Below are 54,712 nucleotides of genomic sequence, written 5' to 3' on the forward strand. Positions count from 1 at the left end.
GAAGCTGTCGGAGCGCTGGGGCCAGCCGGTGATCATCGAGAACAAGGCCGGCGCCGGCGGCAACGTCGGCACCGACCTGGTCGCCAAGTCGCCCGCCGACGGCTACACGCTCCTCATGAGCTACGTCGGCACGCAGGCGATCAACGGCAGCCTGTACAAGACGCTGCCCTACGACCCGTACAAGGACTTCGCGACGGTGGCGACGCTGGCCACCGTGCCCTTCGCGCTGGTGGTCAACCAGAACTTCCCGGCCAGGAGCGTCGGCGAACTGGTGGCCTATGCCAAGGCGCATCCGGGCCAGGTGAACTTCGGTTCGGCCGGCAACGGCTCGCTGAACCAGTTGCTGGGCGAGATGGTGAACATGAGCCAGGGCATCAAGCTGGTGCACGTCCCGTACAAGGGCGCGGCCGGCGCGCTCACCGACACCATCGGCGGCCAGGTGCAGATGACGTTCGCCAGCCTGCCCTCCGTGGCGGGCCACATCCGCGGCGACAAGGTGCGCGCCCTGGCGGTCACCGGCACGAAGCGCTCGCCGGCCTTCCCCAACGTGCCGACGCTGGGCGAGGGCGGCCTGGCCGGCTTCGAGCTGAGCCCCTGGTTCGGCCTGCTGGCCCCCGCCGGCACGCCGGAAGCCGTGGTGCGCAAGATCAATGCGGACGTGGCCGAGGCGCTGCGCGACAAGGACCTGCTGGAGAAGTTCGCCGCCGCCGGTGCCGACCCGTACCCCACGGCACCCGAGCAGTTCGCCCGCATCCTGCAGGACGACATCCAGAAGTGGTCCCAGGTGGTGAGGACCTCCGGCGCGAAGATCGACTAGCTGGGGGAGCCGGCCGCCGGGCGGCATCGGCGTGGACGGGATAATCCGTCCATGTCCTCTTCCAAAGTGCTGTTCGGCTTCCATGCGGTGGGGGTGCGGCTGCGCACCTCGCCCAAGACCATCCTCGAGCTCTACGTCGACGCCACGCGCAAGGACGCGCGGATGCGCCAGTTCCTGCAGAAGGCCCAGGAGGCCGGGCTGCGCACCATCGAATCGGACGGCCTGCGCCTGTCCCGCCTGGCCGGCAGCGCCGGCCACCAGGGGGTGGTGGCGCGCGTGGAGCCGCTGCCGCTCACCAGCTCGCTGGACGACCTGCTCGATGGCATCGCCGTGCCGCCGCTGCTGCTGGTGCTCGATGGCGTGACCGATCCGCACAACCTGGGCGCCTGCCTGCGGGTGGCCGACGGGGCCGGCGCCCACGCGGTCATCGCGCCCAAGGACCACGCCGTGGGCATCAATGCGACGGTCGCCAAGGTGGCCAGCGGCGCCGCCGAGACGGTGCCCTACTTCATGGTGACCAATCTGGCCGCACGCTGGGCGAGCTCAAGGAGCGCAGCATCTGGTGCCTGGGCCTGTCCGACGAGGCCACGCAGACGCTGTACCAGTCCGACCTGAAGGCGCCGACGGCGCTGGTGCTGGGCGCGGAAGGCACGGGCCTGCGCCAGCTCACGCGCAAGACCTGCGACGCGCTGGTGTCCATCCCGATGCGGGGCGCCGTGGAGAGCCTGAACGTGTCGGTGGCCAGCGGCATCTGCCTGTACGAGGCGGTGCGGCAGCGGGGCTCTGCTTGATCCACGACGTGGCGGTCGTCGGCGCGGGCTTCGCGGGGCTCGCATGCGCCCGGCAGGCGGCGCTGGCCGGCCTGCGGGTGGTGCTGCTGGAGAAGAAGCACGCGGCCGGCGCGCGCCTGCACACCACCGGCATGATCGTGAAGGATGCGGTGGACACCATCCCCTGGCTGCGCGACGTGCCGCCGGACCTGGTGCGCTCCATCGAAGGCGTGAAGCTCTACGCGCCCGACCTGAACCACGTGGCGCTGCGCGCCCCCGGCTACTACTTCTGGGCCACCGACGCGGTGCGCTTCCTGGACTGGATGGTGGAACTGGCGCGCACCGCGGGGGCGGAGGTGCGCTTCGGCGCGCTGTTCACCGGGGCCCGCCGCGCGGGCGAGGACCAGCCCTGGCAGATCCCGCTGGAGAACGGCGAGGTGCTGCAGGCGCGCTACATCGTCGGCGCCGACGGCCCGCACTCGCGCGTCGCCAAGTCGCTGGGCCTGTCGCAGAACCGGCACTTCCTGTTCGGCGTGGAGCACGAGTACGCGCGGGCCGACATCGAGCCCAACTACCTGCACTGCTTCCTCGATGCGCGGCTGGCCCCGGGCTACATCGGCTGGGCCTTCGCGGGGGTGGGCGCCACGCAGGTCGGGCTGGCGCGGCGCGTGACGCCCGGCCACCGCCAGGGGCGGCTGGACCTCGATGCCTTCCTGCGCAAGACCGCGAACCACGTGACGCCGCACGGCACGCCGCTGTCGATCCGCGCCGGCATGATCCCCTGCGGCGGGCTGCTGCCGCGCGTGGCGCGCCCGGGCGCCTTGCTGGTCGGCGATGCGGCCGGCCTGGTGTCGCCGGCGACCGCGGGCGGCATCCACGCGGCGCTGCGCTACGCGGAGGGCGCGGCCGACGGCATCGCGGCCTTCCTGCAGGGACGGGCGCGCGATCCGGCGGAATGGCTGCCCGCGAACTATCCCACCTTCCGCGCCAAGCGGGCACTGCGCCGCTTCTACGAGCTGACGCAAAGCGACTGGATGTACAACCGCCTGCTCGCCACGCGGCCCATGCGGCGCGTGGCCGAATGGGTGTACTTCCACGCCAAGGGCGGCGAACGGCCGCTGGAGCCGGACAAGGAACGCGCATGAACGCGCAGCCGGTGCAAGGCTGGGTGCGCGCGGCGCGCCGCATCGTGCTGCTGTCCGGCGCCGGCATGAGCGCCGAGTCGGGCGTGCCCACCTTCCGCGATGCGCAGACCGGCCTGTGGGCGAACTTCCGGCCCGAGGAACTGGCCACCGAAGACGCCTTCCGTGCCCGGCCCCAGATGGTCTGGGACTGGTACGCGCTGCGGCGGGAGATGATCGCGCGGGTAGAGCCGAACGCCGGCCACCGCGCGGTCGCCGCGTTCCAGCAGCGCCATCCGGGGCGCCTCACGGTCGTCACCCAGAACGTCGACGGGCTGCACCAGCGGGCCGGCTCGCCCGGCGTGCTGGCCCTGCACGGCAACATCGCCGAGGACCGGTGGCTGGACGCGCCGCGCGCCTGCTGCAATGCGCAGCCGCCGGTGGCTGGCCGCCCCCGTGCTGCGGCGCCTGCGGCAACCTGCGCCGGCCGGCGGTCGTCTGGTTCGGCGAGATGCTGCCGGTGGCCGAACTGGCGGCCGCCGAAGCCGCCGCCGCGCAATGCGAGCTGATGCTGGTGGTGGGCACCTCGGGCGTCGTTTACCCGGCGGCCGGCCTGGCGCGGGCCACGCGCGGACGCGTGGTCGTGGTGAATCCGGAGCCGACCGAACTGGATGACGCGGCCGACGCCGTGCTGCAAGCCACGGCGGCGACAATGCTGCCCCGAATGCTGGAGGATTGAGACGATGCGCATTTCCCTCGCGCTGCCGGCCGCGCTGGCACTGGCATTGCTGGCCGGCTGCACCCAGGAGCAGCAGAATCAGTTCGGCCGCGGCGTGCAGAACTGGACCGGCACCAACGGCGTGCTGGAGATCTATGGCGGCGACAAGCTGGTGCGGCGCTTCATCCGCGTGGACAAGCTCAGTACCGCCATCGGCACCTCGGACAACGAGGCGCGCTCCTACCGCTATGGCTACGGCGTGCTGGACGAGAACCTGAACTTCGTCGCCGACGCCGGCGAGAAGAAGGTGTACTTCGAGGTGGGCGGCTACGGCAGCTACGTCTTCTTCGAGAACCCCGTTAAGTCCCTCCTTGCGCGCGGCGTGAAAGCCCCGCAAGATGGCCGTGCGCATGAGCCATGCGCGGACCGAGAAGGAGACAAGATGAAGAAACGCACTTCGGCGGCCCTGGCCGTCCTCGCCCTCGCGGGCGCGCTTTCCGGCTGCGCCGGGATGAGCAATCCGCTGTCCTTTGGCTGGACGCCCCTGGTGGACGGCACCCGCGGCATGGAGAACTTCAACTCCGTGGGCGGAGCCAACTGGGTGGCGGCGGAGGGTGCCATCCAGGCGTCCGGCGGCGGCAGCACGCCGGGTTACCTGGTGACGCGCAACTCGTACAAGGACTTCGTGATCCGCGCCGAGTTCTGGGCCAGCGACGACGCCAACAGCGGCATCTTCATGCGCTGCCAGAACCCGAACGTGATCACCGACGAGAGCTGCTACGAGGCCAACATCTTCGACACGCGGCCCGACCCGAGCTACGGCACCGGCGCCATCGTCAAGGTGGCCAAGCTCAATGGCCCGATGATCAAGGCCGGCGGCAAGTGGAACACCTTCGAGCTCACGGCCAAGGGCGACCACCTGGTGGTGGTGCTCAACGGCGTGAAGACGGTGGACGTGCGCGACAGCAAGTTCGCGCAGGGGCCGGTCGCGCTCCAGTGGGGCCGCGGCACCATCAAGTGGCGCAAGGTGGAGATCCGGCCGATCTAGCAGCCGGGCGCCTGGTTCAGATCCAGCCGAACCAGCCGAGCACGGCGCCCGCGCCCAGCAGCCAGAGCAGGTGGACGCGGGTGCGCCACACGATCAACGCCGCCACCGCCGTGACGGCCCACGCCGGCGCGTTGGACAGCGCATAGCCGTTGCCGGTGGCCAGGATCCAGCCGGTGGCCACCAGCAGCGCCACGACCAGCGGCGCCATGCCCTGCTTGAAGGCGCGCACCGCGCGCAGGTCGCTGTTGCGATGGCTCCACTGGGCGGTGAGGTACACCAGCACCGAGCTGGGAAGCATGATCCCGCCCAGGCACACCAGCATGCCGAGCAGCGCCGTCCCCAGGCCGCCGGCATTGAGGCCGACGTTCCATCCCATGAGCGCGGTGAACAGCACGTTGGGCCCCGGTGCCGCCTGCGCGATCGCGATCGAGGCGCTGAACTGCGGGTCGGTCAGCCAGGCCTTCTCCTGCACCAGGAAGCGGTGCATGTCGGGCGCCGTGGTGATGGCGCCGCCCACGCACAGCAGCGACAGCGCCAGGTAGTGCACCAGCAGCGACAGCCAGTCCGCCGCCTGCATCACGATCGGGTTCATGGCGCCAGCTTCCGGAACGCCGCCACGCAGCCGATGCCGCCGAGGGCGACCAGCACCCAGGCGAGCGGCAGCTTCAGCCAGGCAATGGCGACGAAGGAGGCGATGCCCAGCGCCGTGCACAGCGGCAGCCCCATCACGTTCCTGCGCAGCGCCGGCAGCAGCTTCAGGCCGGTGGCCGTGATCAGGCCCGCGGCCACGGCGCCCATGCCGCGCAGCGCGCCGGCCACATGGGGGTTGCTTGCGAACTGCGCGTACACCAGCGCCAGCGCCAGCACCACCAGCAGCGGGAAGGTGAGCATGCCGGCCAGCGCAGCCAGCGCACCGCGCAGGCCGAAGTAGCGCGCGCCGATCATGATGCCCAGGTTGATCACGTTGGGGCCCGGCATGATCTGCGCCACGGCCCATTCCTCGACGAACTCCTCCTTGGTCATCCAGCGCTTCTTCTCGACCAGTTCGCGCTGCACCACGGCGAGCACGCCGCCGAAGCCCTGCAGGGCCAGCACGGTGAAGGAGACGAAGAGGTCGGTGAGGGAATGCGGGCGCGCGGTCGGCGGCGCGGCCAGGGCATCGGACGGAGGCTGCATTGGCGCGATTATCCGGGCGCAGGCTGTCGTCTGGCCGGCGCTCCCCGGGTGGCCAGCCACAGGCCAAGGGCAATGAGGGCCACGCCCGCCAACACCAGCGGCGGCAGCGGCTCGCGCAGCAGCGCCGCGCCCAGCACCGCTGCGGTCACCGGGTTCAGCGCGAGGAACACGGTGACCCGCGTGGGCGACTCGTGCTTGAGCGCATACAGCCACCAGAAGTAGCCGACGCCGCTGGACACGCCGATGAAGGCAACCAGCGCCCAGGCCGCGGGGCGCAGGCTGCTGATCCGGAAAGGCCAGTCCTCGTGCAATGCGATGAGTGCGAGGAAGGCGACCGAGGCCAGCATCGCGAAGGCGGAGACCGGCACCGTCGGATACCGCTGCAGGTAGGGCCGGTACAGCACGCTGCACAGCGCACCGACCGCCGCCGAGGCCAGCACGGCCAGTTCGCCCCACCAGCCGCCGGCGTGGGCGGCCTGCAGCTTGGGCAGCAGCGACAGCATGACGCCGGCGATCGACACCAGCACGCCGGCCGCCAGCCGCGGCGTCACGTGCTCGCGCCCCAGCGCCGCGCCCAGCAGCAGCGTGAGCAGCGGGAACAGGCTGAAGATCATGGCCGCGGGCGCGGCGGGTACGGTCTGCAGTCCCCAGTTCAGCAGGGCGATCAGGATGCCGAACTGGCCGATCCCGAGTGCTGCCATCGCGGCGAGGTCGCGCGGCCGCAGCTGCGCGCGCACCGCGGCGAGCAGGGGCAGGGCGAAGGGCAGCAGGCAGAGGAAGCCGATCGCATAGCGCAGCATCGCCAGCGTCAGCGGCGGCACCTCCGCCACCACGAAGCGCGAGGCCACGATGGCCGCACCCACCTGCACGCCGGCGGCGGCCGCGGCGGCCAGGGCGCGGTTCAGAGCCTGCGCTCCCAGACCTCGCTCACCAGCTGCTGGCCGAAGGCCTCGTTCGGCTCGCTTTCCTTCAGTTCGAAGCCGCGCGCGGCGTAGATGGCGCGCGCCGCGGTGAGGTTGCTCTGGGTCCAGAGCATGATCCTGCGGTAGCCGGCCGCGCGCGCGAAGGCGATGCACTCGTCGGTCAGGCGTCCGCCCAGGCCCAGGCCGCGGCCCTCGGGGCGCACGATCAGCAGGCGCAGCTGGGCGACGGTGGCGCTCTTGCGCACGAGGAACACGCAGCCCGCGCGCTCGCCGTCGACCTCGGCGATCCAGGCCTTCTCGCGCTGCGGATCGAAGTCGCGGATGAATTTCGCCGCGATCTCGGCGACCAGCTGCTCGAAGGTCCAGTCGAAGCCGTATTCGCGCGCATAGAGCTCACCGTGCACCTGGACGACCCAGCCCATGTCGCCGGGCCGCGGCTCGCGCAGGACCACCTTGCGCTCGCCGGCGGCAGGGGGATCCAGCAGCCGGTGCACCGTGTCCAGCGCGGCGATCAGGCGCGGCCGCGCCGCCGGGGCGACCGTGGCCAGCAAGGCCGCCGTCTCGTCGCGCGACTTCTGCTGCAGGGGGCGAAGGTGGCGTAGCCCGCTTCCGTCAGGCGCAGCAGGTGCTGGCGCGCGTCGTGCGGCGCGGTCTCGCGCGCCACCCAGCCCTGGTCCTCGAAGCGCCGCAGGATGCGGCTGAGGTAGCCCGGGTCCAGTTCGAGGTCGCGCACCAGGTCGCGGGCGGTCAGTGGCGGCCGGTGCGCCAGCTCGTACAGGACGCGGACTTCGGTGAGCGTGAAATCGGTGTCCAGGTAGCGCTTGAGCACGCCGATGCGCTGCGTGTAGAAGCGGTTGAAGGCGCGGACGGCCTTCACCTGGGCTTTGGCGACCGGGGCGGGCATGCGCCAGTGTCCCCGGATTGGTTGCCGGAGTCAACGATCTGACGATGGCCGGCCCGGCTAGACCAGCCGCCGCAGCATGCGGATGATGCGTTCCGCGCGCGGGCCGTAGGGCGGGCGCAGCATGTCGTTGCCCGACCAGCGCGACTGCTCGAACACCGGCTTCTCCTTGGAGAACAGGCGGAAGCCGTACTCGCCGTGGTAGGCGCCGATGCCGCTGTCGCCCACGCCGCCGAAGGGCAGGTTGTCCTGCGCGATGTGCAGCAGCACGTCGTTGACGGTGACGCCACCGGAGAGGGTGCGCGTCAGCACGTCCTGCTGCCGCTCGCGGTCCTTGCCGAACCAGTAGAGGGCCAGCGGGCGCGGCCGGGCGTTGACGAAGTCGATCGCGTCCTGCGGAGCGTCGTAGGGCACCAGCGGCAGCAGCGGGCCGAAGATCTCCTCGCGCATCACCGCCATGTCGGGTTGGACGTCCAGCAGCAGGGAAGGCGCGAGCTTGCGGCCCTCCGGCCGGTCGTGTTCACCTTCCGGCGCGAGCCGCAGCACGCGCGCACCCCGCACCTCGGCGTCCTGTTCGAGTTGCTGCAGCCGCCCGTAGTGGCCCGCGTTGACGATGCTGGTGTAGTCCGGATTGCCGGCCAACCGCGGGTACATCCGCTGCACCGCCTGGCGGTAGGCCGCGACGAAGGCTTCGGTGCTGCCGCGCGGCAGCAGCACGTAGTCGGGTGCGATGCAGGTCTGGCCCGCATTGAACAGCTTGCCGGCGGCGATGCGCGCCGCGGCCTGCGCCACGTCCGCGCTCGGATCGACGATGGCCGGCGACTTGCCCCCGAGCTCCAGCGTGACCGGCACCAGGTTGGCGGCCGCCGCCAGCGCCACCTGGCGGCCGACGGCGGTGGAGCCGGTGAAGAACAGGTGGTCGAAGGGCTGGCGCACGAAGGCCTTGCCCACCTCGGCGTCGCCCAGCACCACGGCGCATTCCGAGGCGTCGAAGTGCCGCGCCACCAGTTCCGCCAGCAACGCCGAGAAGCCGGGCGTGATCTCGCTGGGCTTCACCAGCACGCGGTTGCCGGCGGCCAGCGCCGCGACCACCGGCCCCAGTGCCAGCTGCAGCGGATAGTTCCACGGGCTGACCACGCCCACCACGCCCACCGGCTGCGGCAGGATGCGGCTGGTGCCGGGCAGCGAGTGGAAGGAGGTCGGCACGCGCCGCGCCTTCATCCAGCGCTTGAGGTGCTTGCGCGTGTGCGCGATGCCGGCGAGCACGAAGAAGGTTTCGGCGATCGCCGTCTCGTGCAGCGAGCGGTTGCCGAAGTCCGCCGAGATCGCGGCGGCCATGCGCTCGCCGTCCTTTTCCAGCAGCGCGCGCAGGGCTGCAGGCGGTCCAGCCGCACGGCCAGCGTGGGGTAGGGCTCGCGTGCGAAGGCGGCACGCTGGGCGGCGAGCAGGCGGGACAGCGGATCGTCCCGTTCCATGTCAGTACCTCGGTTCGAAGCGCCGGATCGCGTCCTGCACCTGCGGCGAGACCACGAAGCCGGGGCCGTACTTGTCTGCCAGAACTTTCGCGCGCTGCAGGAACGCATCGATGCCGGTGCCGTAGATGAACTGCATGGCACCGCCGGTCCAGCCCGGGAAGCCGATGCCGAAGATGGAACCGACGTTGGCGTCGTGCACGCTGGTCAGCACGCCTTCGGCCAGGCAGCGCGCGGTCTCGACCGACTGGCGATAGAGCAGGCGGTCCTTCAGGTCCTGCATGTCCCAGGTGACACCCGGCTTGCCGAACAGCTTGCCCAGTTCGGGCCAGAGAACCTTCTTCGCGCCCTTTTCCTCGGGGTACTCGTAGAAGCCGCCGCCGGCCGCGCGCCCGTTGCGGTCGTGCTCCTTGACCATGCGCTCGACCAGCAGCTCGCCGGGCGTGGCGATGTAGGTCTGGCCTTCGGCGCGGTAGTCGGCGCGGGTCTGGTCCAGCACGTGCACCGACAGCGACAGCGCGGTCTCGTCCAGCACCGCCAGCGGCCCCACCGGCATCCCGGCCTGCAGGCCGGCCTGTTCCACCACCGGCGCGGGAATGCCCTCGCCGAGCATGGCGGCGCCTTCCATCACGAAGGTGCCGAAGACGCGGCTGGTGAAGAAGCCGCGCGCGTCGTTCACCACGATCGGGATCTTGCCGATGGCCTGCACGTAGTCGTAGGCGCGCGCCACGGTCTCGTCGTCGGTGGCCTTGCCGCGGATGATCTCCACCAGCTTCATCTTGTCCACCGGGCTGAAGAAGTGGATGCCGACGAATTTCTCCGGCCGCGCGCTGGCCTTGGCCAGGCCGGTGATCGGCAGCGTGGAGGTGTTGCTGGCGAAGAAGCCGCCCGGCGCCAGCATGCCCTCGGCCTCCTTGGTCACCCTGGCCTTGAGCTCGCGGTTCTCGAACACCGCCTCGATGATCAGCTCGCAGCCCTGCAGGTCCTTCGCGGACTCGGTGGGCGTGATGCGCGCCAGCAGCGCCTGCTGGTCCTGCGGGCTCATCCTGCCCTGGGCCACGCGCGGCTGCGTGATCTTCTCGCCGTAGGCCTTGCCGGCCTCGGCCTTGTCCTGCGAGACGTCCTTGAGCACGGTCGCGATGCCGCGGCTCGCCTGCGCGTAGGCGATGCCGCCGCCCATCATGCCGGCGCCCAGGATGCCGACCTTCTTCGGCTGGTACTTGCCTTCCCACTTCGGACGCGACTGGCCGGCCTTGATCGCGTTCAGGTTGAAGAAGAAGGTGTTGATCATGTTCTTCGCCACCGGCGACACGATCAGCTTGGCGAGGTAGCGCGTCTCGATCCGCAGCGCGGTGTCGTAGTCCACCAGCGCGCCTTCGACCATGACGGCCAGCGCGTACTCGGGCGCGGGGTAGAGGCCGCGCGTCTTCTGCTTGAGGGCGGCCGGCGCGACCGCCAGCATGCCGGCGATCTTCGGGTTGGCGGGCGTGCCGCCCGGCATGCGGTAGTCCTTGGCGTCCCAGGGCTGCTGCGGCTGCGGGTTGGCCGAGATCCAGGCCAGCGCCGCCGCGCGCAGCTGCGCGGCGTCCGGCACCAGCTCGTGCACCAGCCCGAGCTCCATGCCCTCGCGTGGCGAGAACAGCTTGCTCTCCAGGACGTAGGGCTGCGCGCCCAGCAGTCCCAGCAGGCGCGTCATCTTGGTGATGCCGGTGGCGCCGGGGATCAGGCCCAGCGTGATCTCGGGCAGGCCGAACTGGATCTTCGGGTTGTCGACGGCGACGCGGTGGTGCGCCGCCAGCGCCACTTCCCAGCCGCCACCGAGCGCCGCGCCATTGAGGCAGGCCACCACCGGCTTGCCCAGCGTCTCCAGCGTGCGGAAGTTCCTCTTGACCTGCTCGATCTCTCGGAACACCTGCGGCGCGTCTTGCGGCTTCAGCCGCATCGTGCCCTTGAGGTCGGCGCCGGCGAAGAAGGTGCCCTTGGCGGACGCGAGCACGATGCCGCGCAGCGCCTCCTTGTCCTTGACCACCTGCTGCACGGCCTCGGTCAGGTCGTGCTGCCACTGCTCGCACATGGTGTTGACCGGCGAGCCCGGCTCGTCGAAGGTGAGCGTTGCGATGCCCTCGGCCAGCTCGTAGCGGATCGTCTTCATCTCAGATCCTTTCCACGATGGTGGCGATGCCCATGCCGCCGCCCACGCACAAGGTGGCCAGCCCGTAGCGCAGCTTGCGCCGGTGCAGTTCGTCGATCAGCGTGTTGAGGATCATGGCGCCGGTGGCGCCCAGCGGATGGCCCATGGCGATCGCGCCGCCGTTGACGTTGACCTTGTCGTGCGGCACGCCCATCTCGCGCATGAACCGCATGGGCACCGCGGCGAAGGCCTCGTTGACCTCGAACAGGTCGATCTGGGCTATGGTCAGGCCGGCCTTGGCCAATGCCTTGCGCGCGGCCGGCATCGGCCCGGTGAGCATGATGGTGGGATCGTCGCCCGACAGGGCGGCGGCAACGATGCGCGCACGCGGCTTGAAGCCGTGTGCCTTGCCGGCGGACTCGCTGCCGATCAGCACGGCGGCCGCGCCGTCGACGATGCCGGACGAGTTGCCGGCATGGTGCACGTGCTGGATGCGCTCGACCTGCGGATAGCGGCTGATCGCCACCTGGTCGAAGCCCATCGCGCCGAGTTGCTCGAAGGCGGGCTTGAGCGAAGCCAGGCCCTCCATGGTGGTGTGCGGCTTGATGAACTCGTCCTGCGCCAGGATGGTCTGGTCCAGGAAGTCCTTCACCGGCACGACGCTGCCGGCGAAGAAGCCGCCTTCGCGCGCCTTGGCGGCACGCTTCTGCGATTCGAGCGCGAAGGCATCGACATCGTCGCGCGAGAAGCCTTCCAGGGTGGCGATCAGGTCGGCGCCTATGCCCTGCGGAACGAAGGCGGTGGCGGAGTTGGTCTCCGGGTCCTGCGCCCAGGCGCCGCCGTCGGAACCGATGGGCACGCGGCTCATGCTCTCGACGCCGCCGGCGACCACCAGGTCCTCCCAGCCGGAGCGCACCTTCTGCGCCGCCATGTTGACGGCTTCCAGGCCGGAAGCGCAGAAGCGGTTGAGCTGCACGCCGCTGCACCGCCAGTCCCAGCCCGCCTTGAGCGCCGCTACCTTGGCGATCACCGAACCCTGCTCGCCGATCGGCGAGACCACGCCCATCACGACGTCGTCGACCTGCGCGGTGTCGAAATCGTTGCGCCGCTGCAGTTCGGCCAGCACGCCGGCCAGCAGGTTCACCGGCTTCACCTCGTGCAGGCTGCCGTCCTTCTTGCCCTTGCCGCGCGGGGTGCGGATGGCGTCGTAAACGAAAGCTTCGGTCATCGCATGTCTCCTGGATCCGTCGCAGTATAGGCAGGCCGCCCCAATGGTCGCAGCCTGTAAGAGTTGCGCGCACGTGTTCGCTGCGCGTGTCGCGGAGGTGACCGCTTGGGGGTTTCTCGCATGCGCGCCGACTGCAAAGGCTCCTAGATTGGCGGCAGCCCGCCGCCCCGAGCGGGTCCCCCAAGGAGACAACCGTGCTTGCACCGATCACAGGGCCGCGCGCCAGCGCGCTGCGGCTGGTCCCCTGCGCGCTCGCAACCCTGCTGCTGGCCGCGTGCGGCGGCGGCGGAGGTGCCGGCGGCCCCGACGCCTCCTCCGCCCAGGCCGTCGGCATCCGCAACGACAACACGCCCTTCGCCATCCGCACGGTCAACAACCGGGCCGACCTGGTCAGTGGCGGGGACGCGCTGGTCGAGGTGACCGCGCCCCCGGGCACGGTGAACGCGGGCGTGCTGAAGATCACCCGCAACGGCGCCGACGTCACGGGCGCCTTCTCGCCGACGGGCAAGGGCACCGTCGTGGGCCTGGTCACGGGCCTGGCGAATGGCCAGAACCTGATCGAGGCCACCGTGCGCGGTGGCCCGGGTGCGCAGCTGGTGGTGACCAACGCGCCGCGTGAAGGCCCGGTGCTCTCGGGCGCGCACATCAAGCCCTTCTATTGCGCGACTCCGGCGCCGGTCCCCGGCGACGGAGTGACCACGCCCACGACGCTCGCGAGCGGCCTGTCGGGCCAGCCCGACGCGAACTGCAACATCCTGACCGAGACCAGGTTCTACTACCGCACCCACGTGCCCGCGGGAAGCACCGCCGGCACGTGCAGCACTGCCCTGCCGGAAGGCGCGCCGCCCGCCGGTCGATCCTTCTGCTGGCAGCCGTACACCGCCTCGGTCCCGGTGGCCGACATCGCCACCACGACCACCGACGCCGGCGTCACGGTTCCGCTGGTCGTGCGGCTGGAGCGCGGCACCATGAACCGCGGCATCTACGACATCGCGGTGCTGGTTTCCGACGCTGCGGCGCCCTGGACGGCCCTGGCGCCGCAAGCGGCGTGGAACCGCAAGGTGTACTACACCTTCGGCGCCAGCACCGGCCAGCCGCGCCGCCAGGCGCGGCCCGCCACCAACTGGTCGATCCAGGAAGTGCAGCTGCGCCGCGGCTACCTGGTCGTGCAGAACAGCATGACGGACTCCGCGCGCAACTCCAACCGCGTGCTGATGTCCGAGACGGTGATGATGATGAAGGAGCACATCGCCGACACCTACGGAGCCATCACGTACACGCTGGGCACCGGCTGTTCGGGCGGTTCGATCAACTCGAACATGAACGCGTCGATCAACCCGGGCCTGCTGGACGGCATCATCACGTCCTGCACCTATCCGGATTCGGAGACGACCTCCATGGAGGTGGGCGACTGCACGCTGCTGGTGGATGCCTACCAGAAGATGCGCGCCACGCCGCTGTGGAGCGGCCTCGCCCAATCGGTGGTGGACGCCAAGAAGGCGGCCATCAACGGCCACGTGGATCCCTCGGCCTGCCACGCCTGGTTCAACGCCTTCGGCAACAACGGCAAGGCCGGCGTGTACCTGCCGCGCCTGGTGGGCCCGACCGGCCAGACCTTCGTTTCCGGCGGCCCCACCAACAACTGCGAGCTGCCCAACAGTGCGGTCTACGACCCGGCCAACCCGGGCGCCACGGCCAACCTGCCGCGCTGCAACGCGTGGTCCTGGGGCGAGTCCATCTGGGGCAAGTCGCCCAATGGCGTGGCCGCCAACGACACGCGCGACAACGAGGGCGTGCAGTACGGCCTGAAGGCGCTGCGGGACGGCAGGATCACGGCCGAGGAGTTCGTGGCGGTCAACGAGCTGATCGGCGGCAGCGACCGCGACTCCACCCCGCGCGCGGCCCGCAGCACCGCCGATGCGCCGGCGCTGGACATCGCCTACCGCTCCGGCATCGTCGCTTCCGGCAAGCAGCTGGCCAAGACGGCGATCATCGACCTGCGCGGCTGGGACGACTCCAACATCACGCTGCCGCCGGGCGTCGCGCCCAGCTCCATCCCGATCCACCACCAGTGGTTCAGCTTCGCGGTGCGCGACCGCATCGTGCGCGACGAGGGCGATGCCGGCAACCAGGCGCTGTGGCGCTTCGCGAACACGGGCCTGCTGCCGTCCGCGGCCCTGTTCACGGAGGCCTTCCTGGCCATGGACCAGTGGCTGCTGGCGCTGGCGGCGGACACCTCGGAGGGCACGATCGCGCAGAAGGTGCGCGCCACGCGCCCGGCCGGCACGCAGGACTTCTGCTTCCTGACCGGCGACGGCACCAACAAGACCTTCGATGCGGCCTTGTGCGACGCCGACCCGTTCCTGAAGCCCTCGCTGTCGCCCCGTCAGGTCGCCGGCGGCCCGCGCGCCGAGGACGTCCTCAAGTGCCAGCGCAAGCCGCTGGCTGCCGCGGACTACCCGCCCGGCACCTTCAGCGCCGACCAGTGGACCCGGCTGCAGGCGGTGTTCGCCACCGGTGTCTGCGACTGGAGCAAGCCCGGGCGTCGGCCAGCAGCCTGCTGTGAGCCCGCTCACGTTCAGGGCCGGTCCCGGCGGCCAGCCCTTGCCGGCCGCGCCCGTGTCCGCGAAGAAGTGAACGCCGGGATAGCCCGCCGCCGCTTCGCTCTCTGGGCCGCGGCGGCGCTCTCGTGTCCCTCCCTCGCGCTGCGCGCCAGCCCGCGCTGCCGCGTCCCTACATCGGCGACATGCACTCGCACGCCGGCATGCTGGCGCGCGGCGCGCCCACCATCGACCTGCGCCGCCAGCTGGAGGACTCCGGCACCACGCTGCTCGCCTGGACGATCGTGGACGACATGCCCTGGATCCGGGCCACGCCGCAGGGCGTCGTGCAGGTCGGCCAGCCCGCGCCCGGGGAGATCTGGGACTGGTTCGAGCGCAGCGTCGCGCGCTACGAGGAGGCGCTGCGCGGCTGGCAGCTGCCCAAGGTGCTGGTGCCGGCCGACGTCGATGCCGCGCTGGCCGGCACGCCGCACGTGGTGATGGCCAGCGAATCGGCGAACTTCCTGGAAGGCGACCCGCGGCGGCTGGCGCAGGTGCACGCCATGGGCCTGCGGCACCTGCAGATCGTGCACTACATCGAGTCGCCGCTCGGGGACCTGCAGACGACGGCGCCGCGGCACAACGGCATGCCGGCGCTGGCGCGCGAGGTCATTTCGGAATGCCGGCGCCTGGGCATCCTGGTGGACCTCGCGCATTCCACGCCCGCCTTCGTGGATGCCGCGCTGGACTCCACCGATGCGCCCGTGGTCTGGTCGCACTCCTGGATCAGCCGCCGCGGCGGCCGCTGGAACGACTGGGGCTACATCGCGCGCTCGCTGTCGCCCGAGCAGGCGAGGAAGATCGCGGCGCGCGGCGGCGTGATCGGCCTGTGGACCGTGCGCGTGCGCAACGACTCCTCCTATCCCCTGTACAGCGTGGGCTCCTATGCCGACGAGATCATGCGCATGGCGGACCTGGTGGGTCCGCAGGCCGTGGCCTTCGGCACCGACATGGACGGCGCGGGACGCGACCCGGTGATGTCGCGCTACGAGCAGGTGCGCGAGGTCGTGGAGCAGCTCGCGCGGCGCGGCCTGTCGGCGGACACGCTGCACAATCTGTGCATCGGCAACTACGCCCGCGTCCTGCGGAAGGCCCTCCAAGCATGATCGAACGCACCCTGTTCAGTCCCGACCACGACGCCTTCCGCGATGCCTTCCGCCGCTTCGCCGACAAGGAAATCGCGCCCTTCCACGAAGCGTGGGAGGAGGCCGGCTACGTGGACCGCGAGGTCTGGCGCAAGGCCGGCGCCAACGGCTACCTGTGCCCCACGATGCCGGAGGAATACGGCGGCGCGGGCGTGGACAAGCTCTACTCGGTGATCCAGATGGAGGAGCTCGCGCGCGGCGGCTTCAGCGGCATCGGATTCGGCCTGCACAGCGAGATCGTGGCACCGTACATCCTGCATTACGGGACCGAGGACCAGAAGCGGCGCTACCTGCCGAAGCTCGCCAGTGGAGAGATGGTCGGCGCGATCGCGATGAGCGAGCCGGCCGCGGGCAGCGACCTGCAGGGCATCAAGAGCACGGCGCTGCGCCAGGCCGACGGCAGCTACCTGCTCAATGGCAGCAAGACCTTCATCACCAACGGCTGGCATGCGGACCTGGTGATCGTGGTGGCCAAGACCGATCCGGCGGCCGGCGCCAAGGGCACCAGCCTGCTGCTGGTGGAGCAGGGCATGACGGGCTTCGAGAAGGGCAAGCGCCTGAAGAAGCTGGGCCTGAAGGCGCAGGACACCTCCGAGCTGTTCTTCGACAACGTGCGCGTGCCGGCGGAGAACCTGCTGGGCGGCGACGCGATGGTCAACCGCGGCTTCGTGTGCCTGATGGAGCAGCTGCCCTGGGAGCGCATCCAGATCGCCATCACCGCGGTCGCGGCGGCGCAGGCGGCGATCGACTGGACGGTGCAGTACGTCAAGGACAGGCGCGTCTTCGGCCAGCCCGTGGCGGCCTTCCAGAACACGCGCTACAAGCTCGCCGAGCTGCAGACCGAAGTGCAGGTGGCCCGCGTGTTCGTCGACAAGTGCCTGGAGCTGGTGCTGCAGGACAAGCTGGACACCGCGACCGCCAGCATGGCCAAGTACTGGACCTCCGACCTGCAGTGCAAGGTGATGGACGAATGCGTCCAGCTGCACGGCGGCTACGGCTACATGTGGGAGTACCCGATCACGCGCGCCTATGCCGACGCTCGGGTGCAGCGCATCTACGGCGGCACCAACGAGATCATGAAGGAAGTGATCACCCGGGCCATGGGGCTGGGCGCAAAATAGCCTTCATGCTCCGCGCCCTGAAAGACCTGTTCGATTCCTTTTCCTCACCTTCCCCGGCGACGCCGGCCCAGCAGGAGCACGAGCTGCAGCTGGCCTGCGCCGTGCTGCTGGTGGAGGTGATGCGCGCCGAGCCGGACGTGCCGCCGGCCGAGCGCGAGGCCGTGCTGGCCGGCCTGCGGCGCAAGTTCACGCTGCAGCCGGACGAGCTGGACCGCCTGATGGAGCTGGCCGACGAGAAGGCCCGCTCGGCCAACGATTTCTTCGCCTTCACCTCGACGCTCAACGCGCGCTTCGGCCAGGAGCAGAAGGTGCGCATCGTCGAGTTCATGTGGCAGGTGGCCTATGCCGACGGCGACATCGACGAACACGAGAACCACCTGATCTCCAAGGTGGCCGGCCTGCTGCACGTGACCCACGGCGAATACATCGCCGCCAAGCTGCACGCGAAGCAGGCCGCGGGGCAGGGCGCTCCGTAAGCCGGGCTCAGCGGCCGAGCGCGCCCACGGCGGCGCGCGCCACCTCGCCGTCCTGTTCGGCGCTGCCGCCGGACACGCCGATGCCGCCGATGATGCGGCCATCCACCACCAGCGGCAGGCCGCCTTCGACCGCGCTGGCCCCGCGCAGCGTCAGGATGCGCAGGCCCGCGCCGCCGCCGGCGACGGCGTCCTGGAACACCTTGGTCGGGCGGCGGAACATGGCCGCCGACATGGCCTTGTCCTGGGCGACGGCCACGCTGCCGGTCTGCGTGTTGTCCATGCGTTCGAAGGCCACCAGCAAGCCGGCGGTGTCCACCACGGCGACGGCCATGGGGATGTTCAGCCGGCGCGCATCGGCGATCGCGGCGGCCAGCGCGCGGCGCGCCTGCTCGTAGTTGACGTTGGCGCCGTACTGCGGGACGGCCGGGGCCGCGGGCGCCTGCGCCTGCGCGGGAAGCGCGGCGCCCAGAAGGGCAGCGGTGGCAAGCAGGCTGGACAGGGCGGGACGCAGGTTCATGGGAACTCCTGGTTGGTGGAAGCCATCAGTGGCCGGGCACGCTAGCACCCGGTGCGCCGTCCGGCAACGCGCCCTTGGGATGAGGAATAAACAGGTGGCGGCCAGCACGCAGCCTGGCAGGCCGGCGCCCTAGACTAGGAGGTCCGGCCAGTCATCAACAGGAGGGCTCATGCTCTATCGCGGCAGCTGCCACTGCGGAAGGATCCGCTTCGAGGTGGAAGGAGAAGTCGACAGCGGCCTGGCCTGCAACTGCTCGATCTGTTCGCGCAAGGGCTCGCTCCTGTGGTTCGTGGCGCGCGAGAAGCTGCGGCTGCTGACACCGGAGGATGCCGCGTCCACCTACCTGTTCAACAAGCACGTGATCCGGCACCGCTTCTGCCCCACCTGCGGCATCCATCCCTACGGGGAAGGCCCCGGTCCCGGGGGCGCCCAGATGGCGGCCATCAACCTGCGGACGCTGGAGGACTTCGACCTCGCCGGCGTCCCCGTGAAGCACTTCGACGGCAAGTCGCTCTGAAGGAGTCCGCCATGAACCCAGTCGTGCACTTCGAGATGCCTTACGACGACCGCGAGCGCATCGCCCGCTTCTACCGGCAGGCCTTCCAGTGGAAGCTGGAGATGCTCGGGCCGGAAATGGGCAACTACGTGCTCGCCACCACCGTGGCGGAGGACACGCGGCCCGACGCGCCGCGCGGCGGCATCAACGGCGGCTTCTTCCCGCGCTCTCCCGACATGCCGGGGCAGCATCCGTCCGTGGTGATCGGTGTGCAGGACATCGCTGCGGCCATGAAGGCCGTGAACGCCGCGGGCGGCGAAGTGCTGGGCACGCCGATGCAGATCCCCGGCGTCGGGCAGTACGTGGCCTTCTACGACACCGAGCGCAACCGCCTCAGCATGCTCCAGCCGGACCGGGCAGGCGGCCGCTGAGGCCTGAAAAATGAAGGGCCCTCGCAAGGGCCCTCGGGTGGAAACCGCGTCAGCTGCGGTTGCGGTTGTTCGGGAACTCGTCCCGCCAGTTGGCCACCCCGTCGCCGTCGCGGTCGTCGTCGTCCGCGTTGCGGATGCCGTCGTGGTCCATGTCGCCGTTCGGGCCGCGGTTCATGCGGCGGTCATTGGAGCCGAAGCGGTCGGTGGCGACCCAGGTGCCGCCCACGAGGGCCCAGGAGCCGTCGGCGCGCTGTTGCCAGTGCGCCGGCTGCCAGGCGTAGCCTTCCCGCATCTCCAGCCAGTTCCCGCTTTGCCAGACGTACTGGTTGCCGTTCCATACGTAGTGGCCCGGGGTCCAGATGTAGCCGGCACGCGGGGCCGGGGCCGCTTCGAAGATCGGGGCCGGCGGCGCGGGCTGCACGAACACGTGCTGCGGATGGCCGTACGGATAGGGCTGGACCACGGCGCCGGGATGGGCGCCCGCGACCACGGCCGGGACGGCCTGTGCGATGGAAGCGATGCCCATCAGCGAACCTGCGGCAAGCGCGGCAGCGATCAGGTTTTTTCGGTTCATGTGCGTTCTCCTTGTCGATCGATAGGGACAAGGTGCGGCCGCGCCGGGCGCGCGGACATAGGACCCGCGCGGGTCTGCTCGTCAGCGAAGTCTGGCTAGCGGCAAGCGCGCGCCGCGGATCAGGTGCGCGGCTGGCAGGACCGCGGGCCGGCCACGGCGGCGGTGGCCTGGCAGGGCTGGGGCCGGGGGCAGCAGCCGTGCGCGCCGGCATCACGGTGAGGTAGAGGGCCGTGGCGACGGTGCCGATGGCGACGACCGTGGTGCCGAACAGCAGGTACCACGGCCAGCTGGTGGCGGGATGCAGGTAGCCCCACACGTCCTTGGGCAGGGCGGGCGCCGGCGGCAGGGGACGGCTCAGGCGCTCGGCGCGGCGGATCCACAGGTCGTGCTCGGCGCGCCGGTGCGCATCGGACAGCACCTCGTAGGCCGCGTTGATGGCCGTCATCGCGCGCACCGCGTTCACGTTGCCGGGCATCTTGTCCGGGTGGTACTTCTGCGCCAGCTTGCGGTAGGCGGCACGCACGCGCTCGGGCGTCGCATCGCGCTCGACCTGCAGCACGTCGTAGTAGGTGGGCATGGACTCGGCCATCGCTACGATTTTCATAGCTTCGTCGGTCGCGCGTCCAGCAAAAGCGTCTCTCATTGGGGAAGATGTGGGTTCGCTGCTACAAAAAGAGCAGCGGACTCAGGCGGCACGGTGGCGGAAGAAGGAAGTGACGAACAGGCGCGGGATGGGGATCTGGTCCCGCCGGCGCTGCTCGGCGAGGCTGCGCGCTTGGCGGGGCAGGTAGGAAATCTCGTTGCGCGCGTCCAGCGCCACGGCGCTGAGCGCGCCTTCGAGCGAGCGATGGTGCTCGCCGCCGAAGATCTTGAAGGCGCAGTCCGCGTCCCAGTAGCTGTCGGGACGGGCCCAGCAGACCTTGGCATAGCTGCAGTAGCGTTCGCCCTCGCCCACGGGGGCCGCATAGGCCGCGAGGTAGAAGCCGTTCACCGGCCCCCAGATCCTTTCCATGTGCTGCTCCCTGGCTGCTTTCCTGCGCCGGGAGTTTGCTCGATCCACTGCTCGGCCATGATGCGTCGCGCGCCATGTCGCGGCGCGGTCCTACATGCCTCAGCCGTGGGAGTACCGGGCTGCGGAAACGCAACCCGGGAGCATTTCGCGCTAGCGGCGCACGAGCTCTCGGCGTCGCCTTCAGGGAGAGCTCGCCGCCCGCCGGCTGCCAGGCCATCGCCCGCTCGCGGCGCGCCGCCTCGCGCTCCCAGCCGCGCGCGGCGCGCACGGTGTCGCGGTAGGCCTCGGCGCTTTGCAGCAGCCACTGGCGGTCCTCGGCGGACAGGGCGTGGGAGGCACCGGCGTTGCCGGGGACGCTGCCGCTGCGCACCGCCTGGATCAGGCGGTCGATCTCGCCCGCCGTGTGCGCCGGCGAGGACAGGATCACCAGCCGCTGCGCGCCCGAGGGGTTGCTGGGCACGTGGCAGCCGCTGCATTGCGCCTCGCGCATGTGCAGCGACAGGTCGCGGTACTGCCGGTCGAGCGAGCGCAGGTAGGGGTTCTCCGCGCGATAGAGCGCGTCGAACTGCGCCACCGCGGGTTGCGTGCGGCCGCCGGCATCGGTCCACAGCCACTGGCCGTCGAAGCGGCGCGCCACGGCCTCCACCGGCTGCAGCAGCGGCGTGGGGCCTGCTCGGTGAACTGCGCGACGTGGATGCGACCGGTCTGGGGCTGCACCCAGAGCAGCACGCCGTTGGTGTGCTGGTAGGCGGCCCATTGCGCGGGGTCGTGCCAGAAGGGATGCGGGAACTGCCCGGGCGCGAGCCGGTTGCGGAACCCGGCCTCCAGCCGGATCACGAACTGGTTCTCGGCGCCGACCCATTCGACCTGGTGGTTGCCGTTGAACATGAAGAGCGGCGCATACAGCTGCGTCCACACTTCCGGCGCCAGTTGCGTCATGCCGCCCTGGCGCAGCGCGGCCGACGTGCTGCCGTGGTGGCCCCAGAGGACCCGGTTCGGCAGGTGCGAGTGCAGCACGCCCTCGCCGGCGAGGCCCTGGCGGCAGCTCTCGAAGGCGGCCGCGTCATCGGCATCCGCCAGCGGGCAGTGCATCATCAGTTCGGCGGCGATGCCGCGCGCCATGGACGCGATCGTTGCAGGGACGGGCGCCTGGTCACCGGCTCCCGCGGCGCGACCGCCAGCAGGGCCGCGACGCCGATCCAGCGCGCGTGACGGGGGATGGACTTCAGCAGGGACTTCATTGCTCTCTCCTCCTTCGCCAGGGCAATGTAGGAAGAGCAGTGCAGCCCGACAAGGGGCGGCGCAACGGACGGCAGGCGCGCCTGTCACAGGTGCTCACGCGTGTTGACGCCACCTGACACGATGCACGCATCCGGGCGGCACGGCCGGTCGCGGCGCCGGGACGAGTGGTCGGCGCCGCAACTCGTTCGCGCGCGCGCCGCCGGTCCGAAAGGCCGGCGATCCGGCCCGGCGGTCAGTCGGACAGTGCGCGCATCTCCTTGATCAGGTCTCCCTTGCCCTCGAAGCCGATGCCGGGCAGGTCCGGCATGGTCACGAAGCTGTCCTGCACCTTCACGCCGTCGGGGAAGCCGCCATAGGGCTGGAACAGGTCGGGATAGGACTCGTTGCCGCCCAGGCCCAGGCCGGCCGCGATGTTCAGCGACATCTGGTGGCCGCCGTGCGGCACGCAGCGGCTGGCCGACCAGCCGTGCTGCCTGAGCATGTCCAGCGTGCGCAGGTATTCGACCAGGCCGTACGAGAGCGCGCAGTCGAACTGCAGCCAGTCGCGGTCGGGGCGCATGCCGCCGTAGCGAACGAGGTTGCGCGCGTCCTGCATGGAGAACAGGTTCTCGCCGGTGGCCATCGGGTTGGTGTAGTAGCTGCGCAGGACCGCCTGCAGCTCGTAGTCCAGCGGGTCGCCCGCCTCCTCGTACCAGAACAGGTCGTACTGTTGCAGCGCCTTGGCGTAGGCGATGGCGGTGTCCATGTCGAAGCGGCCGTTGGCGTCCACGCACAGGCGCTGGCCGTCCTGCAGGATGGAGAGCACGGACTCGATGCGGCGCTGGTCCTCGGCCAGCGAGGCGCCGCCGATCTTCATCTTCACCACCGAGTAGCCGCGATCGAGGTAGCTGCGCATCTCCTTCTTCAGCTGCTCGTCGTCCTTGCCCGGGGGTAGTAGTAGCCGCCGGCGGCATAGACGAACACCTTGCGCTTGACGGTGCCGTCGCCGTAGCGGTCGGCCAGCAGCTGGAACAGCGGCTTGTTCTCGATCTTGGCGACGGCGTCCCACACCGCCATGTCGATGGTGCCCATGGCCACCGAGCGCTCGCCGTGGCCGCCCGGCTTCTCGTTCCTGAACATGGTGTCCCACACCTTGTGCGGGTCGAGCACGCCGCGCTCGTCCAGCAGGGTGTCGGGCCTGGCCTCCAGGATGCGGGGCAGGAAGCGTTCGCGCATCAGCTGGCCCTGGCCGTAGCGGCCGTTGGAGTTGAAGCCGTAGCCGACCACCGGCCTGCCGTCGCGGACCACGTCGGTGATCACGGCCACGAGGCTCAGCGTCATCTTGCTAAAGTCGATGTACGCATTGCGGATGGGGGAACTGATGGGAACGGTCTTCTCGCGGATCTCGACGATCTTCATGTGCACTCCTGAAAGCAGGGCGTGATCATCGCCAAAGGCCGCAGCGCGCGCCAATGCCCTTTTTCTTGCCTTTGATGCCGCCACGGCACCGCCCATGAACCTGTCCTGGCTGGAGGATTTCCTCGCGCTGGCCGCCACCGGCAACTTCTCGCGTGCCGCGGAGGACCGGCACATGACGCAGCCGGCGTTCAGCCGCCGCGTGCGCGCCCTCGAGGAATGGCTCGGGGTGGAGCTGTTCGACCGCAGCACGCAGCCCGCGCGCCTGACCGCCGCCGGCGAATGGTTCCGCCCGCAGGCGGAGGACCTGCTCGCGCGCGTCGGCCGGCTGCCGCCGGAAGCGCGCTCTGTCGCGGAGGCGAATGCATCGACGCTGCACCTGGCGGCCACCCATGCCTTGTCCTTCAGCTTCGTGCCGCGCTGGCTGCAGTCGCTGGAGCCGCACATCGGCCTGGGGCCGATCCGCCTGGTGTCCGACGTGCTGCAACGCTGCGAGGCCCTGCTGGCGCAGCGGCAGGTGCAGTTCGTCATCGCGCATGGCCTGCCGGGCGCGCGCGGCGAGCTCGATGCCGCCGGCGTGCCCTCGGTGGCGATCGGCAGCGACCTGCTGCTGCCGGTGCATGCGCAGGGCGCGCCGGAGCGCGCCTTGCTCGGGTTCAGCGACGAATCGGGCCTGGGCCGCATCGTGCGGCAGGTGCTGGGAACCGAGCTTGCGGCCGCCGGCTGGCAGCCGGTGTTCACCGCGCACCTCGCCTCGGTGCTGAAAAGCATGGCGCTCGACGGCCGCGGCCTGGCCTGGCTGCCGCAGTCGCTGGTGCGCGAGGACCTGCAGGCGCAGCGCCTGCAGGTGGGCGGGCCCGCGCACTGGCGCATCCCGGTGGAGATCCGCCTGTACCGCGACGCCGCGCCGCTGGGACGGCACGCGGAGGCCTTCTGGCAGGCGGCCGCGATGCTCGCGCGCGACGAAGCGCGGCAAAGTGGTTGACCGCCCCCGGCGGCAGCGGGGACGATGGCGGCTCCAAAAAAACCGGAGGAAGATCCTTGATCGCTCGTTTCGCCCTGGCCGGCTTGCTGGCCGCCGCCCCCTGGCCACCCTCGCACAGGCGCTGCCGCAGCCCGCCGAAGGCTTCCTGTGCTGCAACCTGCGCACCGACGGCAAGTGGATCTCGGACATCAACTATTCCGAGAACGGCAAGAAGTTGATCCCCGTGGGCACGCCGGTGAAGGCCACCGGCTATGGCCGCCAGCGCGTGTACATCGACCTGCCCGATGGCAAGCAGGCCATCGGCAACGACTACAGCCGCAACCTGGACCTGACCACCTTCGCCCAGCGCTACATCGTGGCGGAGGATCCCAGGCGCAAGCTGGCGGGCTTCTCGCCCAAGGTCCGCAAGGCGGTCGAGAGCGCGCGCGTGATGCCCGGCATGACGCGCGAGCAGGTGCTGATGGCCGTGGGCTATCCGGTGAGCAGCGAGAACCCGCAGCTGGATGCGAAGATCTGGCGCTTCTGGCTCAGCAGCTTCGCCGAGTTCCAGGTGGTCTTCGGCGCCGACGACCGCGTCAAGGAGATCACGACCGATGCGCAGACGCGCAACCTGGTGGTGATGGACTGAGGACTCGCAAAGCGCGTCAGCAGTCGGCCCTGCGGTATTGCTGGTTAGCACAGCTCGCGCACTTCCGCCTTGCGAAGGGCAGTCTCGATTTCCCCCATGCTCGCATCGCCGGACTCCCAGCTAAGCAGCACGATTCGGGAAAACCACGCGCGAGCAGTCTCGAAATTGGCAAGCGTGGGGTACACGGCGGCGTTTTCGCGGCACCATAAAAAATCCCCGGGGCACTGCTGCCCCGAGGGGATAAGTAGCCGGGAAAGAAACTTGAAAAAGAACCCGGCTCAATGATTCTGATTGCACGACGCGTGCCGGGTTCCGTGACCCGGGCCGCCGCGGTGGAGTGCAGCGAAATGCCAACACCACCTTTCGTGAATTTGTCACGACCGGTACGGCAGCCCAGCATGGGGCCTGCCTTTCATCTCGCCTCTGCAAAACCCTTTCTGTAGGATGTCTCTGACAGCGAGGCCTTTCCGTGGGGCCCCCGCTGGCCAGATTTGTGAGTGGACGCGCGCGGCGCGTCACCTTTAGCGCAGGAACATCATGTCCGACCTGTCCGCCAGCAAAGACCAAGCGGAGGCGCCCTCCGACGGTGCCGACGCACCGAGCCTCTGGCTCAGCCTCAAGAAACTCGCGGCGCGCCTTTCCGACTGGTACACGATCCAGTCCACCGCGGTCAAGCTGATGGTGATCGCCGTCGCCCTGCTGATCCCGCTCACGGCGAGCTACTCCTTCGTCATCTGGCAGCGCCAGGCGGCCGTCGCCGAGCAGGTCAAGGCCATGGCCGGCCAGTCCGGCGGCGAGGCCATGTGGGCGCTGAACGAGAAGCTGCCGGTCGCCTTCGGCACCGGTTCGGTGCTCGGCTTCCTGGACAAGAACACGGTGGAGCGCATCACGGTGGTCTACAAGCCGCTGATGTGGAACGTCTCCGAACGCATCATCCTGATCGAGTCGTCCGGAACGCAGTACGCCTACTACCCGAGCGACATGGAGACCAAGATCTTCGCGGACAAGGCGGTCAGCGCGCCCTGGGGCGGCAAGCTGGTCTTCGTCCCGCGCGGTGAACTCAGCGCGGCCAGCCTGGACATGCTGGAAAAGCTGGACGAGCGCTTCGCCGGCGCCCGCCCGCAGTCGGAAAAGGACGGCTGGAAAGCCGGCGTGAGCGGCGTGCTGTCCGCCGCGCTGACCATCGGCCTGCTCGGTTTCCTGGCCTTCCACCTGAAGGGCCAGTTCAAGTCGCTGCGCTTCATCGAGCCGAACCAGGTGCACGGTTCGATCGGGGACCTGGTCGGCATGGACGACATCAAGAACGAGGTGCGCCAGATCAAGGACCAGTACGAGCGGCGCGCGGCCTACGCGGAGTACGGCATCAACAAGCCGTTCAACGTGATGTTCAGCGGCCCCGCGGGCACCGGCAAGACCAAGCTCGCCAGCTACCTGGCCAAGGAACTGAACCTGCCGATCCTGTTCCACTCGGCCGCCAACCTGGAAACCGGCTACGTGGCCGGCGGCTCCAACACGCTGGCGCGCATCTGCTCGCTGGCCAAGCGCCGCAAGCGCTGCATCGTGTTCCTGGACGAGGCGCAGGACCTGTTCATGAAGCGGGGCGGCCACCGCAAGTTCGACGACGACACGCAGAACATGCTGCTGGCGATCCTGGACGGCGTGCGCACCAAGGCCGACGCCGAGATCATCTGGATCGTCGCCTCCAACTTCAACAGCGAGTCGATGGCGATGGACGAGGCCATGCTGCGCCGCTTCCAGATGAAGGTGGACTTCCGCCTGCCGAACAAGGAAGAGCGCCGCGCCATCATCCAGCACTACCTGGACCAGCGCTCCGACAAGGTGGCGCCGGACCTCGACCTGCGCCACTTCGTGGAGATCACCGAGGGCCGCAGCCCGGCGGACCTGGAGACCATCGTCAACCAGGCCGGCATCACCGCGGTGCAGGCCGGCGAGCTGATCGACGCCGAGACGCTGATGCAGGCCGCGGAACGCGTGCTGGTGGGCAACGTCAACTCCAACACCACCAAGGAGCGCGACCGCGACCGCCGCATCATCGCGATCCACGAGTGGGGCCACTTCCTGGTGGACTTCGAGCTGGAACGCAAGCAGGCCGGCGGCGACTGGGAGAAGTTGCAGGCGGAGATGAAGACCATCAAGATCTCGCTGAAGGCCAACCCGCGCAACAACGCCCTGGGCTTCGTGTTCCACAAGCAGGGCAACAACCTGCTCAAGACCAAGTCCGACATCGAGCACGACGTGCGCGTTCTGCTGGGCGGCATGGCCAACGAGGAACTGTTCTTCGGCGAGGAAGGCACCACCAACGGCGCCCACAACGACATCACCCGCGTGACCAAAGTTGCTGCACCACGCGGTGGCGGAGATGGGGATGTACCGCAAGACGCGCCTGAACTTCGGCGCGCTGAACGATTCCGGCAACCGCACGGTGGACGAGGAGACGCGCTCCATCATGGAGATGCAGAGCGAGCGCCTCTACGTGGAGACCAAGGCCACGCTGGCCCGCCTGAAGCCGCTGACCGAGCACCTGGCCGGCAAGCTGATGGACCAGGGCGAGATGAGCCTGAAGGAAGCTCTGTACGAGATCCGGTCCTTCGAGGCCGCCTGCTTCAGCTTCAACAGCAAGGTGGGCCTCAACGGCGCCGCCACCAACAACGCGCAGCCGGCGCCGGACGCGGCTTCCTAGACGATCAAGCGAGGGTGGGACGGAGGCGGCCCTGCGGGGCCGCCTTTTTACTTCTTCGCGGGCGCGCGGCCGGACGCGGCCGGGGCCGCGGCGGCGGGTCCGCCGGCCGCGCCCGTGGGCACGCCCAGGCGGCGGGCCACGGTGTCTTCCAGTGCGCGGAACTTGCCTTCGACCTGGCCGCGCGTCTCGCCCACGACCTTCTCGATCAGCGCGCGCTGGATGTCCACGCCGGCGGCCTGGAACTTGGCGAGCACGGGGGATTCGAGCAGCGCGACGACCTGCTTGAGTTCGTCCTCGGTGAACTTCTCCTCGAGGATCGGGCCGATGGTCGTCGGCGCCAGCTTGGTCGCGCGCTCGCGCACGATGGGCACGGTCTCGTCCATGTACTTCTTGGCATCGGCCTGGATGCCCTTGGCCACGGCCTCGCGCTTGTCGGCAGGCACGCGCTGCAGCGCGGCTTCCGCGTTCTCCATCAGCGGCGCCAGCGGCTCCTGGACCAGGCCGCGCGCCATTGTGTCGATGGCGGGCTGCTGGATCTTCAGGATCTTGGCGACCAGCTCCTTCTTGGCGGGAGTCGCGGCGGTTTGTTGGGCCTGCGCGGTGGTGCAGGCGGCGGCGATCGCGAGGATCAACAGGGATTTCTGGAACATCGGGGCAGTTTAAACGCCCCGGGTAACGGGCACGTTACGAGCCGGGGCCTTCCTTGCGGCGGCGGGCTCCGAGCTTGCGCGTTCGGCGGCGCTCGGCCGGATCCGCGGTCGCGACCGGCCGGGCGACGACTTCGGTGATGTCGACGGGCAGGCGGGGCTGGTCCTTCCGGTAGTGGTCCCAGGCCTTCTTGGCGAGTCCGGAGGTGATGGCGAAGGCGATGAGCTTGCGCAGCAGCATGGTCGGGCTCCTTGGTGGAGGCCCATCGTCGCCCGTGAGGACCGGCCGCCTTGTAGTCGCGACGCCATGGCCGGGGCAGGACGGTTCCCGGGGTGGCCGTGCAGCCGCCCGCGCCGGGCCGGCACACGCTCCTACGCCTGCCGGGACCGTTCGCGCACGGCAGGGCGCTGGCATGTCCTGCCGCGGCAGCAACACGTACCGCCTACTCTGAAGGCATCGGCAAGGAGGAAATTGACCATGTCCGAAGACGCAAACAAGATGGCCGCGGAACAGCTCTGATCCACCTGGAGCCGGAATGGGAACGGCGCAACTGGTGCAAGTGGCTGGGCTGCGACGAAGCCCAGCTCGAGCATGCGGTGACGTACGTGGGCCACGATCCTGACAACGTCCGCCGCTTCCTGCGGCAGGCGCGCTGAAGCCGGATACAAAAGAAGCCCGAGGAGGGCCTAGGGGGCGGATGCCGTTTCGGCGCCGCTGCCCTCGCGGGGTGGCAGCGCATCGCGCTTTGGAAGCTGCGCATCGCGCTTCTTCTCCTGCTGGATGAGCTGCTCCATGACGCTGCGCGAGCCTTCGCCGCTCTGGCCGCGTCCGGGGTTGCCCGCCTGGCTGCCGGGTCGCTTGCCGGCCTGCGCTTCGCCCACAGTGTCCATCTCGTACTGCCTTCGGGGCCGCCATTGCCCCACCTGCATTCAACGCAGCGGCCATGTCGCCGCGGACCCTGCCGCAAGAAGAATGATGTAGAAGGGTTACGGCTTGTGTCGGTGCGCGACGGCAGCACGGCCGCCACCTAGACTCGCTGGAAAAGTGGACAACGGCACCCTGCATCTCGACGAAGCCAGCGCCCGGCAACTGGTGCTGGTGCGCGCCATCGAGGACGTGGACACGCAGGGCAAGCTGCTCAGCGAAGTCGAGCGCGAACAGCTGGAACGCGAGGCCTTCGCTGCCAGCCGGCAGGGCGGCGGCGGAGTCGATTTCGGCGACTACCTGCAGCAGCGGGCGCGCCGCGTGCTCGCCGCCGTGGAGAACCGCAATCCCCGCGTGGCCGCGCTGCAGGAAGGCGAGGCCTGGCGCCCCTGGCTGATGGCGGGCCTGCCGCTGGCGGCCTGCGTGCTGGGCGCGGCCATCGACCGCGTCGACAACCCGCAGCAGGTGAACATGCTGTCGCCGCCGCTGCTGGGCGTGCTCGCCTGGAACCTCGCCATCTACGTCCTGATCGTCGCCACGGCGCTGTTGCCGCGCGCGTGGGCCGCGCGCGCACCCTGGGCCGGCCTGCAGCGCTGGCTGTCCGGCGTGAACGATGTCAGCCGCCGCACCGGCCGGCTGCGCGCCGACGTGCTCGCGCGTTTCCAGCAGCAATGGTGGCAGGCCGCGGGCGCGCAGCAGCGCCTGTGGTGGAAGCAGCTGCTGCATCTGTCGGCGGCGGGATGGGCGCTCGGCCTGGCCTTCTCCATCGTCCTGGGTGGCATCGTGCGCGAGTACCGCGTGGGCTGGGAGAGCACCTTGCTGGGGGTGGGCCAGGTGCATGCCTTCCTCTCCGCGCTGTTCGCACCCGTGGTGGCGCTGCTGCCTTTCGACGCCTTCTCGGTGGCCGACCTGGAACGCATGGCCTTCCGCTCGGGCGCGCGCATCGGCCTGGAGGAGGCGCGGCGCTGGGTCTGGATGTACATCGCGCTGCTGTTCCTGCTGGTGATCCTGCCGCGCGTCCTGCTCGCCGCGTGGACCGCCTTGCAGCGGCGGCACACCGGCCGCAGCATCGCCATCGACCTGCGCGATCCCTACTTCGTGCAGGTGCTGGCACGCGTGAGTCCGGCGCGCGTCACGCTCGGCATCGTCGCCGCCGATGAATCCGGCCGCGAGGCGCTTCTGCGCATGCTGCGCGAGGTGGCCGACCAGGGGCCGCCGCGCGAAGGCGGACCCTGGACCGTGCTCAGCACGGCACGCGGCGACGTGTTGCGGGTCTTCGAGGTGCCGACCGGCTTCCAGCCGCCCGCCCCGGCGGTGGCAGCGCATGCCGGGGTGGCGTGGCGGCGCAGGCCTGGCTTCAGGACCTGCTGGGGCGCTTCAAGGCCGCGCCGCGCGTGCAGGAACGCGACCCGGTGCAGGCCGCGCTGGCCGACACCGACCTCATGCTGCTGGTCCCCGCGGGCGAGGGCGATGTCCGGCAGGCGACCCGCCTGCTGCACTGGGTGGCGCAGCCCGCCCTCGTACTCGCACCCGGCGACGAATCCGCGTACCGGGCCGCGGTGCAGCGCCTCGGGCTGGCCGCCGAAGTGCTGCCGCTGGCGCGCAGCACCGCGCACTGGCTGTGCGACCCGGTGCTGCTGGATGCGCTGGCGGCCCGCCTGGCCACCAGCAAGCGCGCCGGCTTCGAACGCATGGCCGCCACCTGGAGGGACCGCAACGCGGTGCGCTTCTCGGAGGCGATGCGCATGGTCGCCGGCGAGCTGGCGCGCGCGGCGCGCGACGCCGAGGAGGTCGGCAGCGCGCCGGTGGGGCTGCGACACCTGGTGAGCGCGGCGGAACGCGACGCGGCGCAGCGCGCCCGCGAAGGCGCGCGCGGCGCCTTGCTCAAGCGACTGCGGGATGGAGAAGGCGCGGTGTTCGCCGGCCTCGTGCAGCTGTATCGCGCCGGCATGCCGGTGGCGCCGCTCGCCGCGTCCCGCCTGGACAGCGGCTTCCAGGAACAGCACACCGTGGACACGCCGCATGCGGGCATGGCCGGCGCGGCCACCGGTGCCGCCATGGGCGCGGGCATCGACATGATCACCGGCGGGCTCACCCTGGGCGCGGCAACGGCGCTCGGCGCCATGATCGGCGGCGGCGCCGCCTATGCGGCCGCCCTCTGGAAGAACCGGGGCAGCGCCACCGGGCAGCCGCTGGTGCAGGTGAGCGACGAGCTGCTGCAGACCTTCACCGAAAGCCTGCTGCTTGCATACCTGGCGGTCGCGCACCGATCGCTGGCGGCCGGCGACGCGATGGCGCCCGCCGCCTGGCGCAGCGAGGTGGTGGCGGCCGTGGAAGCGCGCAGCGAGGAGCTCGCCGCGCTGTGGCAGCAGGCGCGCACCAGCCTGGACGAAGCAGGGACGGTGGCGCCGCTCGGGCGGGAACTGGAAGGGATCGCGCGCGGGCTGCTCGCCCGCCTGCAGGCCTAGGCGCAGGCTCCTAGGCAGCGGCGCGCTTGGCCTTCTCGGCGGCGCGCAGCAGTTCCTCGACCGCCGGCAGCTCCGCCGGCTTGGTGAGGTGGCGGTCGAAGCCGGCATCGCGCGTGCGCTGCCGGTCGTCCTGCGTGCCCCAGCCGGTGAGCGCGACCAGCAGCGTCTTCTGCATGCCGGGAAGCATGCGCATGCGCCTGGCCACGTCGTAGCCCGTCATGTCCGGCAGGCCGATGTCCAGGAACACCACGTCCAGCGGCCGGGTCTGCGCCACCTGCAGCGCTTCCGCGCCGGTATGGGCGATGTGCGCCGCATGGCCTTCGATGTCCAGCAGCACGCCCAGGCTCTCCGCCGCATCGGTGTTGTCGTCCACCACCAGCACCTGCAGCTGGCCCGGCTTGGCCGGCTCGTGCGATGCGGACGGCCCCGAGGCCGCGTCGCCCGCCGCCGCCAGCAGCGGCAGCCGCACGGTGAAGGTGCTGCCCTTGCCTGGGCCCGGGCTGGTCGCGGACACGCTGCCGCCATGCAGGGACACCAGGCTCTGGACCAGCGACAGGCCGATGCCCAGTCCGCCCTGCGGCTTGCCGGCCGTGGGGACCTGCGCGAACATCTCGAACACCCTGTCGATGGCGTCGGCCGCGATGCCGACGCCCGTGTCGGTGACGCTCAGCACCGCTTCCTGGCCTTCCACGCGCACCTTGAGGGCGATGCGGCCGCCGGACGGCGTGTACTTGGCCGCGTTGTTCAGCAGGTTGCTCACGACCTGTGCGATCCGCGTGGGGTCCGCATCCATCGGCAGCGGCTCGGACGGGACCTCCACGTTCAGCTTGTGGCCGCCGGCGTCGATCAGCGAAGCGCTGGTCTCCACGGCCGTGGCCACGATTTCCTTGAGGTCGGTGCGCTGGCGGCGCAGTTCCACCTTGCCGGTGCTGATGCGGGCGACGTCCAGCAGGTCGTCGACCAGGTGGACCATGTGCTGTATCTGGCGTTCCATCATCTGCCTCGTCTTCTCCAGCACCTCGGGCTTGGTGGATGCCATGCGCATCAGGTGCAGGCCGTTGGAAAGCGGCGCCAGCGGGTTGCGCAGCTCGTGGGCCAGAGTGGCCAGGAACTCGGTCTTGCGGCGGTTGGCCTGGGCGAGCTCGTCGTTCAGGCGGCGCAGGTCCTGCTCGGACACCAGCCGCTGGGTGATGTCGGAAAACAGGATGGCCACCAGGTCGCTGCCGGGTCCGGCCAGCCGCGTGGCATACACGTCGAACCAGCGCTTCATGGCCTTGGCTTCCCGCACGAAGCGCGTGGCCTCGCCGGTGTCGGCCACGCGGCCGTACAGCTCGAACCAGTGCGCGTCGTGGTCGGGCACCATCTCGCGGATGGTCTTGCCGATCGCATTCCTCAGGCCGGTGTGCATCGCGAAGGCCTCGTTGGCCTCCTCGAAGCGGTAGTCGTGCACGCGGCCGCTGGCGTCGCGCAGGAGCTTGACCACGCAGAAGCCTTCGTCGATGGACTCGAACAGGGCGCGGTAGCGCTCCTCCTTGGCTTCCAGGCGCTGCTCGAAGTCGCGCCGCTCGCGCATGCGCAACTCCTCCTTGCTGCGGTAGAGCTCCACGAACACGCCGACCTTGGCCTTGAGCACCTCGGTGCGCAGCGGCTTGGCGAGGAAATCGACGGCGCCCAGCGCATAGGCGGACAGCATCGCCTCGTCCGGATCGTCACCGGCCGTGACGAACAGGATCGGCGTGAACCGCGAACGGGGTCGCGCACGGATTGCGCGCGCCACCTCGAAGCCGTCCATGCCGGGCATGCGCACGTCCAGCAGCACGGCGGCGAAGTCCTGCTTCTCCAGCGCGGCCAGGGCCTGCGGCCCGGACACGGCGCGCACGAGGTTCACGCGCAAAGGGTCGAGCGCGGCCTCCAGCGCCAGCAGGTTCGCGGGCTGGTCGTCGACGAGCAGGACGTGGGTGGTGATGGTGGTGAGTGGCACGGCGGGCAGGCCCCTTGCTCCGGTAGCGGGGCAGGGCCGAGTCTAAGGCGCTTTCGCACCTCGGCGGGGCGGGGCCGGCCACGTGGTGGATTTGTCTGTCACGCGCGCCGGACAAACGCTTACCCGCGCAACGCGACGGTCCTACCGCAGAGCCACGGGCTGCCCGCGAAGATGATCCGGTCCATGCGCCTGAAAGCCACCAACCGGATCGAAGTGCACTGCGAGGAGGATTGCCCCCTCGCCGCCATCCTCCGTCCGCGCAGCGGCGACGCGCAATGGGTCGTGGCGGAGCGCTACGAGATCACTCCGTCGGTGCCGGCCACGGAATACGTGGACTGCTTCGGCAACCTGTGCCAGCGCTACACGCTGCCCCGGGGCGACAGCCGCATCAGCGTCGAAGTGGAGGTGGAGGTCGCCGCCCAGATCGCGGTGGACCGGCATGCGCCGCAGGTGCCGCCCGGCCTGCTGCCCGACGAGACCCTGGTCTACCTGCTGCAAAGCCGCTACTGCCCCAGCGACAAGATGGAAGAGCGGGCCCGCGCCATCGTGCAGGGCTGTGTGGCCGGCTACCCGCAGGCCGAACGGATCTGCGACTGGATCCGCGACCACCTGGAATACCGCTACGGCGTCAGCGAGGAGAGCACCTGCGCCCTCGACACGCTGGAGCATGGCGCGGGCGTCTGCCGCGACTTCGCGCACGTGGGCGTCGCCCTGTGCCGCAGCCTCGCGCTGCCGGCGCGCGTGGTGGTGGGCTACCTGCACGGGCTCGAGCCGATGGACATGCATGCCTGGTACGAGGTGTTCCTCGGCGGCCGCTGGTACGCCTTCGACGCCACGCAGTCCGAGCCCAGGGGCGGCCGCATCGTGGTGGCGCACGGGCGCGACGCGGCGGACGTCGCCTTCCTCTCCAACTACGGGCCGCTGGAGATCACCGACATGGAGGTGTCGGTCAGCGCGATCTGAATCGTGGCCGGCGCGATCACGACATGCCGCCGGCCAGGTCCAGCGGGACCTGCACGGCGGGGTCGGCCGGGCCATGCGCGAACAGCTCCACCGGCGGCAGCTTCACCAGCGCCATCGCTTCCTCGATGCTGCCGTGCAGCCAGGTGCCCCAGTCCGCGCGCTCGATCGGGATCACCGAGCGCTTGTCCTGCGCGTCCGCCGGCAGCGAAGGGTCGGGCCTGTGCATGCGGTTCAACAGCGGATGGCCGTCGCAGTTCTGCGTCAGCATGGTGTAGCTCAGGACCCCCTCGCCGGTCTGCGGATCGGTCCATTCGCTCCACAGGCCCGCCAGCGCCCAGGGTGCCTGGTCGCGCCGCGCGAAGCGCCACCACACGTTGCGGCCGGTGCCCCAGTAGGGTTCGTCGTAGTCGAGCGCGGGGATCAGGCAGCGCTGCCCGCGGGCCCAGGGGCCCTTGAAGCTCGGCGCCGTCGCCACCGTCTCGATGCGGCAGTTGTTGGTGCTGATCGGCCGTCCCCCGCGCCCGGTCGGCCGGCGCGCCGGGCTGAACCAGGGGATCAGGCCCCACTGGCCGACCGCCGCCGAGCCGGCACGGATGAAAGGGCCCGGCTGCCAGGGGCCGATCCCCTGCGTCGCGTACAGCGGCTGCGGCTCTTCCAGCAGCGTGAAACCGAACACGTCGCGCACGACGGTCACGCTCACGGGACGGTAGCGGTTGCACATGGCGCCATTGTCCCGCAGCAATGAAAAAGGGCCGCGAAGCGGCCCCGGAAACCCGTCGGGACGAGCCCGTCTTTTATTTCTTCTTGTCGTCGTCGGCCTGGCCGGCCGGCGTCACTTCGACCTTCGGAATGGTCAGCGTTTCCTTCTCGGTGTAGACGCCGACCTTCGGCACGTCCACGGTCTTCTGCTCGGTGGTCACGTCCACCTTCGGCGCGTCCACGTCGTACTTCGGCAGCGTCACGTCGCCTTCCTTGGTCTTGGACACTTCGTACTTCGGCACTTCCACATTGCCCTCCTGGGTCTTCTGCACGTCGCAGCCCACCAGGGCGATGGAGGCGGCGGCGATGCCGGCGAGGACAAAAGCGGTTTTACGCATGGCTAGACTCCCTTGATTGGTGATGCATGCATTCTGGGAGGCCGGCAGAAGCCCGGCTGTAAGACCCGGACGGCAAGCACCGTCCGACACGGGCCACCCGTTGTGCTTGCCGTGGGACTACGCGTCGATCGCCTGGCCCGACAGCACCTGCATGAGCCTCGCGTGCACTTCCGCGGGATCGGCCGGTTTCACGAGGTGCGCCGCGAAGCCGGCCTCGGCCGATCGCTTGCGGTCCTGCTCCCGGCCGTAGCCGCTCAGGGCCAGCACGGGCAGCTCCTTCGACAGCGCCCGCCCGAGTTCGATGCCGCTGCCATCCGGCAGCCCGAGGTCCGTGAGCACCGCGTCGAAGCCGCCGGCGCCCGCGGTGCGCAAGGCGTCCGCGCAGGTGCTCACGTGCTGCACCTCGTAGCCGTATTCCTCCAGGCACATCGCCAGCGCCGCCGCGGCGTCTTCGTTGTCCTCCACCAGCAGCACCCGCTTGCGGTCCGCCCCGGCGGCAGGCGCGGACATCGCCGGCGGCGGCGACGCCTCGGCGGCTTCGGTGCAGGGCAGGGCGATGGAGAAGCTGGCACCGCTGCCGCGGCCTCCGCTGCTGGCGCGGATGCGGCCGCCGTGCTGCTGCATCAGGCCCTGGGCGATGGCGAGCCCGAGGCCCAGGCCGCCGAAGCTCCGGGACACCTCGGCATCTGCCTGCTCGAAGGGATTGAAGATGCGGTCCAGTGCGTCCTGCGCGATGCCGATGCCCGAATCCGTGCAGCTGAGGGTGAACTCGCCGCCTTCCGTGGTGGTGCACACCAGGATGCGGCCGCCTTCCGGCGTGAACTTGGCGGCATTGCGGATGATGTTCCACAGCACCTGCTGCATGCGGGCCTGGTCGGCATGCACCCAGGGGGAGGCGGCGTCGAGTTCCAGCTCCAGCCGGATGCCCTTTTCCTGCAGCGTGTCCTGCACCATCGCGACCACGGCGCGCGTGAGCTGGTGCATGTCCACGCGCTCGCGGTGCAGGCTCACCTTGCCCGCGCTGATCGCCGTCAGGTCCAGCAGGTCGTCGATCAGCCGCGCCTCCAGCGCCACGTTGCGGCGGATCATGGGCAGCAGCTCGCGGTGCCGGTCGTCCACCTGCGCCACCTTCCCAGCACGTGCACGGCGGTGGTGATGGGGGCCAGCGGCGTGCGCAGCTCGTGCGACAGCACGGCGAGGAAACGGTCCTTGGCCTGGTTGGCCCGGTCCGCCTCGTCCTTCGCCACGCGCAGCGCTTCGGCTGCCAGGTGGCGTTCGGTGGCGTCGTGCACCAGCTTGCAGAAGCCCGCGGGCCGGCCCTGCTCGTCGTCCAGCACGGTGAGCACGCCCTCGGCGAACAGCCGGCGGCCGCCGCGGGCCACCAGCCAGCGGTTGTCGCTGGCCTTGCCGTGGCCACGTGCCTGCCGCATCTCGGCGTGCAGCGCTTCTTCCGGCCCGCTTTCGGGCGGGAACAGCAGGGACGCGGAACGGCCCGTGACCTCGGCGGCCTCGTAGCCGAAGATGCTGCGCGCCGCGCGGTTCCAGAACTGGATGCGGCCCTCTTGATCGAGCAGGATCACCGCGTAGTCGCGCAGGCCGTCCACCACCTTGGCGAAGGTGACGTCGGCCTGCGCAGCTGCCGTTCGGCCAGTTCGCGCGCGCGCCGCTCCTCCACTTCGCGCAGCGCGCGCTGGAGCACCGGCGCCAGGCGCGCCAGCCGCGACTTGCTCACGTAGTCGGTGGCCCCGCGCTTGAGCAGTTCGACCGCGTTGTCCTCGCCGATCACGCCCGACACGAAGATGAAGGGGACGTCCGGTGCGATGCCGTTGCGGTGGTCCAGCAGGTCGGCGCCGGTGAAGCCGGGCAGTTCGTAGTCGGACAGGACCAGGTCCCAGCCGCCGGCGCGCAGCGCGTCGACGAACTGCGCTTCCTCGCGCACCACTTCCAGCTGCACCCCGGGGTAGGCGCGTTCCAGCTGCACCTGCAGCAGCTCGACGTCCAGCCGCGAGTCCTCGACCAGCAGGGCGCGCAGGAGGCGCGCGTCGTGCGGCGGCGCCTCACTCATGCCGCCGCCTCGTGCGCAGGGAGCCCGGCGGCGGTTCGTTGAGCACCGCCCAGAAGATGCCGAGGTCGGCGATCGCCTCGACGAACTGCTTGAACTCCACCGGCTTGACCACGTAGGCGTTCACGCCCAGCTGGTAGCTGCGCAGCACGTCGGTCTCCTCGTGCGAGGAGGTCAGCATCACCACAGGGATGCTGCGCAGCGGGTCCGTGGTGCGCACGGTCTGCAGCACTTCCAGGCCGTTCACCTTGGGCAGCTTCAGGTCCAGCAGGATCACCGCGGGGTTGCCCTCGGCCCGATCGGCGTATTCGCCGCTGCGCCCGAGGTAGTCGAGCGCGGCTTCGCCATCGCGCACGATGACCACTTCGTTGGCGAGCTGGCTGCGCTCCAGCGCCACCAGCGTCAGTTCGAGATCGCGCGGGTCGTCTTCGACCAGCAGGATGGGCTTGAGCATCAGTCGGACTCCTCGCGGCCGTTGCCGCTTGCGACGTCGTTGTTCCTGGGGGCGGGCGGCAGCACGAAGCCGAAGGTGGCACCGCGGTCGGGTTCCCCGCGGGCCCAGACCTGGCCGCCGTGGCGCTCGACGATGCGCTTCACGTTGGCCAGGCCGATGCCGGTGCCGTCGAAATCCTCGGTGCGGTGCAGGCGCTGGAACACGCCGAACAGCTTGCCCACGTACTTCATCGGGAAGCCGACACCGTTGTCGCTGACTTCCAGCCCGCTGCCCTCGGGCAGGCTGGCCGTCGCGACGCGCACGCGCGCCGGGTCGCGGCCGCGCGTGTACTTCACCGCGTTGGACAGCAGGTTGCGGATGGCCACCTGCAGCAGCAGCGGGTCCGCCCACACCTGCGGCAGCGAAGCGTCCACTTCCCACTCGATGCGGCGTCCGCGCTCCTGCTGGCGCATCTCGTCCACCAGGTCCTCCACCAGCGGCTTGAGGTCCACCTGCGAGGGCCGCAGCCCCGAGCGGCCGAGGCGCGAGAAATCGAGCAGCGCATCGACCAGCTGGCCCGCGAAGGAGGCGGCGCCCTTCACGTGGCCGAGATAGCGGCGCGCGCGTTCATCCAGGGTGGCCGCGTTGTCCTCGATCACCAGGTCCACGTAGCCGGCGATGTGCCGCATGGGCGCGCGCAGGTCGTGCGAGACGGTGTAGCTGAAGGCCTCCAGCTCCTTGTTCACGCGCCCGAGTTCGACCGCATGGCCCGCCATCTCCTCGGCGCGGCGCAGCACCAGCGAGATCAGCGCCTGCCGCAGTTCGCCGGCGGCGGCCGCTTCGGCGGCGAGCCAGGGCGCGGAGCGTCCGCGCACGCGTTCCTGCCAGCTGTCGAAGCTGCGGCGCGGATGGATGCGGCCCTTGTCCGGCAGCGGGGTCTTGCGCGGGTCGCCCGCCCAGCGGATGGTCTGCACCAGCTCGGGCCGGAACCAGAGCACGACGTGGCGGTGGACCCTGGAGATCGACATCGCCAGCACGCCCGCGCACTGCGGCAGCAGTGCCTCGCCCTGCGGGTAGTGCTCCGGCAGGCGGTCCGTGCAGAACAGGTCCTCGCCGCGCGCCGAAATCCAGTGGGCCAGCTCGCGCACCCGTTCGGGAGGCGGGGTGTCGCCGATGGTCCAGCAGCTGTCGTTCAGGACCACGGCGGCGCCCGAGGCGGCCGCCAGTTCCTGGATGGCGAGGTCGGGCGAGACCAGGCGCTGCAGGGTGCCGTCGGTTTCGGCCATCAGCGCGACCAGCTTGAGCACGCGCTGGTGCAGCGCCAGCCGCTGCGCGGCCTCGGCGTTGTCTTCCTGCGCCTGGATCTGCAGCGACAGCAGCCGGCCGAGGTGTTCGCAGGCGACGCGCGTCTGGAAGGGCAGGTAGCGCGGCTGGTGGTCGTGGCAGGAGATCAGGCCCCAGAGCCGCCCGCGCGAGACGATGGACACCGACATCGAGGCCAGCGTGCCCATGTTGCGCATGTATTCGAGGTGCACCGGCGAGACGCTGCGCAGCGAGGCGAAGCTCAGGTCCAGTTGCGAAGGGTCGGCTTCGCCGGCGGCGGGCAGCAGCGGCACCGGGTCGTAGCTGGCGCTGGGGATCAGCCGGATGTGGTTGACCAGGTAGAGCGCACGGGCCTGCGCCGGCACGTCGTTGGCCGGGAAGCGGTGCCCGGCATAGGAGTGGTAGCCCTGGTCAAGGCGCTCGGCCAGCACTTCGCCGTGGCCATCGGGATCGAAGCGGTACACCAGGCAGCGGCCGAAGCCGGTCAGCCGCTTCATCTCGCGCGCGACGATCTCGCACAGCGCCACCACCGAGTCGGCCTGCTGCACCATCGGCAGCAGGTCGCGCGCCACCGCGTAGATGGGGGCGTGCATGCCGGCGCCGGGGCCGGCCGGTTCGTACTCCACGATGACGCGGTCGCCCTGCCGGTGCGCGCTGGCGTCGTGGGTGCGGCCATCGAGCGGCAGGCTGCCGACCCACGACGGGCCGGAGCCCGCCTGCAGGCGGCCGCTGTCCACCGGGACCAGGGACACGGCCTGCCGCACCGCCTGCTCGGACGGCCAGTTGGCGCTGTAGGCCAGCAGCCGGCCGCTGTCGGCGGCCAGCACCGCCAGCCGACCGTGCGGCTGGATCGCGCCGGGCACGCGGATCGGCTCGTCGGCGCACTGCGCCAGGTCAGGCAAGGGCAGCGCGCTCATGCAGGCAGTCTTCCAGCAGGCCGGAAAGGGTGTCGAAGGTCAGACGCGCGGAGGCGCACGCGTGCGCGAGCGCCGCTTCGGAATCGAGTTCACTCGCCAGGACGGCGCGCGCCTCGCGCCACATGCGCCCGGTCGCATCCCCCAGCCGTGGAAGTACGCGGCGCCGCAGCCGGGATGCAGTCCGGCCTGGGCCAGGCTGCGGGTGATGAACTGGCCGCCAAGCGCCGAACCTTCCATCACGTAGACGGAGCCCCAGGCGCTCGCCGGTCCCGCGAAGGGCGGGATGCGCGCCGCCGCGCCGGGCGCGATGCCCAGCCGGCGCAGGTCCTGCAGCAGGAAAGGCCGGCGCGTGCGAGCGGCCAGCCACGGGTGCCAGCGCGCCGGCAGCGCCGCGGCGACCTCGGGCTCCCAGCCGGCCAGGAACGCGTCGAACACGCCGAGCACGCGCGCGTAGTGCGCACGGTCCTGCATGCGCCGCAAGTCCATCAGCGCATCGATCCGGTCGTGGTGCCCGCGCGTGGCCCGGCGCAGCGTGGCGAGCGCGTCGGCGGCTTCGGTGGGGGATAGGGGAGGACGTCGGGCTGCAAATGGTCCGGGGTGCTTCGGCTTCGGGGTACCCTGCCAATCGTGTCATCAGCCCTGCGGCACGTGTGTAGGACAACGGCTCAGCTATCGCTGAGACATGCCAACAGGATGTGCTGGTTCGTTGGCATGCCAACGCAATCGATCTGGACGGATGCCCGGCCCGCAGGCTCAGGGGCCGGGCTCGTCGTGCTCGAGGTCGGGGGATCGGCGGGGCGGGAGACGACGCGGCGCTTTTCCAGCTTCTGCAGGGTTTCCAGCGCGCTCGCCGAACCCTCGCCGCTGTGGCGCTCGATCGGCCAGGCGGGCTTGGGCTCCGTTTTGCGCGGGGGCGCGGAGTCCCGCTGCGCTGCGTACGTTTCACCATGGATCCCTACATCGTCTGCGGCGAGTCTGCCCGCTGGGCCACAGGCCGGTGTCAGCCGGGGCTGGGGCGGCCGGTAGGACAAAGCCTCATCCGTTGCAACGCAGTCCCGCTAGGATCGCTCGCCAGGAGGTTCCCGATGCAAGTCTTGCCCAGCAACGAGGCCCAGGCGCTGTTCCACGACGCGGAGGTGCGCGCCCTGCGCAACGACCTGGCCCTGGCGCTGCGGGCGGCGGCCCACCACGGCCTGGGCGAAGGCGTCTGCAACCACTTCAGCACCGCGCTGCCGCAACGGCCGGACTGGTTCCTGCTCAATCCCCGGGGCCTGCACTGGGGCGAGGTGCAGGGGCACGACATTGTGCTCGTGGACGCCCAGGGCCAGGCACTGGCGGGCGCCCACCCGATCGAACCCACCGCGCTGTTCATCCACGCCGCCGTGCACCGCATCGCCGGCAAGGCCTGCGTGCTGCACACGCACATGCCCTACGCCACCGCGCTGACGCTCACCGACCTGCGCGGGCTGGACACCACGCTGTCGCAGAACGCCATGCGCTTCCACGGCCGGGTCGCGGTGGATGCGGACTACAACGGGCTGGCGCTCGATGCCGGCGAGGGCGAGCGCATCGCGCGCGCCATGCAGGGCGCGGACGTCGCCTTCCTGGGCAACCACGGCGTGATCGTGTGCGGGGAGCGGATCGGCTGGGCCTACGACGACCTGTACTACCTGGAGCGCGCCTGCATGCACCAGGTCATCGCGCTGTCCACCGGCCGGCCGCTGCAGCCGGTTCAGCCGGCGCTGGCCGCCCGCGTCGCCGCCCAGACCGCCGGCGAGCGCATGCAGTCCGACCTGTTCTTCGAGAGCCTGCGCCGCATGGTGCGCTGAAGGGGCGCGTCCAGCACGAAGGCGGAACCCTGGATCGCGTAGAGCAGGGCGCGGCGGTGCTCCGCCGTCTCGAAAGCTGTCGCCCGGCTCCAGGATCACGTCGCGCGGGTCGTCGTCCAGCGTCAGCCACAGGCAGCCGCCGGTGCACAGGATGCGCGCCGAGGCGGCATCGGGGATCACGAACATCTGCCTCGCCGGCAGCGAGACGGTCGGGCCTTGGTTCATCGCCTGCTCCTTCGCATGCATGGTGAGTATGAATATACTGGCCGCCTACCAGCGTGAGAAACGGCAAATCCGCATGCCACGCATGCATCCAGGGAATGCGAACGCGCCCGAGCCGCGGTCCCGGCAGCTGCGGCTCGACCTGCTGCACACCTTCGAGGCGGCGGCGCGCCACCTGAGCTTCACCCGCGCGGGCGAGGAACTGTTCCTGTCGCAGTCGGCGGTCAGCCGGCAGGTGCAGCAGCTCGAGGAGAGCGTGGGCGCGCCCCTGTTCGAGCGGCGCCACCGCGCGCTCGCCCTCACCGAGGCGGGGCGCATCATGCGGCGCGCGGTGGAGGACAGCCTGGAGCGCCTGCGCGACGCGGCGGCGCGCGTGCGCAGCAGCACCGGGCGCCGGCAGGTGACCCTGACCTGCACGCCCGGCTTCGCCTCCTTCTGGCTGATCCCGCGCCTGGCGCGCTTCACCGCCGGGCATCCCGAGGTGGACGTGCGGATCGCCGCCACGCTGGACCTGGTGGACCTGGAACGCGGCAACGTGGACCTCGCGGTGCGCTTCGTGCCCAGCACCGAGGGCAGCGGGCCGCTGCTGTTCGAGGAGGAAGTGCAGCCGATGTGTGCGCCGCAGCTGCTGCGCGACCGCTCCCGGCCCCTGAAGACGCCGCGCGACCTGGAGCAGCACACGCTGCTGACCGTGGAGATGCGCGACGCCTCGCTCACCGTGGACTGGGATCCCTGGCTGCAGCTGATGGGACTGGCCAGCGTGCACATGGCCCACACGCTGCGCTTCACGCAGTACGCCGAAGCGGTCGCGGCCGCCGTCGCCGGGCAGGGCATCGTCATCGGCCGCCTGCCGCTGCTGGCCGACCTGGTGCGGCAGAAGAAGCTGGTGGCGCCTTTCCGCAGTCCGGCGGCCTCGCGCCGCGGCTACTTCGTCACGCTGGCGCCGCAGGCGGTGCACAACCCGAGCGCGCGCGCCTTCGCGGACTGGCTGGTGGCGGAGGCGGAGCAGGCCGACGCGCACCGCGCACCTGCCCGGAACTGAGCGCTATTGCGAAGCAGCCGCTGCCGGTGGCGCGGAGCTGGTAGCAGGCGCCGAAGCGACCGGCTCGCTGGTCGCGCGGGTCCAGCCGCCGGCGACGCCGTAGCGCGCCACCTGCACCTCGTTGGCATGGAAGCCGCTGGGCCACTCGGCCAGCACGTTCCCCTCGGCGTCCATCTGCAGGCGCGGGCCGTTCTGCCCGGGTGGCGCGCCCACGACCTCGGGCCGCGGCATGGCCCCGGGGAGCACGTCGGGCACGCTCCAGCCGGTCGCGGCCTCGAAGCGGCTGAAGCGCAGGCTGTGGATGTTGCCGACCTGGTGGTGCCACACCGCCATGGCCTGGCCCCTGCCATTGCTGGCCAGTTGCGGCCCGGTCGATTCGCCGTGGAGGCTTTCGAGCGGTTGCGCCGCGCTCCAGCCGGTCGCACGGGTCCAGGACGACGCGACGACGTCGCCGCCTTGCAGCCAGACCGCCAATGCCGCGTCGTCTGCCGAACGCACCATCTGCGGCCGCACCCCCGCCGGCGCGGGCGGCGCCGGGATGGTCTGCCCACTGGCGTCGGTCAGCGTCGGTGCGGCCGTGCTGCGATCGACGGGCGCGCCGTAGCCTCCGAGCACCGCGGTGTTGTGGCGCTCGACGTTCGCGTCGCGACAGCCCGCCAGAACGAAGGCGAGCGCAACGACCAAGGCAGGGACCGCAGCCCGCATCGCCGCCGCTCCCGCGTTTCAGCCGCTCTTGCGGCGGGTGGCGGGCTTGGCGCTGGCGCGCGCCGTGGCGGGCGTCTTGCGCGCGGCGGCCTTGCGCACTGGCGCGGCCTCGTCGTTGGCCGCGGCTTCCTCCCGCTTCGCTGTCGCCTTCTTCGCCGCGGGCGCGGACTGTGCCGTATTGCCCTTGAGGCTGCGGCGCAGCAGCTCGGTGAGGTCGATGACTTCCGCGCTCGCCGGCACGTCCTCGCCGGGCAGCGGCGCCACCGCGTGCAGTCCGCCTTCCTTCGATTTCTGCTCCACCAGCGCCATCAGCTTCTCGCGGAATTCGTCGTGGAACAGGTCCGGCTGCCAGTCGCCCGCCATCGCGTCCACCAGCTGTTCGGCCATCTTCAGTTCGGCCGCACTGACCTTCACGTCCTCGCCCGGCCAGGCGAGGCCCGCGGTGTCGCGCACTTCATCGGACCAGCGCAGCAGGTTGAGCACGAGGCCCTTGTCCTGCGGCAGCAGCATCGCCAGGTGCTGCTTGGTGGAGATCACCACCTTGGCGATGCCGACCTTGCCGGTGCGCTCCAGCGTCTCGCGCAGCAGCGCGAAGGGCTTCTGCCCGCCCTTGCCGGCGGGGCTCACGAAGTAGGGCTTGTGGAAGAACACGCTGGGGACCTGCTCGCGGTCCACGAAGGCCTCGATCTCGATCGTCTGGGTGGAGCGCGGCAAGGCCTGCTTGATCTCGTCCGGCGTGAGGACCACGTACTGGTCCTTCTCGACCTCGAAGCCCTTGACGATTTCCTCGCGCGGCATGGCCTCGCCGGTGGCCTTGTTCACCTGCTGGTTGCCCACGCGCGTCATGGTGGACTTGTCCAGCAGGTTGAACTTCATGCGGTTTTCGGCCGTGGCCGAGTGCAGCGTGACCGGGATGTGGACCAGGCCGAAGCTGATGGCCCCCTTCCAGAGGGTCCTTGAACTGGTGGGTGCGGGCATGCGTGTTCCTTTGGCAGCCCATCCACCGTAGGGGAAGGACAGTGGTGCACCTGTAGGACGCCGCAGGCAGCGGGTGCAGGGCTTGCCGCGCCACGGCGCACGGCTCAGCCTGCGCGCGTGTCAGGGGCAGACCACCAGCCCGCCCTGCTGCGTGCAAAGCCCGCCGGGACCGGCCAGGCTCGGCGGGACGTGGCGCAGGTGCGTGCCGTCGCTGGTCCAGCACCCGCCCGGATCGCAGGTGGCCGGCATCGGCGCACGCTGGATCGCCACCGGAGGCGGCGGCAGCACCGGCGGGGGAAGCGGGGCCGATTGCAGGGGGACGTCGACCTGCGGCGGCGGCACGACCACGGGGGCCTGCAGCACGCGGCCAGGGCGCGTGGGGACGACCGCGGAACCGAGGCAGGCGCTGGCCGCGGCGCCGCGCAGCGCCGCCACGCCTTCGCTGCCGGAATTCCGCACGGCCTGCAAGGCGGACAGCGCCGCGCCGCAGGCCGGCGATTTCAGCGGGTCCGCATCCTGCGCGTGCAGCGGCGTTGCCACGACGAACAGGAACAGCAGGGCACAGGCGATCTTCATGGAATGCTTCGCGGGCTTGTCCGACACGGGGAGGGCAGGCCGCTGGCTAATTTTGCGCCATGAAGTCCCGCAACACGCGTTCCAGCCAGGCAAAGCTCGGCGAGGGACCCACTTCCTCGGTGCCGGCCCGGCCGGACCACGGCGAAAACTCGGCCAGCACATTCGTCGAGGCACCGCAGAAGGCGAAGGCCAAGGGGCGGCTGGATCCGCACGACTTTCCCGACGGCGGCGGCAGCGGCGGCGCCGAAGCCTTCAGCCGCCGGCGGAAGAAGCCCTGAGGCGTCGCGGGCAGCCGCTTCAGCAGGCTCCGGGCGCCCCATGAGGATCGCGACCTTCAACGTCAACGGCGTCAAGACCCGGCTGCCGCACCTGCTGCGCTGGCTGGAGCGCGAGCAGCCCGACGTGGCCTGCCTGCAGGAGCTCAAGGCCCTGGACGAGGGCTTTCCCGCGGCGGAGATCCGCGCGGCCGGCTACGAACCCTTGTGGAAGGGCCAGCGCTCGTGGAACGGCGTGGCGATCCTGGCGCGCGGCAGCAAGCCTGTGGAGGTGCGGCGCGCACTCCCCGGCGACGAAGGCGACGACCAGAGCCGCTACCTGGAAGCCGCGGTCGATGGCGTCATCGTCGGCTGCCTGTACCTGCCCAACGGCAACCCGCAGCCCGGGCCCAAGTTCGACTACAAGCTCGCCTGGTTCGAGCGCCTGATCGCGCATGCGCAGGCGCTGGTGGCCTCGGAGCACCCGGTGATCCTGTGCGGCGACTACAACGTGGTGCCGACCGACTTCGACATCTACAACCCGCGCTCCTGGCGCAAGGACGCGCTGCTGCAGCCGGAAAGCCGCGACTGCTGGCAGCGGCTGCTGGCGCAGGGCTGGACCGATGCGATCCGCCACCTGCATTCCGAGGAGCCGGTGTACACCTTCTGGGACTACTTCCGGCAGCACTGGCAACGCAACGCGGGACTGCGCATCGACCACCTGCTGCTGAACCAGCGGCTGGCTCCCGCCTTGCGCGCCGCGGGCGTGGACACCTGGGTGCGGGGCGAGGAGAAGGCCAGCGACCACGCCCCGGCGTGGGTGGAACTGGCCCTCGATCGCGCGCCTGCCGCGAAGCCCAAACGCGCGGCTCGCCGCTCTTAGGCGATTTCCTTAGGCTCGCCGCTGTTTTCCCTTATCGCCGGGCTATGTAGCACATGGTTTCATCTCGTTACGTCGGGTGAGGAGTCGAGATGGAAACGATGGATAGAGCACTGCTGCTGGAAGCCCTTTCGGACAAGGTGCTGCACCAGCTTCCGCAGGCCGTGTGGAAGGACCTGTTCCTCGGCGACCAGCGCCAGAGCATCCACTTCGAGGAGAGGCACCTCACGCTGGTGTATGCCGACGTCGATGCCGCGGGCGGCAAGCCGGCCAGCGAACGCTTCTACCAGGAGCTGCAGCGCCTGAACACCCGGCACAACGGCCGGCTCGACCCCTACGTGAACGCCGCCGCCCTGGCGAGTTTCGAGAACCCCGGCGCCGCGGTGCGCATGGCGATGGAACTGCAGCGCAGCGGCCGATGTGGTGCTGCGCATCGGCGTGGTCAGCGGCGCCTGCACGCTGGCGTATTTCCGCGTGCAGGGGCGGCTGTGGTGCACGCCGCTGGGGGCGCAGCCCGCGCGGGCGGCCGAGGTCGCGACCACGGCATCGGTGGGCGGCATCGTGATCTCGCCCGAGACCTACGACCCGGGCGAGCGCCGCGCCCGCGTCCACGGCGACCACGACACGCCCGAATTTGAGGATTCGGAGCTCGACCTGTCTTCACTGGCCTGCGCCGGCGGCACGCTCACCATCGACATCCACTGCTAGCCGCCGAATCCGCCTTCCGCCAGGAAGCGCTCCTCTTCCCCTGAAGACTGCCGCCCCAGCACCGCGTTGCGGTGCGGGAAGCGCCCGAAGCGCCGCACGATCTCGCGGTGGTGCAGCGCATAGCGCAGCGATTCGCCGCCCAGCGGCTCGTTGAGGGCGACGCTGCGGTCCTGGTCCGCCAGCGCTTCCGAGTGCATGAAGGGCAGGTAGAAGAAGCGCCGCAGGTCGTCGTCGACCTGCCGGTCGAAGCCGGCGGCGATGGCCGCATCGGCGACCTCGCGCGCCTGGGCGTCCGTGGCATGCATGCGGGCCGTGCCGCGAAAGGCATTGCGGGGAAACTGGTCGAGCAGCAGGACGAGGCCGAGAGATCCCTCCGCGGTCGAGCCCCAGTGCGCGAGCGCGCCGGCGGCGGCGGCTTCATGGGTGGCAAGGAAGCGTTCGCGGAAGTCGGCGTCGAAGGCGTCGTCGCGCGCGAACCAGCGGCGCGGTCCCGCGTCGCGCCAGAACTGCAGCAGTTGCGTTGGCGAGGTGCTCATGCCGGCAGCTTAAGCGGGCGCCCAAAGAAAGCGGGGCCATGCCCCGCTGCCGTACCGCTCGAAAGGGCTTCAGCGCTTCGGCTGGTCCGGCTTCTGCTGGTCCTGGCTGCTGCCGCTTTGCTGGCGCTGCTGGTCCTGGCGCTGCTGTTCCTGCTGGCGCTGCTGGTCCTGCGAAGCCTGGCCGCGGTCCTGCTGCTGCTGGCGGTTGCCGCCCATGCTGCCGCTTTCCTGTTCGATGTCCGTGCCCTGCTGCTTGCCGCCCTGCTGGCGCTGCTGCTCCTGCTGCCGCTGCTGGTCCTGCTGCCGCTGCTGGTCCTGGGACGCCTGGCCGCGGTTCTGCTGGTCCTGCGATGCCTGTTGTCCGCCCTTCTGCTGGTCCTGCTGGCGATTCTGGTCTTGCCCTTGAGCCATGGTTTTCTCTCCTTGGAAGTTGCGCCGGGCGCCTGCCGTCGGCGGCCCCGCAATCCCAATGTAAGAACGCCCGCGCGCCGCGCACGTGGGGTCCCGACCGCCGCCAATGTAGGAGTCGGCTGGCGCGGGAGGGCACCTGCTCAGCGTGGCTTGCGCTGCTCGAGTCCACGCATCAGCCGGCGCGCCTCGTCGCCTTCCGGGATGGGTCGGCCGCTGTCGCGCCACTCCACCGCGGCCTTGAAGCCTTCGGCCTGCGCATAGCGGCGGAACCAGAGTCCCTCGGGGTTGTGGCGCGTGATGCCGTCGAACACGGTCGCGAGGCTCTGCGCCTGCTCCAGGCCCATGGTCAGCAGCACCTGGTTGACCACCATCTTGTGCATGGCCAGGTGCGAGCGCGGCACGCCGGCAATGCGCGTGGCCAGCGCCATGGTGGCGCCTTCGAGCGCTTCGGCCGAGACCGCTTCGTTGGCAAGGCCCCAGGCCAGGGCGGTGCGGCCGTCGATGGTGTCGCCGGTGAACATGAGCTGCTTGGCGCGGGTGGCGCCCAGCCTGTAGGTCCACATCGCGGTGGTCGGGCAGCCCCACACGCGCGTGGGCATGTAGCCGATGCGCGCGTCCTCGGCCATCACCAGCAGGTCGCAGCACAGCGCGATGTCGCTGCCGCCCGCAACGGCGTGGCCATGCACCTTCGCGATGGTCGGCTTGGGGCTGCGCCACAGCGCCATGAAGTCCTCGGTGTTGCGCTTCATGTACGCGTAGTCGACCATCGGGTCCCAGGGCGTGCGCTCCTGCTGGCAGGGATGGTCGATCTCGCCCTGGCCGAACTGCGACAGGTCGTAGCCGCCGCAAAAGCCCTTGCCGGCGCCCTCGACCACGATCACGTGCACCTCGTCCTCGGCGTTGGCCCACTCCACCGCCGCGCGCAGCTCGCGCGGCGTCTCCTCGTTGATCGCATTGAGCCGCTCCGGGCGATTCAGCAGCAGGCGCGCGACGCGCGGCTGCTGCGGGTCCTTCTCGATCTGCAGGGTGCTGTAGCGGGGCATGCGTTTCTCCTCCGGTGAAGGCGCAGTCTAGTGTCCTACGCCCGGCCGGCGGCGCAGCTTGCAGGCAGGCCCCGCCGTCCCTCGTAGATTGGGACCATGAGCACCGACACGAGCATCGGCCCCGACGCCGACCAGGGCGGCAACGACGACCCCGGCAACGCCGACGGCTGCGGCAACAAGACGCTGGGCGACAAGGCCACGCAGCAACCTCCGGCCGGAGCGGAGCAGCCGGACGAGCAGTCCGAAGCCACGCGCGGCAGGCAGGCCAGGGACCACTGATCGCCGTTTCCCGCCATGCGGCCGTGTCCTACACGGTCGCTTCGTCGCGCCTGCCCATCATCGCTTTCCCCCACAACGAAAGGGAAGCACGATGAACCGTTCCCTCCTTCTCCGCACCGCATGCGCGGCCACCCTCGTCGCCGCCGGCCTGGCCGGCTGCGCGCAGATGCGCGGTTCCGGCCAGCAACTGTTCGAAGCTTCGCTGACCGGCGCGCAGGAAGTGCCCCCGGTGGCAACCGCCGCTTCGGGCACCGCCGACGTTCGCTACAACACCGGCAACAACACCTTGAGCTGGAGCGTCACCCACGGCGGCCTGAGCGGGCCGGTCACCGGCGCGCACATCCACGGCCCGGCCGGTCCCGGCCAGAACGCGGGCGTGGTGATCCCGTTCAGCAACCTCAATGCCGGCACCATCACCGGCGAGGCGCGGATCACGCCGGAGCAGCTGACGCAGCTCACTTCGGGCCAGTGGTACGTCAACCTGCACACGGCCGCCAACCCGGGCGGCGAGATCCGCGGGCAGCTGCGGCCACGCCGCTAGCGTCCTGGCGCGGCCGCGCGGACCCGCGGTCGTATAGTTCCGCCCGCAAGCAGGAGGAGGGCGCGTGGCGCAATGGCAGCCGTTGCCGGACGGGATTCCGGTGCTCATCGCGGGCGGCGGGCCCGTCGGGCTGACGCTGGCGGCGCTGCTCGCACGGCAGGGCGTCCGCAGCCTCGTGATCGAGGCGGACGAGGGCTACTGCACCGGCAGCCGCGCGATCTGCATCTCGCGCCGTTCGCAGGAGATCCTGTGGACGGCCGGCGCGGGTCCCGCGCTCGCGGCCAAGGCCTTGCCATGGACCGGCGGCCGCAGCTACTGGCGCGATCACGAGGTCCTGCATTTCCAGATGCCCAGCGAGCCGACCGAGCGCTTCGCGCCCATGGTCAACATCCAGCAGTACCACGTCGAAGCCTTCGTGCACGAGGCGCTGCAGCGGGTGCCGGAGCTCGTGCAGGTGGCCTGGGCCACGCGCGTGACCGGCGTGCGGCAGGAGGGTGACGCGGTCCTGGTCGACGTGGAAGGGCCGTCGGGACGGCAGGCGCTTCGAGCGGAGTACCTCGCGGCCTGCGACGGCGGGCGCAGCACCGTGCGCGAGCAGCTCGGGCTGCAGTTCGAAGGCACCCAGTACGAAGGGCGCTACGTCATCGTCGACATCGTCCAGAAGACGCGCCGGCCGGTGGAGCGCCTCGCCTGGTTCGACCCGCCCTCCAATCCGGGCTCGACGCTGCTGATGCACCGCCAGCCGGACGAGGTCTGGCGCATCGACTACCAGCTGCGCGACGACGAGGACGCGGCCGAGGCCCTGAAGCCGGAGAACATCCTGCCGCGGGTGCGCAGCCACCTGCAGATGATCGGCGAGACCGAGCCCTGGGAACTGCTGTGGGCCTCCATGTACAACGCCAAGTGCCTCACGCTGCCGTCCTACCGGCACGGGCGCGTGCTGTTCGCGGGCGACGCCGCGCACCTGGTGCCGATCTTCGGCGTGCGCGGCCTCAATTCCGGGCTGGACGATGCCGCCAACCTGGCGTGGAAGCTCGCGCTGGTGCTCGAAGGCGGCGCCGACGCGGCGCTGCTGGACACCTATTCGCAGGAGCGCGTGCCGGCCGCGCGCGAGAACATCGCCCACGGCGCCAAGAGCACCGAGTTCATGGCGCCGCCAGACTTCGCCTTCCGCCTCATGCGCGAGGCCGCGCTGCGGCTCGCGCTCGACGAGCCGGCGGTGCGGCCGCTGATCAATCCGCGGCAGTCGGCGCCCGTGGCCTACACCGCTTCCCCGCTGAACGGCCCCCAGCAGGGCGAGTGGACCAGCGCGCAGGCCGCGCCCGGCCAGCCGGCGCCCGAGGCATTGCTGGCGGGAGCGAAGGGCGCCTTCCACCTCACGCAGTGCTTCGGCACCGACTTCACCTGCCTCGTCTTCAGCGAGGGCGCGCTGCCGCATGCCGTCGCCGACCTGGCATCGCAGGGCATCGCGGTGCTGGACATCGCACCCGATGCGGACCCGCACGGCCAGGCACGGACGCGCTACGGCCTGGCCGGCGATGCGGCCACCGGCCTGGTGCTGGTGCGCCCCGACGGTTACGTGTTGGGACGCTGGCGCGGGCTCGACCCGGCGCCGGTGCTGGCCTGCCTGCGCGACAAAGGACTGCAGCCATGAGCGATGCCGAACTCGATCGCAGCTACACCGCCTTGTGCCAGGCCCTGGGCGCGGTGGGACCCGAGCGCAGCGAGACGCTGCTGGCCATGCTCGCCCTGGCCCTGATGGCCCGTGCGGGGACCGCCGAAGAGGTGCTGGAGCTGATCGCCCGCTCGCGGGACCGCTGCCTGCAGGAGTGAGGGGGCTGCCGCCCCGCAGAGCCAGCCGCAATACCCTTGCGGTCGACCGGAAGGGGTGGAGTCCCTACAATCCCCGGTCCCCCGAAAGACCATGAACGCCCCCGTCGACGTTTCCCTGTTCGCGCGCGCCGCGAAGCCGATCACCAGCTACCGCAGGTACTGGGCGCATCGCTTCGGCCCCGCCCCCTTCCTGCCGATGAGCCGGAAGGAGATGGACGCGCTCGGCTGGGACAGCTGCGACATCGTGCTGGTCACGGGCGACGCCTATGTCGACCACGCGAGTTTCGGCATGGCGGTGGTCGGGCGCGTGCTGGAAGCGCAGGGCTTCCGCGTCGGCATCATTTCCCAGCCGGACTGGCACAGCGCCGAGGCCTTCAAGGCGCTCGGCAAGCCGAACCTGTTCTGGGGCGTGACCGCCGGCAACATGGATTCGATGATCAACCGCTACACCGCGGACCGGAAGCTGCGCAGCGACGATGCGTACACGCCCGGCGACGTGGGTGGCAAGCGGCCCGACCGCGCCGCCATCGTCTACAGCCAGCGCTGCCGCGAGGCCTTCAAGGACGTGCCGATCATCCTGGGCGGCATCGAAGGCAGCCTGCGCCGCATCGCGCACTACGACTACTGGTCGGAGAAGGTGCGCCACAGCATCGCGCTGGACGCCAAGTGCGACCTGCTCCTGTACGGCAACGCGGAGCGCGCCATCGTCGAGGTCGCGCACCGCCTGGCCGCGCGCGAGCCGGTGGAAGACATCACCGACGTGCGCGGCACGGCCTTCGTGCGCCGCTCCACGCCGGAGGGCTGGTCCGAAGTCGACTCGACCAGCGTCGACACCCCGGGCCGCGTGGAGGACCACGTCAGCCCCTACATGACGATCGCCGACCAGGCGAAGGCGAAAGGCGAGAGCTGCGCGAAGGAGGAGGGCACGGGCGCGCTGCAAGGTGCGCCGCAGGCGCTGCAGTTCGTGCCGAACCCGCGCGTGAAGCTGAACCGCGACCGCACGGTGATCCGCCTGCCTTCCTACGAAGCGGTCAAGTCCGACCCCATCCTCTACGCCACCACGCCAGCCGCGTGCTGCACCTGGAGACCAACCCGGGCAATGCCCGCGCGCTGGTGCAGGCGCACGGCGAACGCGACGTCTGGCTCAACCCGCCGCCGATCCCGCTGACCACGGCGGAGATGGACCACGTGTTCGGCCTGCCCTATGCGCGCGCGCCGCACCCCTCCTACGGCGACGCCAAGATCCCGGCCTGGGAGATGATCCGCTTCAGCGTGAACATCATGCGCGGCTGCTTCGGCGGCTGCACCTTCTGCTCGATCACCGAGCACGAGGGCCGCATCATCCAGAGCCGCAGCGAGGACTCGATCATCCAGGAGCTGGAGGAGATCCGCGACAAGGTCGCGGGCTTCACCGGCGTGATCTCCGACCTCGGCGGCCCGACGGCCAACATGTACCGCATCGGCTGCCGCACGCCCGAGATCGAGGCGGCCTGCCGCAAGCCCAGCTGCGTGTACCCGGGCATCTGCCAGAACCTGAACACCGACCACGGCCCGCTGGTGAAGATCTACCGCCGCGGCCGCGCGCTCAAGGGCATCAAGAAGATCCTGATCGGCTCGGGCGTGCGCTACGACCTGGCGGTGCAGTCGCCCGAGTACGTCAAGGAACTGGTGCAGCACCACGTGGGCGGCTACCTGAAGATCGCGCCCGAGCACACGGAGCAGGGGCCCCTGTCCAAGATGATGAAGCCGGGGATCGGCAGCTACGACCGCTTCAAGCAGATGTTCGAGAAGTTCTCGGCCGAGGCGGGCAAGGAGCAGTACCTGATCCCGTACTTCATCGCCGCGCACCCGGGCACGAGCGACGAGGACATGATGAACCTGGCGCTCTGGCTCAAGCGCAACGGCTTCCGCGCCGACCAGGTGCAGACCTTCTATCCCAGCCCGATGGCCACCGCGACGGCGATGTACCACTCCGGCAAGAACCCGCTGCGCAAGGTCACGCGCGACAGCGAGGCCGTGGACATCGTGCGCGGCGAGCGCCGCCGGCGCCTGCACAAGGCCTTCCTGCGCTACCACGACCCGAACAACTGGCCGCTGCTGCGCGATGCGCTCAAGGCCATGGGCCGCGCCGACCTGATCGGCAACGGCAAGCACCACCTGATCCCGACGTACCAGCCGGTCCTCGACGGCAGCTATGCGAGCCCGCGCCGCAAGAACTCGACCTCCGCGCCGGCGAAGGGCCGCATGCTCACGCAGCACACCGGCCTGCCGCCGCGGGTCACGGGCGCGGCCAAGCCGCCGCGCAAGCCGCGCTGACACGCGTCTTCTTGACCCCGGGCAACACCCGGGCCCGTCCCCCAGGGGATGATGCAAATTTTCCCTGTCCGGAGCCTGGCCCCATGCCTTCCTTCCTGCGCGGCGTGCTGGCGGT

The 54,712-nt window shown here is 70.4% G+C and carries 54 protein-coding genes and 8 pseudogenes (2 of these 62 only partly in view); 29 read left to right on the forward strand and 33 right to left on the reverse strand.

Going from position 1 to position 54,712, the window contains the following annotated elements; translation table 11 throughout:
• The 5 genes and pseudogenes from HK415_RS06595 to HK415_RS26195 form a co-directional block, all read left to right on the forward strand.
• Window positions 1–817: the 3' portion of a Bug family tripartite tricarboxylate transporter substrate binding protein gene (locus HK415_RS06595; RefSeq protein ID WP_171557516.1), read on the forward strand. 164 nt of this gene lie to the left of the window's left edge; the window shows 817 of its 981 coding nt (coding positions 165–981); its start codon lies off the left edge, out of view; the stop codon is at window positions 815–817.
• Window positions 818–868: 51 nt separating this feature from the next.
• Window positions 869–1,608, forward strand: a pseudogene (gene rlmB, locus HK415_RS06600) (23S rRNA (guanosine(2251)-2'-O)-methyltransferase RlmB).
• Between the two features lie 8 nt (window positions 1,609–1,616).
• Window positions 1,617–2,732, forward strand: a complete 1,116-nt coding sequence (locus tag HK415_RS06605; RefSeq protein ID WP_309246603.1) for an NAD(P)/FAD-dependent oxidoreductase — start codon at window positions 1,617–1,619, stop codon at window positions 2,730–2,732.
• A pseudogene (locus HK415_RS06610) lies at window positions 2,729–3,447 on the forward strand (NAD-dependent protein deacylase). Before HK415_RS06605 ends, HK415_RS06610 begins: the two are co-directional and overlap by 4 nt.
• A 4-nt stretch (window positions 3,448–3,451) precedes the next feature.
• Window positions 3,452–4,474 (forward strand): 3-keto-disaccharide hydrolase, encoded by a 1,023-nt coding sequence (locus tag HK415_RS26195; RefSeq protein ID WP_309246606.1) that lies wholly within the window; start codon window positions 3,452–3,454, stop codon window positions 4,472–4,474.
• A gap of 16 nt (window positions 4,475–4,490) precedes the next feature.
• On the opposite strand, the gene HK415_RS06625 is transcribed toward HK415_RS26195, so the two are convergent.
• From HK415_RS06625 to HK415_RS06655, 8 genes and pseudogenes are all read right to left on the reverse strand, one after another.
• Window positions 4,491–5,066: a chromate transporter gene (locus HK415_RS06625; RefSeq protein ID WP_171557520.1), complete on the reverse strand. Its 576-nt coding sequence runs from the start codon at window positions 5,064–5,066 to the stop codon at window positions 4,491–4,493.
• Window positions 5,063–5,650: a chromate transporter gene (locus HK415_RS06630; RefSeq protein WP_171557523.1), complete on the reverse strand. Its 588-nt coding sequence runs from the start codon at window positions 5,648–5,650 to the stop codon at window positions 5,063–5,065. Before HK415_RS06630 ends, HK415_RS06625 begins: the two co-directional genes overlap by 4 nt.
• A gap of 8 nt (window positions 5,651–5,658) precedes the next feature.
• On the reverse strand, window positions 5,659–6,570 hold the full coding sequence (locus HK415_RS06635; RefSeq protein WP_309246810.1) for a DMT family transporter: 912 nt from the start codon (window positions 6,568–6,570) through the stop codon (window positions 5,659–5,661).
• Window positions 6,552–7,124, reverse strand: a complete 573-nt coding sequence (locus HK415_RS26895) for a GNAT family N-acetyltransferase (protein ID WP_373684536.1) — start codon at window positions 7,122–7,124, stop codon at window positions 6,552–6,554. Before HK415_RS26895 ends, HK415_RS06635 begins: the two co-directional genes overlap by 19 nt.
• Window positions 7,085–7,477 carry a MarR family winged helix-turn-helix transcriptional regulator gene (locus HK415_RS26900; protein WP_373684537.1) on the reverse strand — a complete coding sequence of 131 codons (393 nt, stop codon included), beginning with the start codon at window positions 7,475–7,477 and terminating at the stop codon, window positions 7,085–7,087. Before HK415_RS26900 ends, HK415_RS26895 begins: the two co-directional genes overlap by 40 nt.
• 57 nt (window positions 7,478–7,534) lie before the next feature.
• Window positions 7,535–8,949: pseudogene (locus HK415_RS06645) on the reverse strand (coniferyl aldehyde dehydrogenase).
• 1 nt (window position 8,950) lies between these two features.
• The gene (locus HK415_RS06650; protein WP_171557525.1) at window positions 8,951–11,098 is read right to left on the reverse strand and encodes a 3-hydroxyacyl-CoA dehydrogenase NAD-binding domain-containing protein; all 2,148 of its coding nucleotides are present in this window, start codon (window positions 11,096–11,098) and stop codon (window positions 8,951–8,953) included.
• 1 nt (window position 11,099) lies between these two features.
• Complete coding sequence (locus HK415_RS06655) at window positions 11,100–12,305, reverse strand: acetyl-CoA C-acetyltransferase (RefSeq protein ID WP_171557527.1); 1,206 nt, start codon at window positions 12,303–12,305, stop codon at window positions 11,100–11,102.
• Between the two features lie 194 nt (window positions 12,306–12,499).
• Here HK415_RS06655 and HK415_RS24645 point away from each other — a divergent pair, with 194 nt between their 5' ends.
• The 4 genes from HK415_RS24645 to HK415_RS06670 are packed head-to-tail and all read left to right on the forward strand — an operon-like array spanning window position 12,500 to window position 17,647.
• Window positions 12,500–15,346 carry a DUF6351 family protein gene (locus HK415_RS24645; RefSeq protein ID WP_309246607.1) on the forward strand — a complete coding sequence of 949 codons (2,847 nt, stop codon included), beginning with the start codon at window positions 12,500–12,502 and terminating at the stop codon, window positions 15,344–15,346.
• Window positions 15,346–16,011 (forward strand): dipeptidase, encoded by a 666-nt coding sequence (locus tag HK415_RS06660; RefSeq protein ID WP_507236459.1) that lies wholly within the window; start codon window positions 15,346–15,348, stop codon window positions 16,009–16,011. Before HK415_RS24645 ends, HK415_RS06660 begins: the two co-directional genes overlap by 1 nt.
• The gene (locus tag HK415_RS06665) at window positions 16,008–17,171 is read left to right on the forward strand and encodes an acyl-CoA dehydrogenase family protein (protein WP_171557532.1); all 1,164 of its coding nucleotides are present in this window, start codon (window positions 16,008–16,010) and stop codon (window positions 17,169–17,171) included. Before HK415_RS06660 ends, HK415_RS06665 begins: the two co-directional genes overlap by 4 nt.
• Before the next feature lie 5 nt (window positions 17,172–17,176).
• Entirely contained in the window at window positions 17,177–17,647 is a 471-nt protein-coding gene (locus HK415_RS06670) for a tellurite resistance TerB family protein (protein ID WP_171557534.1), read from the forward strand.
• 7 nt (window positions 17,648–17,654) lie between these two features.
• On the opposite strand, the gene HK415_RS06675 is transcribed toward HK415_RS06670, so the two are convergent.
• Entirely contained in the window at window positions 17,655–18,164 is a 510-nt protein-coding gene (locus tag HK415_RS06675) for a GlcG/HbpS family heme-binding protein (protein WP_171557536.1), read from the reverse strand.
• Between the two features lie 169 nt (window positions 18,165–18,333).
• Here HK415_RS06675 and HK415_RS06680 point away from each other — a divergent pair, with 169 nt between their 5' ends.
• Entirely contained in the window at window positions 18,334–18,681 is a 348-nt protein-coding gene (locus HK415_RS06680; protein ID WP_171557538.1) for a GFA family protein, read from the forward strand.
• A gap of 11 nt (window positions 18,682–18,692) precedes the next feature.
• The gene (locus HK415_RS06685; protein WP_171557540.1) at window positions 18,693–19,091 is read left to right on the forward strand and encodes a VOC family protein; all 399 of its coding nucleotides are present in this window, start codon (window positions 18,693–18,695) and stop codon (window positions 19,089–19,091) included.
• Between the two features lie 49 nt (window positions 19,092–19,140).
• On the opposite strand, the gene HK415_RS06690 is transcribed toward HK415_RS06685, so the two are convergent.
• The 6 genes and pseudogenes from HK415_RS06690 to HK415_RS06715 all read right to left on the reverse strand — a co-directional run bounded on the left by HK415_RS06690 (window position 19,141) and on the right by HK415_RS06715 (window position 23,317).
• Entirely contained in the window at window positions 19,141–19,665 is a 525-nt protein-coding gene (locus HK415_RS06690; protein ID WP_171557542.1) for a YXWGXW repeat-containing protein, read from the reverse strand.
• Between the two features lie 394 nt (window positions 19,666–20,059).
• Window positions 20,060–20,308 (reverse strand): annotated as a pseudogene (locus HK415_RS06695) (J domain-containing protein); the annotation flags it as partial.
• A gap of 42 nt (window positions 20,309–20,350) precedes the next feature.
• Window positions 20,351–20,677, reverse strand: coding sequence for a hypothetical protein (locus HK415_RS06700; protein ID WP_171557545.1), 327 nt, complete (start codon window positions 20,675–20,677; stop codon window positions 20,351–20,353).
• 423 nt (window positions 20,678–21,100) lie between these two features.
• Window positions 21,101–21,799, reverse strand: a complete 699-nt coding sequence (locus HK415_RS06705) for a hypothetical protein (protein WP_171557547.1) — start codon at window positions 21,797–21,799, stop codon at window positions 21,101–21,103.
• Complete coding sequence (locus HK415_RS06710; protein WP_171557549.1) at window positions 21,772–21,918, reverse strand: hypothetical protein; 147 nt, start codon at window positions 21,916–21,918, stop codon at window positions 21,772–21,774. Before HK415_RS06710 ends, HK415_RS06705 begins: the two co-directional genes overlap by 28 nt.
• A 233-nt stretch (window positions 21,919–22,151) precedes the next feature.
• A pseudogene (locus HK415_RS06715) lies at window positions 22,152–23,317 on the reverse strand (mandelate racemase/muconate lactonizing enzyme family protein).
• Window positions 23,318–23,411: 94 nt separating this feature from the next.
• Here HK415_RS06715 and HK415_RS06720 point away from each other — a divergent pair.
• The 4 genes from HK415_RS06720 to HK415_RS25865 all read left to right on the forward strand — a co-directional run bounded on the left by HK415_RS06720 (window position 23,412) and on the right by HK415_RS25865 (window position 28,932).
• A complete protein-coding gene (locus tag HK415_RS06720) occupies window positions 23,412–24,299 on the forward strand; it encodes a LysR family transcriptional regulator (RefSeq protein WP_171557552.1) in 888 nt (295 codons plus the stop codon).
• Window positions 24,292–24,927: a hypothetical protein gene (locus tag HK415_RS06725; protein ID WP_171557554.1), complete on the forward strand. Its 636-nt coding sequence runs from the start codon at window positions 24,292–24,294 to the stop codon at window positions 24,925–24,927. Before HK415_RS06720 ends, HK415_RS06725 begins: the two co-directional genes overlap by 8 nt.
• Before the next feature lie 537 nt (window positions 24,928–25,464).
• Complete coding sequence (locus HK415_RS06730; RefSeq protein WP_253261792.1) at window positions 25,465–28,416, forward strand: AAA family ATPase; 2,952 nt, start codon at window positions 25,465–25,467, stop codon at window positions 28,414–28,416.
• Window positions 28,417–28,608: 192 nt separating this feature from the next.
• On the forward strand, window positions 28,609–28,932 hold the full coding sequence (locus HK415_RS25865; protein WP_171557562.1) for a DUF3606 domain-containing protein: 324 nt from the start codon (window positions 28,609–28,611) through the stop codon (window positions 28,930–28,932).
• A gap of 30 nt (window positions 28,933–28,962) precedes the next feature.
• Here HK415_RS25865 and HK415_RS06750 read toward each other — a convergent pair whose 3' ends face one another.
• A complete protein-coding gene (locus tag HK415_RS06750; protein ID WP_171557564.1) occupies window positions 28,963–29,166 on the reverse strand; it encodes a hypothetical protein in 204 nt (67 codons plus the stop codon).
• A gap of 505 nt (window positions 29,167–29,671) precedes the next feature.
• On the opposite strand from HK415_RS06750, the pseudogene HK415_RS24655 reads away from it, so the two are divergent.
• Window positions 29,672–30,397: pseudogene (locus tag HK415_RS24655) on the forward strand (DUF2868 domain-containing protein); the annotation flags it as partial.
• Between the two features lie 494 nt (window positions 30,398–30,891).
• Window positions 30,892–31,668: a DUF3482 domain-containing protein gene (locus HK415_RS06760; protein WP_253261793.1), complete on the forward strand. Its 777-nt coding sequence runs from the start codon at window positions 30,892–30,894 to the stop codon at window positions 31,666–31,668.
• A gap of 10 nt (window positions 31,669–31,678) precedes the next feature.
• On the opposite strand, the gene HK415_RS06765 is transcribed toward HK415_RS06760, so the two are convergent.
• Entirely contained in the window at window positions 31,679–33,649 is a 1,971-nt protein-coding gene (locus tag HK415_RS06765; RefSeq protein WP_309246608.1) for a hybrid sensor histidine kinase/response regulator, read from the reverse strand.
• A gap of 183 nt (window positions 33,650–33,832) precedes the next feature.
• On the opposite strand from HK415_RS06765, the gene HK415_RS06770 reads away from it, so the two are divergent.
• The gene (locus HK415_RS06770; protein WP_171557569.1) at window positions 33,833–34,612 is read left to right on the forward strand and encodes a transglutaminase family protein; all 780 of its coding nucleotides are present in this window, start codon (window positions 33,833–33,835) and stop codon (window positions 34,610–34,612) included.
• A 16-nt stretch (window positions 34,613–34,628) separates the two neighbouring features.
• Here HK415_RS06770 and HK415_RS06775 read toward each other — a convergent pair whose 3' ends face one another.
• From HK415_RS06775 to HK415_RS06810, 8 genes are all read right to left on the reverse strand, one after another.
• Complete coding sequence (locus HK415_RS06775) at window positions 34,629–35,333, reverse strand: SOS response-associated peptidase (RefSeq protein WP_171557571.1); 705 nt, start codon at window positions 35,331–35,333, stop codon at window positions 34,629–34,631.
• 73 nt (window positions 35,334–35,406) lie between these two features.
• A complete protein-coding gene (locus tag HK415_RS06780; protein ID WP_171557573.1) occupies window positions 35,407–35,709 on the reverse strand; it encodes a hypothetical protein in 303 nt (100 codons plus the stop codon).
• A 117-nt stretch (window positions 35,710–35,826) separates the two neighbouring features.
• A complete protein-coding gene (locus HK415_RS06785; protein WP_171557576.1) occupies window positions 35,827–36,828 on the reverse strand; it encodes a hybrid sensor histidine kinase/response regulator in 1,002 nt (333 codons plus the stop codon).
• Complete coding sequence (locus HK415_RS06790) at window positions 36,795–37,316, reverse strand: PAS domain S-box protein (protein WP_171557578.1); 522 nt, start codon at window positions 37,314–37,316, stop codon at window positions 36,795–36,797. The genes HK415_RS06785 and HK415_RS06790 overlap by 34 nt, the downstream gene beginning before the upstream one ends.
• A complete protein-coding gene (locus HK415_RS06795; protein WP_171557581.1) occupies window positions 37,286–37,774 on the reverse strand; it encodes a response regulator in 489 nt (162 codons plus the stop codon). The genes HK415_RS06790 and HK415_RS06795 overlap by 31 nt, the downstream gene beginning before the upstream one ends.
• Window positions 37,767–38,225, reverse strand: coding sequence for a response regulator (locus HK415_RS06800; protein ID WP_171557583.1), 459 nt, complete (start codon window positions 38,223–38,225; stop codon window positions 37,767–37,769). Before HK415_RS06800 ends, HK415_RS06795 begins: the two co-directional genes overlap by 8 nt.
• The gene (locus HK415_RS06805) at window positions 38,225–40,444 is read right to left on the reverse strand and encodes an ATP-binding protein (RefSeq protein WP_171557585.1); all 2,220 of its coding nucleotides are present in this window, start codon (window positions 40,442–40,444) and stop codon (window positions 38,225–38,227) included. Before HK415_RS06805 ends, HK415_RS06800 begins: the two co-directional genes overlap by 1 nt.
• 39 nt (window positions 40,445–40,483) lie before the next feature.
• Entirely contained in the window at window positions 40,484–40,930 is a 447-nt protein-coding gene (locus HK415_RS06810; protein ID WP_171557588.1) for a biliverdin-producing heme oxygenase, read from the reverse strand.
• Window positions 40,931–41,529: 599 nt separating this feature from the next.
• Between HK415_RS06810 and HK415_RS06815 the strand changes: the two genes are divergently transcribed.
• On the forward strand, window positions 41,530–42,273 hold the full coding sequence (locus HK415_RS06815; RefSeq protein WP_171557590.1) for an aldolase: 744 nt from the start codon (window positions 41,530–41,532) through the stop codon (window positions 42,271–42,273).
• A gap of 81 nt (window positions 42,274–42,354) precedes the next feature.
• On the opposite strand, the pseudogene HK415_RS26905 reads toward HK415_RS06815, so the two are convergent.
• Window positions 42,355–42,519: pseudogene (locus HK415_RS26905) on the reverse strand (DUF2917 domain-containing protein); the annotation flags it as partial.
• 52 nt (window positions 42,520–42,571) lie between these two features.
• Here HK415_RS26905 and HK415_RS06825 point away from each other — a divergent pair.
• The gene (locus HK415_RS06825; protein WP_253261794.1) at window positions 42,572–43,537 is read left to right on the forward strand and encodes a LysR substrate-binding domain-containing protein; all 966 of its coding nucleotides are present in this window, start codon (window positions 42,572–42,574) and stop codon (window positions 43,535–43,537) included.
• Window positions 43,538–43,540: 3 nt separating this feature from the next.
• On the opposite strand, the gene HK415_RS06830 is transcribed toward HK415_RS06825, so the two are convergent.
• The 3 genes from HK415_RS06830 to HK415_RS06840 all read right to left on the reverse strand — a co-directional run bounded on the left by HK415_RS06830 (window position 43,541) and on the right by HK415_RS06840 (window position 45,796).
• A complete protein-coding gene (locus HK415_RS06830; protein ID WP_171557592.1) occupies window positions 43,541–44,221 on the reverse strand; it encodes a hypothetical protein in 681 nt (226 codons plus the stop codon).
• 39 nt (window positions 44,222–44,260) lie between these two features.
• On the reverse strand, window positions 44,261–45,220 hold the full coding sequence (gene ku, locus HK415_RS06835) for a non-homologous end joining protein Ku (RefSeq protein ID WP_171557594.1): 960 nt from the start codon (window positions 45,218–45,220) through the stop codon (window positions 44,261–44,263).
• Window positions 45,221–45,340: 120 nt separating this feature from the next.
• A complete protein-coding gene (locus HK415_RS06840; RefSeq protein WP_171557597.1) occupies window positions 45,341–45,796 on the reverse strand; it encodes a hypothetical protein in 456 nt (151 codons plus the stop codon).
• Between the two features lie 59 nt (window positions 45,797–45,855).
• Between HK415_RS06840 and HK415_RS06845 the strand changes: the two genes are divergently transcribed.
• Window positions 45,856–46,074 (forward strand): hypothetical protein, encoded by a 219-nt coding sequence (locus tag HK415_RS06845; RefSeq protein ID WP_171557599.1) that lies wholly within the window; start codon window positions 45,856–45,858, stop codon window positions 46,072–46,074.
• A 40-nt stretch (window positions 46,075–46,114) separates the two neighbouring features.
• Window positions 46,115–46,933, forward strand: coding sequence for an exodeoxyribonuclease III (gene xth / locus HK415_RS06850; protein ID WP_171557602.1), 819 nt, complete (start codon window positions 46,115–46,117; stop codon window positions 46,931–46,933).
• A gap of 59 nt (window positions 46,934–46,992) precedes the next feature.
• Here the strand turns inward: xth and HK415_RS06855 are convergent, their stop codons facing one another.
• Window positions 46,993–47,364 (reverse strand): hypothetical protein, encoded by a 372-nt coding sequence (locus HK415_RS06855; RefSeq protein WP_171557604.1) that lies wholly within the window; start codon window positions 47,362–47,364, stop codon window positions 46,993–46,995.
• On the opposite strand from HK415_RS06855, the gene HK415_RS06860 reads away from it, so the two are divergent.
• Complete coding sequence (locus HK415_RS06860) at window positions 47,354–47,638, forward strand: hypothetical protein (RefSeq protein WP_171557607.1); 285 nt, start codon at window positions 47,354–47,356, stop codon at window positions 47,636–47,638. The genes HK415_RS06855 and HK415_RS06860 overlap by 11 nt on opposite strands.
• Here the strand turns inward: HK415_RS06860 and HK415_RS06865 are convergent.
• From HK415_RS06865 to HK415_RS06875, 3 genes are all read right to left on the reverse strand, one after another.
• Window positions 47,635–48,174 (reverse strand): DUF924 family protein, encoded by a 540-nt coding sequence (locus HK415_RS06865; RefSeq protein ID WP_171557609.1) that lies wholly within the window; start codon window positions 48,172–48,174, stop codon window positions 47,635–47,637. The genes HK415_RS06860 and HK415_RS06865 overlap by 4 nt on opposite strands.
• A gap of 69 nt (window positions 48,175–48,243) precedes the next feature.
• Window positions 48,244–48,585: a hypothetical protein gene (locus tag HK415_RS06870; protein WP_171557612.1), complete on the reverse strand. Its 342-nt coding sequence runs from the start codon at window positions 48,583–48,585 to the stop codon at window positions 48,244–48,246.
• A 140-nt stretch (window positions 48,586–48,725) separates the two neighbouring features.
• The gene (locus HK415_RS06875; protein WP_171557614.1) at window positions 48,726–49,628 is read right to left on the reverse strand and encodes a crotonase/enoyl-CoA hydratase family protein; all 903 of its coding nucleotides are present in this window, start codon (window positions 49,626–49,628) and stop codon (window positions 48,726–48,728) included.
• Window positions 49,629–49,724: 96 nt separating this feature from the next.
• On the opposite strand from HK415_RS06875, the gene HK415_RS06880 reads away from it, so the two are divergent.
• From HK415_RS06880 to yihG, 6 genes and pseudogenes are all read left to right on the forward strand, one after another.
• Window positions 49,725–49,907, forward strand: coding sequence for a hypothetical protein (locus HK415_RS06880; protein ID WP_171557616.1), 183 nt, complete (start codon window positions 49,725–49,727; stop codon window positions 49,905–49,907).
• A gap of 91 nt (window positions 49,908–49,998) precedes the next feature.
• Entirely contained in the window at window positions 49,999–50,448 is a 450-nt protein-coding gene (locus HK415_RS06885; RefSeq protein WP_171557619.1) for a CHRD domain-containing protein, read from the forward strand.
• A 64-nt stretch (window positions 50,449–50,512) separates the two neighbouring features.
• Entirely contained in the window at window positions 50,513–52,102 is a 1,590-nt protein-coding gene (locus HK415_RS06890; RefSeq protein WP_309246609.1) for an FAD-dependent monooxygenase, read from the forward strand.
• Window positions 52,099–52,281, forward strand: a complete 183-nt coding sequence (locus HK415_RS06895; protein WP_171557621.1) for a hypothetical protein — start codon at window positions 52,099–52,101, stop codon at window positions 52,279–52,281. The genes HK415_RS06890 and HK415_RS06895 overlap by 4 nt, the downstream gene beginning before the upstream one ends.
• Before the next feature lie 91 nt (window positions 52,282–52,372).
• A pseudogene (locus HK415_RS06900) lies at window positions 52,373–54,597 on the forward strand (YgiQ family radical SAM protein).
• Between the two features lie 83 nt (window positions 54,598–54,680).
• Window positions 54,681–54,712 carry the 5' end (the start) of a 1-acylglycerol-3-phosphate O-acyltransferase, YihG family gene (gene yihG, locus HK415_RS06905; RefSeq protein WP_171557623.1) on the forward strand. It continues 892 nt past the right edge of the window, so only the first 32 of its 924 coding nucleotides appear in the window; it begins with the start codon at window positions 54,681–54,683; the stop codon falls past the right edge of the window.

Source organism: Ramlibacter montanisoli (assembly GCF_013087525.1).
Classification (GTDB): domain Bacteria; phylum Pseudomonadota; class Gammaproteobacteria; order Burkholderiales; family Burkholderiaceae_C; genus Ramlibacter; species Ramlibacter montanisoli.

What these genes read in the sequence shown, in the direction of transcription:
- HK415_RS06730 (WP_253261792.1), top strand. Translation starts at nt 25,465, where the DNA reads ATGTCCGACCTGTCCGCCAGCAAAGACCAAGCGGAGGCGCCCTCCGAC.
- HK415_RS06760 (WP_253261793.1), top strand. Translation starts at nt 30,892, where the DNA reads ATGGCCGCCACCTGGAGGGACCGCAACGCGGTGCGCTTCTCGGAGGCG.
- HK415_RS06815 (WP_171557590.1), top strand. Translation starts at nt 41,530, where the DNA reads ATGCAAGTCTTGCCCAGCAACGAGGCCCAGGCGCTGTTCCACGACGCG.
- HK415_RS06650 (WP_171557525.1), bottom strand. Translation starts at nt 11,098, where the DNA reads ATGAAGACGATCCGCTACGAGCTGGCCGAGGGCATCGCAACGCTCACC.
- HK415_RS06805 (WP_171557585.1), bottom strand. Translation starts at nt 40,444, where the DNA reads ATGAGCGCGCTGCCCTTGCCTGACCTGGCGCAGTGCGCCGACGAGCCG.
- xth (WP_171557602.1), top strand. Translation starts at nt 46,115, where the DNA reads ATGAGGATCGCGACCTTCAACGTCAACGGCGTCAAGACCCGGCTGCCG.
- HK415_RS06700 (WP_171557545.1), bottom strand. Translation starts at nt 20,677, where the DNA reads ATGGAAAGGATCTGGGGGCCGGTGAACGGCTTCTACCTCGCGGCCTAT.
- HK415_RS06875 (WP_171557614.1), bottom strand. Translation starts at nt 49,628, where the DNA reads ATGCCCCGCTACAGCACCCTGCAGATCGAGAAGGACCCGCAGCAGCCG.
- HK415_RS06885 (WP_171557619.1), top strand. Translation starts at nt 49,999, where the DNA reads ATGAACCGTTCCCTCCTTCTCCGCACCGCATGCGCGGCCACCCTCGTC.
- HK415_RS06800 (WP_171557583.1), bottom strand. Translation starts at nt 38,225, where the DNA reads ATGCTCAAGCCCATCCTGCTGGTCGAAGACGACCCGCGCGATCTCGAA.
- HK415_RS06845 (WP_171557599.1), top strand. Translation starts at nt 45,856, where the DNA reads ATGAAGTCCCGCAACACGCGTTCCAGCCAGGCAAAGCTCGGCGAGGGA.
- HK415_RS06750 (WP_171557564.1), bottom strand. Translation starts at nt 29,166, where the DNA reads ATGGACACTGTGGGCGAAGCGCAGGCCGGCAAGCGACCCGGCAGCCAG.
- HK415_RS06665 (WP_171557532.1), top strand. Translation starts at nt 16,008, where the DNA reads ATGATCGAACGCACCCTGTTCAGTCCCGACCACGACGCCTTCCGCGAT.
- HK415_RS06880 (WP_171557616.1), top strand. Translation starts at nt 49,725, where the DNA reads ATGAGCACCGACACGAGCATCGGCCCCGACGCCGACCAGGGCGGCAAC.
- HK415_RS06870 (WP_171557612.1), bottom strand. Translation starts at nt 48,585, where the DNA reads ATGGCTCAAGGGCAAGACCAGAATCGCCAGCAGGACCAGCAGAAGGGC.
- HK415_RS06690 (WP_171557542.1), bottom strand. Translation starts at nt 19,665, where the DNA reads ATGAACCGAAAAAACCTGATCGCTGCCGCGCTTGCCGCAGGTTCGCTG.
- HK415_RS26195 (WP_309246606.1), top strand. Translation starts at nt 3,452, where the DNA reads ATGCGCATTTCCCTCGCGCTGCCGGCCGCGCTGGCACTGGCATTGCTG.
- HK415_RS06680 (WP_171557538.1), top strand. Translation starts at nt 18,334, where the DNA reads ATGCTCTATCGCGGCAGCTGCCACTGCGGAAGGATCCGCTTCGAGGTG.
- ku (WP_171557594.1), bottom strand. Translation starts at nt 45,220, where the DNA reads ATGCCCGCACCCACCAGTTCAAGGACCCTCTGGAAGGGGGCCATCAGC.
- HK415_RS06655 (WP_171557527.1), bottom strand. Translation starts at nt 12,305, where the DNA reads ATGACCGAAGCTTTCGTTTACGACGCCATCCGCACCCCGCGCGGCAAG.
- HK415_RS06780 (WP_171557573.1), bottom strand. Translation starts at nt 35,709, where the DNA reads ATGCGTAAAACCGCTTTTGTCCTCGCCGGCATCGCCGCCGCCTCCATC.
- HK415_RS06810 (WP_171557588.1), bottom strand. Translation starts at nt 40,930, where the DNA reads ATGGACTTGCGGCGCATGCAGGACCGTGCGCACTACGCGCGCGTGCTC.
- HK415_RS06720 (WP_171557552.1), top strand. Translation starts at nt 23,412, where the DNA reads ATGAACCTGTCCTGGCTGGAGGATTTCCTCGCGCTGGCCGCCACCGGC.
- HK415_RS06625 (WP_171557520.1), bottom strand. Translation starts at nt 5,066, where the DNA reads ATGAACCCGATCGTGATGCAGGCGGCGGACTGGCTGTCGCTGCTGGTG.
- HK415_RS06855 (WP_171557604.1), bottom strand. Translation starts at nt 47,364, where the DNA reads ATGCGCAGCACCACATCGGCCGCTGCGCTGCAGTTCCATCGCCATGCG.
- HK415_RS06660 (WP_507236459.1), top strand. Translation starts at nt 15,346, where the DNA reads ATGGCCAGCGAATCGGCGAACTTCCTGGAAGGCGACCCGCGGCGGCTG.
- HK415_RS26900 (WP_373684537.1), bottom strand. Translation starts at nt 7,477, where the DNA reads ATGCCCGCCCCGGTCGCCAAAGCCCAGGTGAAGGCCGTCCGCGCCTTC.
- HK415_RS06705 (WP_171557547.1), bottom strand. Translation starts at nt 21,799, where the DNA reads ATGGCGCGCGGCATCGCCGCCGAACTGATGATGCACTGCCCGCTGGCG.
- HK415_RS06775 (WP_171557571.1), bottom strand. Translation starts at nt 35,333, where the DNA reads ATGTGCAACCGCTACCGTCCCGTGAGCGTGACCGTCGTGCGCGACGTG.
- HK415_RS06710 (WP_171557549.1), bottom strand. Translation starts at nt 21,918, where the DNA reads ATGAAGTCCCTGCTGAAGTCCATCCCCCGTCACGCGCGCTGGATCGGC.
- HK415_RS06675 (WP_171557536.1), bottom strand. Translation starts at nt 18,164, where the DNA reads ATGAACCTGCGTCCCGCCCTGTCCAGCCTGCTTGCCACCGCTGCCCTT.
- HK415_RS06795 (WP_171557581.1), bottom strand. Translation starts at nt 37,774, where the DNA reads ATGAGTGAGGCGCCGCCGCACGACGCGCGCCTCCTGCGCGCCCTGCTG.
- HK415_RS06670 (WP_171557534.1), top strand. Translation starts at nt 17,177, where the DNA reads ATGCTCCGCGCCCTGAAAGACCTGTTCGATTCCTTTTCCTCACCTTCC.
- HK415_RS06840 (WP_171557597.1), bottom strand. Translation starts at nt 45,796, where the DNA reads ATGAAGATCGCCTGTGCCCTGCTGTTCCTGTTCGTCGTGGCAACGCCG.
- HK415_RS06865 (WP_171557609.1), bottom strand. Translation starts at nt 48,174, where the DNA reads ATGAGCACCTCGCCAACGCAACTGCTGCAGTTCTGGCGCGACGCGGGA.
- HK415_RS06895 (WP_171557621.1), top strand. Translation starts at nt 52,099, where the DNA reads ATGAGCGATGCCGAACTCGATCGCAGCTACACCGCCTTGTGCCAGGCC.
- HK415_RS06630 (WP_171557523.1), bottom strand. Translation starts at nt 5,650, where the DNA reads ATGCAGCCTCCGTCCGATGCCCTGGCCGCGCCGCCGACCGCGCGCCCG.
- HK415_RS06685 (WP_171557540.1), top strand. Translation starts at nt 18,693, where the DNA reads ATGAACCCAGTCGTGCACTTCGAGATGCCTTACGACGACCGCGAGCGC.
- HK415_RS06825 (WP_253261794.1), top strand. Translation starts at nt 42,572, where the DNA reads ATGCCACGCATGCATCCAGGGAATGCGAACGCGCCCGAGCCGCGGTCC.
- HK415_RS06770 (WP_171557569.1), top strand. Translation starts at nt 33,833, where the DNA reads ATGCGCCTGAAAGCCACCAACCGGATCGAAGTGCACTGCGAGGAGGAT.